At 71.5% G+C, this 55,747-nt stretch carries 54 protein-coding genes (1 of these 54 cut by a window edge); 27 read left to right on the forward strand and 27 right to left on the reverse strand.

Annotated elements, in window-relative coordinates; genetic code table 11:
• Positions 1-54: 54 nt before the first annotated feature.
• Positions 55-1,257, reverse strand: coding sequence for an ROK family transcriptional regulator (locus AAH991_RS31595; RefSeq protein ID WP_346229580.1), 1,203 nt, complete (start codon positions 1,255-1,257; stop codon positions 55-57).
• Between the two features lie 155 nt (positions 1,258-1,412).
• Between AAH991_RS31595 and AAH991_RS31600 the strand changes: the two genes are divergently transcribed.
• The gene (locus AAH991_RS31600; protein WP_346229581.1) at positions 1,413-2,156 is read left to right on the forward strand and encodes a beta-phosphoglucomutase family hydrolase; all 744 of its coding nucleotides are present in this window, start codon (positions 1,413-1,415) and stop codon (positions 2,154-2,156) included.
• Entirely contained in the window at positions 2,153-4,558 is a 2,406-nt protein-coding gene (locus tag AAH991_RS31605; protein ID WP_346229582.1) for a glycoside hydrolase family 65 protein, read from the forward strand. Before AAH991_RS31600 ends, AAH991_RS31605 begins: the two co-directional genes overlap by 4 nt.
• 2 nt (positions 4,559-4,560) lie before the next feature.
• Here the strand turns inward: AAH991_RS31605 and AAH991_RS31610 are convergent, their stop codons facing one another.
• The gene (locus tag AAH991_RS31610) at positions 4,561-5,463 is read right to left on the reverse strand and encodes an SDR family oxidoreductase (RefSeq protein WP_346229583.1); all 903 of its coding nucleotides are present in this window, start codon (positions 5,461-5,463) and stop codon (positions 4,561-4,563) included.
• 164 nt (positions 5,464-5,627) lie between these two features.
• Entirely contained in the window at positions 5,628-6,107 is a 480-nt protein-coding gene (locus AAH991_RS31615; protein ID WP_346229584.1) for a MarR family winged helix-turn-helix transcriptional regulator, read from the reverse strand.
• 394 nt (positions 6,108-6,501) lie between these two features.
• Between AAH991_RS31615 and AAH991_RS31620 the strand changes: the two genes are divergently transcribed.
• Positions 6,502-8,034 carry an FAD-dependent oxidoreductase gene (locus AAH991_RS31620; protein WP_346229585.1) on the forward strand — a complete coding sequence of 511 codons (1,533 nt, stop codon included), beginning with the start codon at positions 6,502-6,504 and terminating at the stop codon, positions 8,032-8,034.
• Between the two features lie 30 nt (positions 8,035-8,064).
• On the opposite strand, the gene AAH991_RS31625 is transcribed toward AAH991_RS31620, so the two are convergent.
• From AAH991_RS31625 to AAH991_RS31635, 3 genes are all read right to left on the reverse strand, one after another.
• Positions 8,065-9,129 (reverse strand): MBL fold metallo-hydrolase, encoded by a 1,065-nt coding sequence (locus tag AAH991_RS31625; protein WP_346229586.1) that lies wholly within the window; start codon positions 9,127-9,129, stop codon positions 8,065-8,067.
• Positions 9,130-9,190: 61 nt separating this feature from the next.
• Positions 9,191-10,492: an MFS transporter gene (locus AAH991_RS31630; RefSeq protein WP_346229587.1), complete on the reverse strand. Its 1,302-nt coding sequence runs from the start codon at positions 10,490-10,492 to the stop codon at positions 9,191-9,193.
• The gene (locus AAH991_RS31635) at positions 10,485-11,069 is read right to left on the reverse strand and encodes a helix-turn-helix domain-containing protein (RefSeq protein ID WP_346229588.1); all 585 of its coding nucleotides are present in this window, start codon (positions 11,067-11,069) and stop codon (positions 10,485-10,487) included. The genes AAH991_RS31630 and AAH991_RS31635 overlap by 8 nt, the downstream gene beginning before the upstream one ends.
• Before the next feature lie 196 nt (positions 11,070-11,265).
• Between AAH991_RS31635 and AAH991_RS31640 the strand changes: the two genes are divergently transcribed.
• On the forward strand, positions 11,266-13,806 hold the full coding sequence (locus tag AAH991_RS31640) for a glycoside hydrolase family 9 protein (RefSeq protein ID WP_346229589.1): 2,541 nt from the start codon (positions 11,266-11,268) through the stop codon (positions 13,804-13,806).
• 138 nt (positions 13,807-13,944) lie between these two features.
• Here AAH991_RS31640 and AAH991_RS31645 read toward each other — a convergent pair whose 3' ends face one another.
• The 3 genes from AAH991_RS31645 to AAH991_RS31655 all read right to left on the reverse strand — a co-directional run bounded on the left by AAH991_RS31645 (position 13,945) and on the right by AAH991_RS31655 (position 15,828).
• Positions 13,945-14,244, reverse strand: a complete 300-nt coding sequence (locus tag AAH991_RS31645) for a DUF2283 domain-containing protein (RefSeq protein WP_346229590.1) — start codon at positions 14,242-14,244, stop codon at positions 13,945-13,947.
• Positions 14,245-14,486: 242 nt separating this feature from the next.
• Positions 14,487-15,488 (reverse strand): hypothetical protein, encoded by a 1,002-nt coding sequence (locus AAH991_RS31650; RefSeq protein WP_346229591.1) that lies wholly within the window; start codon positions 15,486-15,488, stop codon positions 14,487-14,489.
• A 13-nt stretch (positions 15,489-15,501) separates the two neighbouring features.
• Positions 15,502-15,828 (reverse strand): hypothetical protein, encoded by a 327-nt coding sequence (locus AAH991_RS31655; RefSeq protein ID WP_346229592.1) that lies wholly within the window; start codon positions 15,826-15,828, stop codon positions 15,502-15,504.
• An 81-nt stretch (positions 15,829-15,909) separates the two neighbouring features.
• On the opposite strand from AAH991_RS31655, the gene AAH991_RS31660 reads away from it, so the two are divergent.
• Together AAH991_RS31660 and AAH991_RS31665 are read left to right on the forward strand one after the other, a co-directional pair.
• On the forward strand, positions 15,910-16,299 hold the full coding sequence (locus AAH991_RS31660; protein ID WP_346229593.1) for a YbaB/EbfC family nucleoid-associated protein: 390 nt from the start codon (positions 15,910-15,912) through the stop codon (positions 16,297-16,299).
• Between the two features lie 26 nt (positions 16,300-16,325).
• Positions 16,326-16,706 carry a YbaB/EbfC family nucleoid-associated protein gene (locus tag AAH991_RS31665; protein ID WP_346229594.1) on the forward strand — a complete coding sequence of 127 codons (381 nt, stop codon included), beginning with the start codon at positions 16,326-16,328 and terminating at the stop codon, positions 16,704-16,706.
• 64 nt (positions 16,707-16,770) lie between these two features.
• On the opposite strand, the gene AAH991_RS31670 is transcribed toward AAH991_RS31665, so the two are convergent.
• A complete protein-coding gene (locus AAH991_RS31670; RefSeq protein ID WP_346229595.1) occupies positions 16,771-17,529 on the reverse strand; it encodes an SDR family oxidoreductase in 759 nt (252 codons plus the stop codon).
• Positions 17,530-17,598: 69 nt separating this feature from the next.
• Here AAH991_RS31670 and AAH991_RS31675 point away from each other — a divergent pair, with 69 nt between their 5' ends.
• The 6 genes from AAH991_RS31675 (at position 17,599) to AAH991_RS31700 (ending at position 24,752) form a co-directional block, all read left to right on the forward strand.
• Positions 17,599-18,174: a TetR/AcrR family transcriptional regulator gene (locus tag AAH991_RS31675; protein WP_346229596.1), complete on the forward strand. Its 576-nt coding sequence runs from the start codon at positions 17,599-17,601 to the stop codon at positions 18,172-18,174.
• Positions 18,175-18,184: 10 nt separating this feature from the next.
• Entirely contained in the window at positions 18,185-18,826 is a 642-nt protein-coding gene (locus tag AAH991_RS31680) for a B3/B4 domain-containing protein (protein ID WP_346229597.1), read from the forward strand.
• A gap of 197 nt (positions 18,827-19,023) precedes the next feature.
• Complete coding sequence (locus tag AAH991_RS31685; protein WP_346229598.1) at positions 19,024-22,725, forward strand: multifunctional oxoglutarate decarboxylase/oxoglutarate dehydrogenase thiamine pyrophosphate-binding subunit/dihydrolipoyllysine-residue succinyltransferase subunit; 3,702 nt, start codon at positions 19,024-19,026, stop codon at positions 22,723-22,725.
• 84 nt (positions 22,726-22,809) lie between these two features.
• Positions 22,810-22,986, forward strand: a complete 177-nt coding sequence (locus AAH991_RS31690; RefSeq protein ID WP_346229599.1) for a DUF6104 family protein — start codon at positions 22,810-22,812, stop codon at positions 22,984-22,986.
• A 204-nt stretch (positions 22,987-23,190) separates the two neighbouring features.
• A complete protein-coding gene (locus AAH991_RS31695; RefSeq protein ID WP_346229600.1) occupies positions 23,191-24,012 on the forward strand; it encodes a DUF4097 family beta strand repeat-containing protein in 822 nt (273 codons plus the stop codon).
• Positions 24,009-24,752 carry a PadR family transcriptional regulator gene (locus AAH991_RS31700; protein WP_346229601.1) on the forward strand — a complete coding sequence of 248 codons (744 nt, stop codon included), beginning with the start codon at positions 24,009-24,011 and terminating at the stop codon, positions 24,750-24,752. Before AAH991_RS31695 ends, AAH991_RS31700 begins: the two co-directional genes overlap by 4 nt.
• Positions 24,753-24,833: 81 nt before the next feature.
• Here AAH991_RS31700 and AAH991_RS31705 read toward each other — a convergent pair whose 3' ends face one another.
• Positions 24,834-25,796: a zinc-binding dehydrogenase gene (locus tag AAH991_RS31705; RefSeq protein WP_346229602.1), complete on the reverse strand. Its 963-nt coding sequence runs from the start codon at positions 25,794-25,796 to the stop codon at positions 24,834-24,836.
• Positions 25,797-26,012: 216 nt separating this feature from the next.
• The gene (locus AAH991_RS31710; RefSeq protein WP_346229603.1) at positions 26,013-26,552 is read right to left on the reverse strand and encodes an SSI family serine proteinase inhibitor; all 540 of its coding nucleotides are present in this window, start codon (positions 26,550-26,552) and stop codon (positions 26,013-26,015) included.
• A gap of 211 nt (positions 26,553-26,763) precedes the next feature.
• On the opposite strand from AAH991_RS31710, the gene AAH991_RS31715 reads away from it, so the two are divergent.
• From AAH991_RS31715 to AAH991_RS31730, 4 genes are all read left to right on the forward strand, one after another.
• Positions 26,764-27,891, forward strand: coding sequence for a trypsin-like serine peptidase (locus AAH991_RS31715; RefSeq protein WP_346229604.1), 1,128 nt, complete (start codon positions 26,764-26,766; stop codon positions 27,889-27,891).
• A 287-nt stretch (positions 27,892-28,178) separates the two neighbouring features.
• Complete coding sequence (locus AAH991_RS31720) at positions 28,179-29,360, forward strand: trypsin-like serine peptidase (RefSeq protein ID WP_346229605.1); 1,182 nt, start codon at positions 28,179-28,181, stop codon at positions 29,358-29,360.
• Between the two features lie 70 nt (positions 29,361-29,430).
• Complete coding sequence (locus AAH991_RS31725; protein WP_346229606.1) at positions 29,431-29,715, forward strand: hypothetical protein; 285 nt, start codon at positions 29,431-29,433, stop codon at positions 29,713-29,715.
• Between the two features lie 166 nt (positions 29,716-29,881).
• On the forward strand, positions 29,882-30,979 hold the full coding sequence (locus AAH991_RS31730) for a trypsin-like serine peptidase (RefSeq protein WP_346229607.1): 1,098 nt from the start codon (positions 29,882-29,884) through the stop codon (positions 30,977-30,979).
• A gap of 25 nt (positions 30,980-31,004) precedes the next feature.
• Here AAH991_RS31730 and AAH991_RS31735 read toward each other — a convergent pair whose 3' ends face one another.
• A complete protein-coding gene (locus AAH991_RS31735; protein WP_346229608.1) occupies positions 31,005-32,411 on the reverse strand; it encodes an NsdA family TPR-like regulatory protein in 1,407 nt (468 codons plus the stop codon).
• A gap of 183 nt (positions 32,412-32,594) precedes the next feature.
• Positions 32,595-33,758, reverse strand: coding sequence for an NAD(P)-dependent malic enzyme (locus AAH991_RS31740; RefSeq protein WP_346229609.1), 1,164 nt, complete (start codon positions 33,756-33,758; stop codon positions 32,595-32,597).
• Positions 33,759-34,052: 294 nt separating this feature from the next.
• Between AAH991_RS31740 and AAH991_RS31745 the strand changes: the two genes are divergently transcribed.
• A complete protein-coding gene (locus tag AAH991_RS31745) occupies positions 34,053-34,580 on the forward strand; it encodes a CGNR zinc finger domain-containing protein (protein WP_346229610.1) in 528 nt (175 codons plus the stop codon).
• A gap of 26 nt (positions 34,581-34,606) precedes the next feature.
• Here the strand turns inward: AAH991_RS31745 and AAH991_RS31750 are convergent, their stop codons facing one another.
• Entirely contained in the window at positions 34,607-34,921 is a 315-nt protein-coding gene (locus AAH991_RS31750; protein ID WP_346229611.1) for a S24 family peptidase, read from the reverse strand.
• An 84-nt stretch (positions 34,922-35,005) separates the two neighbouring features.
• Here AAH991_RS31750 and sodN point away from each other — a divergent pair, with 84 nt between their 5' ends.
• The 3 genes from sodN (at position 35,006) to AAH991_RS31765 (ending at position 36,847) form a co-directional block, all read left to right on the forward strand.
• Entirely contained in the window at positions 35,006-35,407 is a 402-nt protein-coding gene (gene sodN / locus AAH991_RS31755; protein ID WP_030511449.1) for a superoxide dismutase, Ni, read from the forward strand.
• A 214-nt stretch (positions 35,408-35,621) separates the two neighbouring features.
• Positions 35,622-36,047, forward strand: a complete 426-nt coding sequence (locus AAH991_RS31760) for an ATP-binding protein (protein ID WP_169988166.1) — start codon at positions 35,622-35,624, stop codon at positions 36,045-36,047.
• The gene (locus tag AAH991_RS31765) at positions 36,047-36,847 is read left to right on the forward strand and encodes an RNA polymerase sigma factor SigF (protein ID WP_139580371.1); all 801 of its coding nucleotides are present in this window, start codon (positions 36,047-36,049) and stop codon (positions 36,845-36,847) included. The genes AAH991_RS31760 and AAH991_RS31765 overlap by 1 nt, the downstream gene beginning before the upstream one ends.
• 98 nt (positions 36,848-36,945) lie before the next feature.
• Here the strand turns inward: AAH991_RS31765 and AAH991_RS31770 are convergent, their stop codons facing one another.
• A complete protein-coding gene (locus AAH991_RS31770) occupies positions 36,946-37,356 on the reverse strand; it encodes a hypothetical protein (protein ID WP_346229612.1) in 411 nt (136 codons plus the stop codon).
• 87 nt (positions 37,357-37,443) lie between these two features.
• On the opposite strand from AAH991_RS31770, the gene AAH991_RS31775 reads away from it, so the two are divergent.
• The gene (locus tag AAH991_RS31775) at positions 37,444-38,436 is read left to right on the forward strand and encodes a diacylglycerol/lipid kinase family protein (protein ID WP_346229613.1); all 993 of its coding nucleotides are present in this window, start codon (positions 37,444-37,446) and stop codon (positions 38,434-38,436) included.
• A 281-nt stretch (positions 38,437-38,717) separates the two neighbouring features.
• The gene (locus AAH991_RS31780; RefSeq protein ID WP_346229614.1) at positions 38,718-38,972 is read left to right on the forward strand and encodes a WhiB family transcriptional regulator; all 255 of its coding nucleotides are present in this window, start codon (positions 38,718-38,720) and stop codon (positions 38,970-38,972) included.
• Between the two features lie 236 nt (positions 38,973-39,208).
• On the opposite strand, the gene AAH991_RS31785 is transcribed toward AAH991_RS31780, so the two are convergent.
• Positions 39,209-40,672: a histidine kinase N-terminal domain-containing protein gene (locus AAH991_RS31785; RefSeq protein WP_346229615.1), complete on the reverse strand. Its 1,464-nt coding sequence runs from the start codon at positions 40,670-40,672 to the stop codon at positions 39,209-39,211.
• A 658-nt stretch (positions 40,673-41,330) separates the two neighbouring features.
• Here AAH991_RS31785 and AAH991_RS31790 point away from each other — a divergent pair.
• The 3 genes from AAH991_RS31790 to AAH991_RS31800 all read left to right on the forward strand — a co-directional run bounded on the left by AAH991_RS31790 (position 41,331) and on the right by AAH991_RS31800 (position 44,716).
• The gene (locus AAH991_RS31790) at positions 41,331-42,059 is read left to right on the forward strand and encodes a GntR family transcriptional regulator (protein ID WP_142565677.1); all 729 of its coding nucleotides are present in this window, start codon (positions 41,331-41,333) and stop codon (positions 42,057-42,059) included.
• Between the two features lie 25 nt (positions 42,060-42,084).
• Positions 42,085-42,807, forward strand: a complete 723-nt coding sequence (gene bioD / locus AAH991_RS31795; protein WP_346229616.1) for a dethiobiotin synthase — start codon at positions 42,085-42,087, stop codon at positions 42,805-42,807.
• 262 nt (positions 42,808-43,069) lie between these two features.
• On the forward strand, positions 43,070-44,716 hold the full coding sequence (locus tag AAH991_RS31800) for an acetolactate synthase (protein WP_346229617.1): 1,647 nt from the start codon (positions 43,070-43,072) through the stop codon (positions 44,714-44,716).
• A gap of 49 nt (positions 44,717-44,765) precedes the next feature.
• Here the strand turns inward: AAH991_RS31800 and AAH991_RS31805 are convergent, their stop codons facing one another.
• Positions 44,766-46,478 (reverse strand): serine/threonine-protein kinase, encoded by a 1,713-nt coding sequence (locus tag AAH991_RS31805; RefSeq protein WP_346229618.1) that lies wholly within the window; start codon positions 46,476-46,478, stop codon positions 44,766-44,768.
• Between the two features lie 287 nt (positions 46,479-46,765).
• Here AAH991_RS31805 and AAH991_RS31810 point away from each other — a divergent pair, with 287 nt between their 5' ends.
• Positions 46,766-47,143: a thioesterase family protein gene (locus tag AAH991_RS31810; protein ID WP_346229619.1), complete on the forward strand. Its 378-nt coding sequence runs from the start codon at positions 46,766-46,768 to the stop codon at positions 47,141-47,143.
• A 14-nt stretch (positions 47,144-47,157) separates the two neighbouring features.
• On the opposite strand, the gene AAH991_RS31815 is transcribed toward AAH991_RS31810, so the two are convergent.
• From AAH991_RS31815 to AAH991_RS31850, 8 genes are all read right to left on the reverse strand, one after another.
• A complete protein-coding gene (locus AAH991_RS31815) occupies positions 47,158-47,370 on the reverse strand; it encodes a biotin/lipoyl-binding carrier protein (protein ID WP_346229620.1) in 213 nt (70 codons plus the stop codon).
• 32 nt (positions 47,371-47,402) lie between these two features.
• Positions 47,403-48,737, reverse strand: a complete 1,335-nt coding sequence (locus tag AAH991_RS31820) for an acetyl-CoA carboxylase biotin carboxylase subunit (protein ID WP_346229621.1) — start codon at positions 48,735-48,737, stop codon at positions 47,403-47,405.
• Positions 48,738-48,870: 133 nt separating this feature from the next.
• Positions 48,871-50,160 (reverse strand): HD-GYP domain-containing protein, encoded by a 1,290-nt coding sequence (locus AAH991_RS31825; protein ID WP_346229622.1) that lies wholly within the window; start codon positions 50,158-50,160, stop codon positions 48,871-48,873.
• Positions 50,157-51,512 carry an HD-GYP domain-containing protein gene (locus AAH991_RS31830; RefSeq protein ID WP_346229623.1) on the reverse strand — a complete coding sequence of 452 codons (1,356 nt, stop codon included), beginning with the start codon at positions 51,510-51,512 and terminating at the stop codon, positions 50,157-50,159. The genes AAH991_RS31825 and AAH991_RS31830 overlap by 4 nt, the downstream gene beginning before the upstream one ends.
• A gap of 321 nt (positions 51,513-51,833) precedes the next feature.
• Complete coding sequence (locus tag AAH991_RS31835; protein WP_346229624.1) at positions 51,834-52,766, reverse strand: hypothetical protein; 933 nt, start codon at positions 52,764-52,766, stop codon at positions 51,834-51,836.
• A gap of 38 nt (positions 52,767-52,804) precedes the next feature.
• On the reverse strand, positions 52,805-53,722 hold the full coding sequence (locus AAH991_RS31840) for an NAD-dependent epimerase/dehydratase family protein (protein WP_346229625.1): 918 nt from the start codon (positions 53,720-53,722) through the stop codon (positions 52,805-52,807).
• An 84-nt stretch (positions 53,723-53,806) separates the two neighbouring features.
• Positions 53,807-54,073, reverse strand: coding sequence for a mycothiol system anti-sigma-R factor (gene rsrA / locus AAH991_RS31845; RefSeq protein ID WP_346229626.1), 267 nt, complete (start codon positions 54,071-54,073; stop codon positions 53,807-53,809).
• Positions 54,070-54,711, reverse strand: a complete 642-nt coding sequence (locus AAH991_RS31850) for a sigma-70 family RNA polymerase sigma factor (protein ID WP_169988138.1) — start codon at positions 54,709-54,711, stop codon at positions 54,070-54,072. Before AAH991_RS31850 ends, rsrA begins: the two co-directional genes overlap by 4 nt.
• Before the next feature lie 249 nt (positions 54,712-54,960).
• Here AAH991_RS31850 and AAH991_RS31855 point away from each other — a divergent pair, with 249 nt between their 5' ends.
• A complete protein-coding gene (locus tag AAH991_RS31855) occupies positions 54,961-55,701 on the forward strand; it encodes a class I SAM-dependent methyltransferase (protein ID WP_346229627.1) in 741 nt (246 codons plus the stop codon).
• A 31-nt stretch (positions 55,702-55,732) separates the two neighbouring features.
• On the opposite strand, the gene AAH991_RS31860 is transcribed toward AAH991_RS31855, so the two are convergent.
• A protein-coding gene (locus tag AAH991_RS31860) for a TraR/DksA family transcriptional regulator (RefSeq protein ID WP_346229628.1) crosses the window boundary here: on the reverse strand, positions 55,733-55,747 show its end. The gene runs 318 nt beyond the window's last position; the window shows 15 of its 333 coding nt (coding positions 319-333); the start codon falls outside the window, past its right edge; it ends in the stop codon at positions 55,733-55,735.

Raw genomic sequence — 55,747 nt, forward strand, 5'->3', positions numbered from 1 at the left:
CCCCCTCATCTGAAGCAGGGGGTGTTCGTCTCCCATAGGGGTCTCCCAACGATGTCAGTTGCCGGAATAGACGTGGTCGGAGTAGACGTGATCGCTGATCAGGCGGGTGGCGCCGATGACACCCGCGGTGTCGCCCAGTTCGGACAGCACGATCGGCAGATTTCCGGTGGCGAGCGGCAGCGACCGTCGATAGACGACGCTCCTGATCTCCGCGAGCAGCACGTGACCGAGCTTGGCCACGCCACCCGCGATGATCACAAGGCCGGGGTTGAAGAAGCTCACCAGGCTCGCCAGGACCTGTCCCACCCGGCGCCCGCCGTCGCGGATCAGCCCGATCGCGCCCGCGTCGCCCTGCGCCGCCGCGGCGGCGACGTCCTCGGCCGTCAGCGTGCCCGCGACCGCGAGCCGCTCGGCCAGGTACGGCGAGCCGCCCGCGCGCGCCACCGCGACGGCCTCCCGCGCCAGCGCGGCGCCGCCGAAGTACGCCTCCAGACACCCGGAGTTGCCGCAGGAGCAGACCGGCCCCAGGTCGTCCACCCGGATGTGGCCGATGTCACCGGCGCTGCCGGACACCCCGCGGTAGATCTTCCCGCCCACCACGAGGCCGCAGCCGATACCGGTGCCGATCTTGACGAGCAGGAAGTCCTCGACCTGCCGTGCGAGGCCCGCGTGCAACTCCCCGAGGGCCATGATGTTGACGTCGTTGTCGACCACCGTGGGGCAGCACAGTGCCTGCCCGACCGTCTCCCTGACCGGGTAACGGTCCCAGCCTGGCATGATCGGCGGCACCACCGGGACGCCTTCGGCGAAGCTCACCGGCCCGGGGACGCCGATGCCGGCGCCGCTGAGGTCGGTGAACAGCCCGTCCCTGCCCAGCTTGCCGAGCAGTTCGATGGCCCGGTCCAGCACGGCGCCGGGTCCCTCTTTGATGTCGCAGGGCTCGCTCAGGTGACCGAGCACCTCGAGCTCTCCGTTGGTGACCGCGACGTCGATCGAGGTGGCGCCGATGTCGATCCCGGCGAACCGGATGTCACGCGCGATGCGTACGCGGCCCGAGCGCCTGCCGCCACGCGAGGCGGCCAGCCCGTCGGACTCGGCGAGCCCGAGCTCGATCAGCCGGTCCAGCTCGACGTTGAGCTTCGACCGGGACAGGTCCACCACGTCGCCGAGTTCGGCGCGGGAACGCCCGCCGTCCCTCAGCAATCGCAGGAGCGCGGCCTGGTGCACGTTCTCCGGCCTGATGGTCGTCCTCTTCACCTACGCCTCCGCGTCCCAGTGATTGGCTGGAAACGTACCCCTTTTCTGCTGATCTGGGAAGACCTTTTATCGATCTGATGCAACCTTTCGCTGAAATCAGCAAAAGTCGCCTCCGACGTACGGGGTAGAAGAGCAGGAAGACGGTTGGAGGGCGCATGCTGGGGTTGCCGGACGAGGTGCGCGGCTGCCTGTTCGACATGGACGGGGTGCTCACGCGCACGGCGCGGGTCCACGCGGCGGCGTGGAAGGAGATGTTCGACGAGTTTCTGCGCGAGCGGGCGGCCGACAGCGGCACGCCGTTCGTGCCGTTCGACGAGACCGGCGACTACGAGCGGTACGTCGACGGCAGGAAACGCCTGGACGGCACCCGGGGGTTCCTGCGGGCCAGGGACATCGACCTGCCCGAGGGCGAGCCGGACGACCCGCCGGGCATGCCCACCGTCAACGGCCTGAGCAACCGCAAGAACGAACTGGTGCGGGGCATTCTCGACCGGCAGGGCGTGGAGGTCTTCGAGGGCTCGGTGCGCTATCTGCACGCCGTCCGCGACGCCGGGTTGCGCCGCGCGGTCGTCTCCAGCAGCGCCAACACCGCGCGCGTGCTCGCCGCGGCCGGTCTGGACGACGTGTTCGACGCGCGGATCGACGGTGAGGTGGCCAGGGAGCGCGGCCTGGCCGGCAAGCCCGCCCCCGACATGTTCCTCGCCGCCGCCGAGGCGCTCGGGCTCGCGCCGGCCGAGGCCGCGGTGTTCGAGGACGCGCTGGCGGGGGTCGCCGCCGGGCGCGCGGGCGGCTTCGCCGTCGTGGTGGGCGTGGACCGCGGGCATCAGGCGCAGGCCCTGCGGGACAACGGCGCCGACGTCGTGGTGAGTGACCTCTCCGAACTGCTGGACGACAAATGATCAAACATCCCGCCTTCATCGTCGAGCCGTGGTCGGTGCGGGAGTGCCACCTGCACACCGACGTGCTCGCCCAGACCGAGTCGGTGTTCGCGCTGTCCAACGGGCACATCGGGCTGCGCGGCAACCTCGACGAGGGCGAGCCGTACGGGCTGCCCGGCACCTACCTCAACTCCTTCTACGAGCTGCGCCCGCTGCCGTACGCCGAGGCGGGCTACGGCTACCCCGAGTCCGGGCAGACGGTCGTCAACGTCACCAACGGCAAGCTGATCCGGCTGCTGGTGGACGACGAACCTTTCGACGTCCGGTACGGCACGCTGCACTCACACGAGCGGGTCCTCGACCTGCGGGCGGGGACGCTCACCCGGAAGGTGTGCTGGAGCTCCCCCACCGGGGCGGAAGTGCGGATCACCTCGACCCGGCTCGTGTCGTTCACCCACCGGGCCGTGGCCGCGGTCCGCTACGAGGTGGAGCCGGTGGACCAGCCGCTCAGCGTCGTCGTCCAGTCGGAACTGGTGGCCAACGAGACCGTGCCGTCGCCGACCGCCGACCCCCGCGCCGCCGCCGCGCTGGAGGCGCCGCTCGTCCTGGAGGAGAACGTCACGGCGCGCAACGGCGTGTGCGTCATGGTCCACTCCACCAGGGCCAGCCGGCTGCGGGTCGCGGCGGGGATGCGCCACGAGATCGACGGCCCGGACGGCACCCACGCGGAGTGCGACGGCGGTGGCAACGTCAGCCGGGTGACGGTCGCCACCCGGCTGAAACCCGGCGAGCGGCTGCGGCTGGACAAGTTCTTCGCCTACGGCTGGTCGGCCAAGCGGTCCAGGCCCGCGATGCACGACCAGGTCGTGGCGGCGCTGGCGGCGGCCCGGCTCACCGGGTGGGACGGGCTGTGCGACGAGCAGCGCGCCTTCCTCGACGACTTCTGGGCGGGCGCGGACGTCGAGGTGGAGGGCGACGCCGAGGTGCAGCAGGCCGTTCGCTTCGGGCTGTTCCACCTGCTCCAGGCGGGTGCCCGGCTGGAGCGGCGGCCCATCCCCGGCAAGGGTCTGACCGGCTCGGGCTACGACGGTCACGCGTTCTGGGACACCGAGAGCTTCGTGCTGCCGGTGGCGATTTACACCTACCCCCGCGCCGCCGCCGACGCCCTGGCGTGGCGCGCCTCGATCCTGCCCCTCGCCCGGGAACGGGCCACGCTGCTCGGGCTGGCCGGGGCCGCCTTCCCCTGGCGCACCATCGACGGCGAGGAGTGCTCGGGCTACTGGCCCGCGGGCACGGCGGCCTTCCACGTCAACGCCGACATCGCCGCCGCGGTCACGCGGTACGTCGACGCGACCGAGGACATCGGCTTCGAGCGGGACATCGGCCTGCCGCTGCTCGTCGCGACCGCCCGGCTGTGGTGCGCGCTCGGCCACCACGACGCCGAAGGCCGCTACCGCATCGACGGCGTGACCGGCCCCGACGAGTACAGCGCCGTCGCGGACAACAACGTCTACACGAACCTCATGGCGCAGCGGAACCTGCGGGCCGCCGCCGCCACGGCCGTACGTCACCTCGACCGCGCGCAGGAGCTCGGGGTCACGCTGGAGGAGACCGCGACGTGGCGCGACTGCGCCGCGGCCATGTACCTGCCGTACAACGACCGGCTGGGGGTCCACGAGCAGAGCGAGGGGTTCACCGGGCACGCGGTGTGGGACTTCGCGGGCACCCGGCCCGAGCAGTATCCGCTGCTGCTCCACTTCCCCTACTTCGACCTTTACCGCAAGCAGGTCGTCAAGCAGGCCGACCTCGTGCTGGCCATGCATCTGTGCGGCGAGGCGTTCACCCCCGAGCAGAAGGCGCGTGACTTCGCCTACTACGAGGCGCTGACCGTCAGGGACTCCTCGCTGTCGGCCGCCACCCAGGCCGTGCTCGCCGCCGAGGTGGGCCAGCTCGACCTCGCCTACGCCTACCTCGGCGAGGCCGCGCTGATGGACCTGCGCGACCTGGAGCACAACACCCGCGACGGCGTCCACATGGCCTCGCTGGCCGGGGCGTGGATCGCCCTGGTGGCCGGGTTCGGCGGGATGCGGGCACGCGAGGGGCGGGTCCGCTTCGCGCCGCGCCTGCCGTCGGGCATCACCCGGCTCGCCTTCCAAATCCGGTACCGGGGCCGCCGGCTGCGCGTCGACGTCACGCCGGACGGCACGACGTACCGGCTCCTGCACGGCCCGCCCATCACGCTGACGCACCACGGTGAGGAGCTGACACTCGGCGCGCAGCCGCAGGCCCGGCGCAATCCGACACCGCCGTTCCCCGATCTGCGGGTCAGGCAGCCCCCCGGCCGCGCGCCCGTTCCGCGGCGGCCCGGGGACCTGTCCACCGACCTCGCCTGCCCGCCGCAGCAGCCGGGCGAGGAGTCCTGAGGTCAGAGCATGGCCTGCAGGGACGCGCCGGCCTGCTCGCCCAGCTTGGTCGGCAGATAGGGCTGCTCGGCCATGACGGCCTCCCAGTTGTCGCGGAGCGCCTCGGCGGTCAGGTCATCGGTCCGCCAGCCCGGCCCCTCGGCCACGAACACCCGGGCGACCCGGCCCGCGCCGACCGAGAACACCTCGCCGCTGGTCTCGCAGCTCTCGTGGGCCAGGTAGGCCACCAGCGGGCTGACCCGCTCGGGGGTGAACTTCTCCTCGAACTCCGCGGGCAGCAGCGACTCGGTCATCCGCGTCCACGCCACGGGGGCGATCGCGTTGGCCTTGATGTTCGCCCGCGCCCCCTCGATGCCGAGCGTCTTGGTGAGGCCCACCAGGCCCATCTTGGCCGTGGAGTAGTTGGCCTGGCCGAAGTTGCCGAACAGCCCGGCCGGCGAGGAGGTGTTCACGATCCGCCCGTACGACTGCTCCTTCATGTGCGGGAACGCCGCCCGGCTGACCAGGAACGACCCGCGCACGTGCACGGCGATCACGGCGTCGAACTCCTCGACCGTCATCTTCCCGAACGACCGGTCGCGCAGGATGCCCGCGTTGTTGACGACGACGTCCACGCGGCCGAACGCGTCGAGCGCCGTCCGCACGATCGCCTCCGCGCCCTCCGGCGTGGCGACGTTGTCGGTGCTGGCCACCGCCTCGCCGCCGTTCTTCACGATGAGCTCGGCGACCTCCGCCGCCGGGCCCGCGGACGCGCCGGAGCCGTCGAGGGCGCCGCCCAGGTCGTTGACGACGACCTTCGCCCCCCGCTGGGCGAGCAGCAGCGCGTGCGACCGGCCGAGACCGTGCCCGGCTCCGGTGACGATCGCCACTCTCCCGTCGAACCTGAGCTCGGACCCCTCAGACATGGCGCCACCCTTCCCTCGCAGGACCAGAAGAGAACATCGTTCTAGTTCTTCCCGAACGATATCCCCAACCGCTCAGCCCGAGAAAGCCACCCGGTGCCTGCGGCACGCGCCGGGCGGCAAGCCGTGGGCGCGCCTGGAAGGCGTCGGCGGCGCCGGCCCGGACTCTAGTCGCCGCCGGTGACCTTCGCCGTCGCGGCGAGCATGTCGTCGACATAGCGCCGCATGAGGCGTTCGAGTTCCATGAGGTCCCGGTCGCTCCACTGCGCGAGAACGGGACCGGCCAGGCGACGGCGGGCGGCGTCGAGAGCGTCGGTGACGCGGCGGCCCTCGGCGGTGATGATGGCCTCTTTCACCCGGGCGTCGGCAGGGCTGGGGCGCCGTTCGACGAGCCCGAGGGCCGCGAGCTTCGCGACCTGGCGGCTGATGGTGGTGTGGTCACGTCCGGCCCGCTCGGCCAGTTCGCCCACCCCGATCGGCCCGAACCGCTCGACGCCCACGAGCACGTGGAACAGGGCGCGGTCGAGGGAGACGCCGGCCTCGGCCAACAGGACATCGTCGCGGCTGGGCAGGTTCATCAGCACGACCAGATCGACGATGGCCCCGTGGAGACGGCGCAACGTGGTCTGGCGTCGCCGTGCGGTCAAGGCGGCTGCACCGTCCCTTCCTGAGCCTCCGGCATGATTTCCGGCCTTTCCTGAGCCTCCGGCCCGATCTCCGGCCTTTCCTGAACCTCCGGCCCGATCTCCGGCCTTTCCTGGATCTCCGGAGGATCGGGTCTTGCCAGAGGATCGGCTGCGAAGGGCAGTTTAGGACGTCCGCCTGCGGCGCCGCCGACGACCGGGGAGGCGGGACCCGCCACGGCGGCGACGGGCCCACCGTACGAACATTGGCCTCAGTGCGTGCATCAGGCACACATATTTCGCTCCGCGACCCGCCTTGCTCTCAGCATCTTCTCAGGTCATCGATTGACTGTCTCTCTCGCTGCTTCTTAAGATGCGTGCGTTATACACATGATTTCAAGCAGAGGAGGAGCTGAACATGACCGAGACCGATGTCGAAGTGATCATCTGCGGATCCGGGGCGGCCGGGGAGACCCTCGCGATCGAGCTGGCCCGCCGGGGCGTGAGCTTCCTGCTGATCGACAAGGCCGCGCACCCGTTCCCCGGATCACGCGGCAAGGGGATCCAGCCGCGTACCCAGGAGGTGTTCGAGGACCTCGGCGTGATCGACAAGATCGTCGCCTCCGGTGGCGAGTATCCGCCCCAGCGCGTCTACACCGAAGACGGCCCGGTCGACACCAAGACGCACATAGCCGGCCCGACACCCGCCGAGCCCTACTGGATGGCGCTGCTGGTCCCGCAGTTCCTCACCGAGCGCAGGCTGCGCGAGCGGCTGGCCGAGCTCGGTCACGCCCCGCACTACGACCACGAACTCGTCGGCTTCACCCAGGACGAGAGCGGGGTGAGCGCCCGCGTCCTCACCCCTGACGGTGCGCGCACCGTGCGCGCGCGATACCTGGTGGGCGCCGACGGCGGGTCGAGTTTCGTGCGCAGGTCCCTGGGGGTGGCCTTCGACGGCGTCACCCTCGGGGTGCGCGCCGTGGTGGCCGACGTGATCGCCGAGGGGGTCTCGTTCGACGCATGGCACCGCTGGGGGCGGGGATCGGACCAGATCATGCTGTGCCCGCTCTACGGCACCGAGATGTTCCAGCTCCAGGCGCCGGTCCCGTTCGACGTGGACGTCGACCTGTCCGCGCGGGGTCTGACCGCGCTGGTGCGCGAACGCACCGGCCGCGACGACGTGCTGATCCGCTCGGTCTCGTGGGCCTCGGCGTACGAGATGAACGCCCGCCTGGCCGGGACCTACCGGGCCGGACGCGTGTTCCTGACCGGGGACGCCGCGCACGTCCACCCGCCGACCGGCGGGCAGGGACTGAACACCGGCGTGCAGGACGCCTACAACCTCGGCTGGAAGCTCGCCGCCGTGCTCGCCGGCGCCCCCGACCGGCTGCTGACGTCCTACGAGAGGGAGCGCCGCCCGATCGCGGAGGCGGTGCTCGGCCTGTCGAAGCGGCTGCTGGAGGGGGCCAAGAACGGCGACACCAGGCGTGACCGGGACGTCTCCCAGCTCGATCTCGGCTACCGCGACTCGCCGCTCAGCCTCAGCGACCCCCGGCGCACCACGGGCGTGCTCGCCGGCGACCGCGCCCCCGACGCGCCCGTCACCGGTGCCGGCGGTCTGCCCACCCGCCTGTTCTCCCTTTTCCGGGGCACCCACTGGACACTGATCGGCTACGACGTGCCCGCCGCCGAGGCTCCGGCCGCCCGGCGCGGCGTGCGTGTCCACACCATCGGCGAACGCGGGGACATCGCCGACACCGGCCGGCACGTCCGCGACGGCTACGGGCTTGCCTCCGGGCAGTGGGTCCTGGTACGCCCCGACGGCTACGTCGCCGCCGTGACCGCCGACCCGGACGTCGTCGACGCCTACCTCGAAACCCACCTGAACATCGGGGCCGCCGCGACCCCGCGGCGGGACGCGATCCCCGCCGCGGGCGGCGCCATGCGGTGACCGCCTGACCGCGGCCCACGCCCGGCGGCTTCAGACAGACGGTGTGTACCAGAGGTCGGGCTCGCCGGGCACGCGGGTCACCATGTCCCGCTGCTCCAGCCACACCAGGTGGGCGAGCGTCTCGTTGTTGGCGGCCCGCCGCATGTGCGCGGGGATCTCCTCCCAGCCGCGCGACCAGGTGAGCCGGGTGGCGATGTCCCAGCAGGTGGAGCCGTCGCCCTCGGCCACGACGCGGCGCACCTCGGCCAGCCGCTCCTCGTGGTGCGCGATCACGTAGTCCACCCGCTCGGCCAGCTCCAGGAAGCGGTACTCGTGGGCGGGCAGCACCTCCTCGACGTCGAGCTTGCCCACCGCCCGCAGCGCGTCGAGGTAGTCGGCCAGCGGGTTGGCCGCCGACTGCGGGTGCACGGCGACCATCGACGTGATCCGGGCGAGCACGTGGTCGCCGGAGAACAGCAGCCTGCGCTCCGGCTCGGCGAAGCACAGGTGGCCGGGCGAGTGGCCCGGAGTCCACACCGCCCGCAGGTCCCAGCCGGGCAGGCCGAGCCGGTCGCCGTCCTCGATGAGCCGGTCGGGCGTCGCCATCGTGACGAACTGGCGCAGCATGACCGACGCGCCGGCGAGCTCCTCGGCCGTCATGTCCGGCACGCCGCACCTCAGCAGCAGGGCGCGTTCCCGATGCACGAGCGACTCGATCGCCGCCTCGTCGTAGCGGTCGTGGACGATGCGGGCGTCGGCCGGGTGCAGCCCGATCCAGGCGCCCGAGACCTCACGGATCCGCCCGGCCAGGCCGTAGTGGTCCGGGTGGATGTGCGTGACCAGCACGGCCTTCACGTCGGTGATCTCGTACCCGGCCGTGGCGAGCCCCGCGACGAGCGCGCCGTACGCCTCCTCGGTGTTCCACCCGGCGTCGATGATCACCACCCCGTCGGGGACCTCCAGGGCGTAGACCAGCACGTAGCGCAGCGGGTTGATCGGGATCGGGACGGGGATCGACCACAGCCCCGGCCGCACCCGCTCGACCTCGGGCAGTCCCCCGCCCAGCCACGCCGCGCGCTGCGCCTCGTTCGCCGCGGTCACGCGCACCTTGTTCATCGGCTCCCCGCCCCTCTCGCAGCCCTGCCCGTTTGATTGTGCCGCCTTACCGAATCCGGTTCTACCGGAGGTTCCCCAGGGTGGGACCGGCGGGGAGTCGTACGTACAGGAGGGCGGAGGCGAGGACGACCACGGCGGTGAGGGCCCAGACCGGACCGGCGCCGGTGACCCCCGCCAGCGGCACCAGGCAGAGCGAGGAGAGCATGCCGCCGAACTGGAGCTGCAGGGAGTCCACCGACATCACGGTGGCCCGGCGGTCCGCGGCCACCCGCCGGTGCACCAGTTCGGTCCTGAGCAGGGAGGCGACCGCGAGCGCGGTGAACAGCACGACGTAGGCGGCCGCGGCGGCGGCGATCGCGGCCCAGCCGCGCAACGCCACCGAGGCGGCCAGCGCGGCGGCCGCCGCCGCCACCACGACCGTGGCGAGCACCGCCGCCCGGACGGAGCCGCGGGCCAGCCGGGCCGCCACCGGCGCGAGCGAGCTGCCGAGCGCGTTGGCGGCGAACCCGGCGAAGGTCACCAAGGCGTAGGCCGCGCCGCCCGTCTCGGCCCGCCCGGTGACCTCCGCGAGCCGGCCGGGGGTCAGCATCTCGATCGTGTTGAGCAGCACGCCGCCCGCCACGGCCACCAGCAGCAGCCGGCCGAGACCGCGGTCGGCCAGCCCGATCCGCACTCCCCCCGCGATCGTGACCGGCACGTCCCGGACCGCCGCGGTCAGCCGGGCCGCCCGGGCCGGGCCCCGCGCCGTACGGCCCGGCTCGCGCATCAGCACGAGCACGGCCACGAGGAGGACGACCGCGGCCCCCGCCGCCGCCCAGACCGGCGCGGCCAGCGGGTCCCGCCGCACGGCCAGCGGAAGCAGTCCCCCGGCGAGGGTGCCGATCGCCAGGGCGGCCGAGCCCGCGACGTTGCCCGCCGCCAGCCCGGGCTTGAGATCGGCGTCCGGGCCGTGCCGCTCGTGCAGCGTGTCGACGTACCACGCCTGCGCCGGTCCGCTGGACAGCGCGCGGGAGACGCCCTTGAGCACGGACGCGATCAGGAACGCCCAGGCGGAGTGCGCCAGGGCCATCACGGCCAGCGCCGCCACGGCGACGACGGCCGAGGCGGCGAGCACCGCCCGCCTGCCGAGCACGTCGGCGAGACCGCCGGTAGGCAGCTCCAGGACGACGACGGTGACCGAGTAGGCGGCCGTGACGAGGCCGATCTCGGCGATGTCCAGCCCGCGCCCGGCCATCAGCAGCACCATCGGCGCCAGCATCAGGCCGGTCGGCAGCCAGGTGAGGAACTCGATCGCGGCGTACCGCCCGTGCTCACGCATGGCCGGCCGCGGGGTCTCGGCGATCGGCCGCCCGCGCTCACGCATGTCCGGCCGCCGGGTCGTCCCGGCGCGGATGGGCCGCCAGCAGCACCGCGACCGTGCGCGCGTCGGGATCGTCCCGGTCCCGCTCGGCGGCCTCCAGGAACATGGTTGACACCCGCTCGTACAGGGCCGCCACCGTCGCCGGCGAGAGCCGTACCACCAGGTCGGACATGCCGGCGGCCTCGACCCACGCCTCGCTCCACAGGTCACGCTCGCGCTCGAAGTTCTCCACGTCGGCGGTGAGCTTCTCGAGCTGGCGCCGCCGCAGGAACGCCGCGGCCTCCCGGCCCTCGGCGGTCGCGGCCATCTCCACGTCGCTCCAGGAGGTGAAGCGGTGGATCGCGCGCCACCGGCGTTCGCGCCGGTCACGCCGGCCGGGGTCGGCCTCCACGAAGCCGTATCTGGCGAGTTGACGCAGGTGATAGCTGGTGGAGCCGGAGCTTTCCCCGAGGCGCCCGGCCAGCTCGGTCGCGGTGGCCGGGCCGTTCGTGCGCAGCTCCCCCAGCAGCCGCACCCGCAGCGGGTGGGCGACCGCCTTCAGGGTCCGGGAATCGCGGACGTGGAAGACCTCCTGATCCATGTCTCGGACAGTACTTCGCAAAGGAAGTTTTGCAAAGATATCTCTGCGGAAATGAAAGTTTCAGTTGTGCGCCCTCACAATGGCCGGTCAACGGCGTGTTCCCGGCCGCATCGTTGACGCCTGTTGAAACCCGAAGGAAACATGCCATTCGCTCACCGGCTTGGGAGCGCTCCCACACCACCCCCCGAGGACGACTGTGCTCAGACGAATCGGCATCCTCGCCGTGGCGGCACTGGCCGCGGCATGCCTGACCGGCACACCTCCCGCCACGGCGGAGGAGGGCCCGGAACAGATCCCCAACGGCACGTTCGACACCACCACGGATCCGTGGTGGCACACCGCGAACCTGAACTTCGAGCTGACCGACGGCCGGCTCTGCACCGACGTCCCCGCGGGGACGACCAACCCCTGGGACGCGATCGTCGGCGTCAACGACATCCCGCTGGTGAAGGACGAGACGTACGCGTTCAGCTTCTTCGCCACCGCGACCCCCGGAAAGGTCGCCAGGGCGTACGTCCAGCTCCCGACCGACCCCTACACGCAGTACGTGGCGGCGGCGCCCGAGCTGAGCGTCTCGGGCAACACCTACAGCTACACGTTCACCTCACCGGTCGACCTGCCCAACGCGCAGGTCGTCTTCCAGATCGGCGGCAGCACGACGGCCTGGCGGTTCTGCGTGGACAACGTCTCGCTCAAGGGCGGGGCGCCGCCGGACGTCTACACACCCGACACCGGCCCCCGCGTCCGCGTGAACCAGGTGGCCTACCTGCCCAAGGGCCCCAAGAACGCCACCGTGGTCACCGACGCCACCGACGCGCTGCCGTGGCAGCTCAAGAACTCCGCCGGGACCGTTGTCGCGCACGGCACGACCACCCCGCGCGGCGTCGACGCGAGCTCCGGGCAGAACGTCCACTCCATCGACTTCGGCTCGTACGTGAAGGCCGGGACCGGCTACACGCTGACCGCCGACGGCGAGACCAGCCGGCCGTTCGACATCAAGCCCGACGCCTACGCCGACCTCAAGCTCGACGCGCTGAAGTTCTACTACACCCAGCGCAGCGGCATCGCGATCGACGACGCCCTGCGTCCGGGGTACGGCCGGCCCGCCGGCCACGTGGGCGTCGCCCCCAACCAGGGCGACAAGAACGTGCCCTGCCAGCCGGGCGTCTGCGACTACACCCTGGACGTGTCCGGCGGCTGGTACGACGCGGGCGACCACGGCAAGTACGTCGTCAACGGCGGCATCTCGGTCGCCCAGCTCATGAGCGAGTTCGAGCGCACCAAGAACGCCGCGACCGCCAAGCCGATCGGGAGCCTGAACATCCCCGAGAGCGGCGACGACGTCCCCGACGTGCTCGACGAGGCCCGCTGGGAGCAGGAGTTCCTGCTGAAGATGCAGCGGACGGACGGCATGGTCCACCACAAGATCCACGACGAGAACTGGACCGGCCTGCCGCTGCTGCCGCACCTGGACGCGCAGAAGCGCGAGCTGCACCCCGTCACCACGGCCGCCACGCTGAACCTCGCCGCCACGGCGGCCCAGGCGGCCCGGATCTTCGCGCCGTACGACGCGGCGTTCGCGGCGAAGAACCTCGCGGCGGCGAAGAAGGCGTGGACGGCGGCCAAGGCGAACCCGAACATCCTGGCCTCCACCGCCGACGGCGTCGGCGGCGGCACCTACGACGACGCCAACGTCAGCGACGAGTTCTACTGGGCGGCGGCCGAGCTCTACATCACCACGGGTGACAAGGAGTACAAGGACTACGTCCTCGCCTCGCCGGTCCACACGGCCGACATCTGGAAGACGGGCGCCATGGACTGGGGCAACGTCGCGGCGCTCGGCCGTCTCGACCTGGCGACCGTGCCCAACGCCCTGCCCGGCCGGGACGAGGTGCGCGCCTCGGTGGTGGCCGGCGCGGACAAGTACCTCGCCGTGCTGAAGGCCCACCCGTACGGCCTGCCGTACGACACGACCTCCTACGACTGGGGATCGAACAGCATCATCGTCAACAACCTGGTGGTCCTGGCCACGGCCTACGACCTCACCGGCGACGTGAAGTACCGCGACGGCGTGCTGCAGGGCGTCGACTACATCTTCGGCCGCAACGCGCTCAACCAGTCGTACGTGACCGGCTACGGCGAGGTGGCGTCGAAGAACCAGCACAGCAGGTGGTACGCCCACTCGCTGGACACCTCGCTGCCGAACCCGCCGCGCGGCACGCTCGCGGGCGGCGCCAACTCCGGCATCCAGGACCCGGTGGCCCAGGCGAAACTGAAGGGCTGCGTGGCGCAGTTCTGCTACATCGACGACATCAACTCGTGGGCGACCAACGAGCTGACGATCAACTGGAACTCGCCGCTGTCGTGGATCTCGGCGTTCATCGCCGACCAGGGCGACGGCACGGTCAAGGCTCCGGCCTCGTGCAAGGTCACCTACACCACGCACGGCTCCTGGCCGTCCGGCTTCACCACCCAGGTCACGCTCAAGAACACCGGCACCAAGGCGATCGACGGCTGGTCGCTGAAGTGGTCGTTCCTGGGCGGTCAGAAGATCGACGTCAGCTGGAACGCCAAGTTCTCGCAGCAGGCCGCGACCGTGACCGCCGCGAACGAGTCGTACAACAAGACCATCAGGCCGGGCCAGTCGGTCACCTTCGGCTTTAACGGCCAGGGTGCGCCGGGGGCCAACCCCGCACCTGACCTGTTCACCCTGAACGGCGCCGCCTGCTCCGTCTGACGGGCCGCCGCTTCCGAAGACCCCGGCCGCCGCCTCAGCAGGGGCGGCGGCCGGTTCCACGTCATCGGCAGGCTGGGCGCAGAGCACGCTCAGCGCAGGCAGAACAGCAGCGCAGGGGAGGCTCAGCGCAGGGGAGGCTCAGCGCAGATGCGGCTCGTAGGGCGGCAGGCTGACGCCGCCACCCGGCCCGCTCTCGTCTCCGTCGTCCCCGTCGTCCGCTTCGTCGTCGGCCTGGGCGAGGACCTCCGGCCGCAGGATGCGCGACGCGCCGAGGACCTCGATGCCCAGGAGACGCCCCTCCCGGTCCAGGTCCAGCACGATCTCCCCGCGCAGTTCGTCGTCCTCGACCTCGATCTGGGTGACCGCCTCTCCCTCGCCGATCTCGTCGACCAGGTAGATGTAGGCGACGTTGTTCTCTCTGTCGTGATCGACGCGCACGTCAGACCCCCACCCTCGCCCGCGGCACTGGTGCCCCTCCCGCCAGTCTCTGCCCCGTCGCGTCGCCCAGAGCGGCGGCACCTCGCTGCGTTGTCGCCCCACCCACGAAGATTCCTCGCAAGCTCAGAATCTCCGCGGGGCCCGGGAAGATCGCTCGTAGGCTCCGCTACGAGTTCCTCCTCCGCCTCCGATGCACCACTCTGGACCCCGCTCCGTACGGGCAAATCTTGTCGGTCGCGGCACTAGTTCCTTCTCTTCTTCTTGCGGATGACCGTGATCACGTTACCGGTCTTGTCGTTCACGACGACCTTCAGCTTGTCCGTCTCGTAGACGGAGGTGCCGGGATCGTGCCCACGGCTTCTCCGGCCGTTCGCCTTGACGTCGTCGATCATGTCGTCGCTGAAGCCGCGCTGGAACTGCCGGTCCTGGGCGACATGGGTGGTCTTGCCGTCCGCGTTCGGGCGGGCGACGCCGCCACCCGCGCCTCCTCCGCCACCGCCACCGCCGCCGCCACGGCGCCCGCCCCCGCCGCGGCGTCCGTTGCCGCCGCTCCTGGCGTTCTTGTTGCTGCGCCCCATGAGCGCCAGGCCGTCGTGCGGGGACCGGCCGGCCGCCGCACGGGGACCCACCGTCCCCCGCGCCGGGATGCGGTGACCCGCGCCGGCGAACGCGGGGACCGGCCCCCCGCCGCCCGGGCGGCGCAGGCCTTCGAGGATCCGGCGGAACTGCTCGGTGACCCGGCGGTCGAGCGCGGGGGCCAGCACCCGTCCGGCGCCCTCGGCGCCCTCCCGCTGGATCTTCCCGATGGCGGCGCGGGAGCGGAACATCTCCGCCGCGGCCAGGGCCGCGCCCAGCGGACCGCCCGCCAGGTACGCCCTGGCCACCCGCACGGTCGTGTAGACGGCGGTCGAGGCCACCGCGACCTTCACCCCGGTCGTCAGCCAGGCCGTGTTGTCGAGCACGGCCGGGGCCAGCCGCGCGGCGGCGGCCGCCCGGCTCAGATGCCCGCCCTCGCCGCCCGTCTCGCTCCAGTAGCCGGCCAGCGCCGTCGCCGACCTGCCGCGGTAGACCGCACCCGTCCCCGCGATCGTGGCGTTCGCCGCCGCACCGGACCGATCGGTGCCCGCGAGCACGGTCCGCCAGGCGTCGGCGTCCTTGCGGATCTCGTCCTCGTCGACGTTCGGCCAGGGCATGCCGAGCAGGCTCAGCATCACGTCCACCTGCGGGGGAACCGTCACACCCATCGCCGGGCCCCCGTCACGCCCACTGCTCGCCGTACAGGTCGCGGGACCGCGACAGGCTCGCGCCCTCGGCCTCGCCGACGCGGGCGCTCACCCTGCCCAGCCCGTCGCCGGTGTCGCCCATCGCCGCGGACAGGCCGGTCAGCGCCTCGACCCCCAGGAGCGTGCACTCGGCGTACGGCCCGGTCAGCATGCCGAGCAGGCCGTCGTCCTGCCACGCCGCGCCCCCGAGGCCGCGTTCCCTCAGCCGGCGCAGCGCGGCGGCGAAGTCCTCACCGTGCACCTGCATCCGGGAGGCGTCCTGCCTCATCCGGTCGTGGATGATCTCCAGCCCCGACTCCATGCCGCAGACTCAACTCCCCCACTTCCCGTTTCGTACGGATCACAGTAAACACCGATCTACCTTTCGATAGCCTTCTTTCTCATGACGACCCCCTCCCCCGACGGCGACGCCGAGCTGCTGGAGCACGTGCTGCTGGAGGGCCGGGCGACGATGCGGCGGCTGCAGGACGCGCGGGCCCTGGTCCGCGACGTGACGGGACGGGCGGAGAGCCCCGACCGGGCGATGAGAGCCGTGGCCGACGGCCGGGGCGAGATCGTGGAGCTCCACTTCGACCCCCGTGTCATGCGGCTCGATCGCGAGGCGCTCGGCCGGCAGGTCACGGCCGTGCTGCGCGCGGCCCAGCGGGACGCCGAGGCCAGGACCAGGGAGATCATGGACGCCGCCCTCGCCGAGACCGCGGACGTCCCCGCGCCCCTGGACGACAGGTTCGTCCGCGACCGCGTGGAGCGGATCGCCCGCGACCTGCTGTGACCCTTCACGACTCGACTGGAGGCGCCGTGTACGGCTCTCGCATGAACCCGGCCGACATCCGCGAGGAGGATCTCGCCCGGGCCGAGGAGCAGGCGGAGCGTGTCCACGCCTGGGCCGAGCGGGCCCGGGCCGACCTCGAAGAGATCACCGGCACGGGCGAGGCGGCCTCCGGTCAGGTGACGGCCACCGTGTCGGCGGAGGGCCTGGTGCTGGACGTGGCGTTCGGGCCGCGCGCCATGCGCCTGGACAGCCGGACGCTGGCGGAGGAGGTCCGCGCCGCCGTGTCCCGGGCCCGGCTCGACGCCGCGCGCCGGACCCGGGAGCTGATCCGCGACGGCCTGCCCGGGTTCGACCCCGACGAGGCCGCCGCCCAGTTCGAGCGGCTGCTCGACGTCCCCTGGGACTGAGACCGGACCTGACGGCGTCCCCTGGAACCGAGACGTCCGCTGGAACCGGGGGCCCGGCGAGGCGTCACAGGTCGCTGCCGCCGGTGGCGTCGACGGTCGTGCCGGTGACCCAGCCCGCGTCGCCGGAGGCGAGGAACGCGACGACCCCGGCCACGTCCCGCGGCGTGCCCACCCGGCCCAGCGCCGCCCGGCCGGCCGACGCCGCCCAGGCCGCCTCGTCGCCGCGCAGCCACTCCGCGTTCATGTCGGTGTCGACGATCCCCGGCGCCACGTTGTTGACCGTGATCCCCCGGGGCCCGAGGTGCTTGGCCAGCGCCAGGGTGAAGGTCTCCAGCGCGCCCTTGGTCATCGCGTACGCGATCGCCTCGGGGAACGCGATCCGGGTCACCCCCGAGGTGACGGTCACGATCCGCCCGCCGTCGGGGATGCGCGGCAGCGCCCGGCGGGTGACGAAGAAGGCCGCCCGCGTGTTGACGGCGAACGCCCTGTCGTAATCCTCCGGCGTGGTCTCCTCGATCGTTCCCCGCACGGTGATCCCCGTGTTGTTGACCAGGATGTCGATCGGCGCCTGCGGCCCCAGCTCCCGGTCCAGCCCGGCGAACAGCTCGTCCACGTCGCCCGGCACGCCGAGTTCGGCCCGCACCGCGAAGGCCCGGCCGCCCCGGGCCTCGATGGCCGCCACCGTGTCCTTCGCCGCCGCCTCGTCCCTGGCGTAGTTGACCGCCACCAGCGCCCCCTCGGCCGCCAGCCGTTCGGCGATCGCCCGCCCGATCCCCCTGCCCGCGCCCGTCACCAGCGCCGTCTTGCCGTGCAGTGCCGTCATGTCCGCTCCTTTTCTTTAGCGATCGCTACAAAATAGCACGACTTGTAGCGATCGCTATAAAATCGGCGCATGGGAAGGGCCAGGGCGTTCGATCGGGACGTCGCACTGAACCGGGCGCTGGAGGAGTTCTGGCGGCACGGCTACGAGGCGACCTCGGTCGCCGGGCTGACGGCCGCGATGGGCGTCAACCCGCCCAGCCTCTATGCCGCCTTCGGCGACAAGCGCCGGCTGTTCGGCGAGGCCGTGCGGCGCTACCAGGAGACCCACGGCGCGTTCGCCGCCCGGGCCCTGGCCGGGGAGCCGTCCGCGCGGGCGGCCGTCGAGCGCCTGCTCCGCGAGGCGGCGGAGGTCTACACCGACCCCGCGCACCCGCCCGGGTGCATGGTCATCTCGGCGGGGGTGAACACGAGCGACCCCGGCGTGATCGAGGAACTGCGGGCGCACCGCGAGGCCGGCAAGACGGCCATCCGCCGTCGCGTCGAGCGCGACGTCGAGGCCGGCCTCCTCGCGCCCGAGACCGACGCCCCCGCGCTGGCGACGTTCTTCGCCGCCGTCATCCAGGGCATGTCCACCCAGGCCAGGGATGGCGCGACCAGGGAGGACCTCGACGCGGTGGCGGCACTCGCCATGCGGGCGTGGCCGTAGGCTGTCGGGCGTGATCGACGACATCTGGGTGGACGACGCCGTCACGGCACTGCGTCCGGACTTCGCCGTCCTGGTGATCTGCGCGTACGGCCTGCGCAACGGGCCGTCCGACGACCGCTCGCGGGCCTGGCTCGCCGGCGCCGCCGCGGACGCCGTGCCGCCGGACGATCCCAGGGTCGAGGCCTGGCGGACGGCCTACCGCGCCTTCGGCGCCAAGCCCCAGCGCACCCGGCCGTCGGTCGACGCGCTGGTCCGCCGGATGCCGCTTCCCGAGATCAACCTGGTGGTGGACGCCTACAACACCGTGTCCGTACGGCACGGCCTGCCGATCGGCGGCGAGGACCTGCGCCGCTACCGGGGCACGGCGCGGCTGGTGCGGGCCGCGGGCGACGAGCCGTCGGAGGAGGCGCTGGGCGACCCGGAGATCGGCGAGGTGGTGTGGCGCGACGACGCCGGGGTCACCTGCCGGCGGTGGAACTGGCGGCAGTGCGTCAGGACGAGGATCACCGAGGAGACGGTGGACGCGCTTTTCCTCCTGGAGCGTCTCGAACCGCTCTCCCTGGACGCGCTGCGTGCGGCGGGCGACGACCTCGCGGGTATGCTGTCCGATATAGCTCCCGATATCCGGATCGAGTCGCGGCTCATCGGCTGACCCAGTCGATGTGACCAGAGGGTAAGGGACACCTCACCACCCAGACGGACTATCCGCGCCTGACCTCTTTTATCGATCCTGGGAGGATGGGCCGGGACCTGCGACCCGCCGGGGCGCACCTCGGTGTGCGAGGCGAGTAGCCTTGGACAGGTTCACCAAACATCAACGCCGATCTGCGGAAGAGGGCGATTTCCGCCGTGTCGTCTGAGTCGTCGCGGACAAACCCGCTGGCAAGCTTCGGGCAAAATGAGTGGCTTGTCGACGAGTTGTACCAGAAGTATCTCGAAGATCCCGAGTCTGTTGACCAGGCCTGGTGGCACTTCTTCGCTGACTACAACGGGACGGCCAAGCCCGCTCCGTCCAAGTCCGCAGGCGCCGCGAACGGGGCGACCGCGACGGCCGCACCCGAGGCTCCCGCGCCGGTGACCCCGGCGCCGCAGACGGCTCCGCCGAAGCCCGCCCCGAAGCCCACGCCGCAGGCCAAGCCCGAGGCGAAGGCGCCCGCGCCCGCCAAGCAGCAGGCCCCGGTGCCGGCCGGCGCGGTCGAGGAGAAGCTGCGCGGCGCCGCAGCGCGCACGGCCGCCAACATGGAGGCCTCGCTGGTCGTCCCCACGGCCACCAGCGTCCGCGCGGTCCCCGCGAAGCTGTTGATCGACAACCGCATCGTCATCAACAACCACCTGTCCCGCGGCCGCGGCGGCAAGATCTCCTTCACCCACCTCATCGGCTACGCGATCGTCCAGGCGCTCAAGTCCATGCCTGAGATGAACTACTCGTACGGCGAGGTGGACGGCAAGCCGGTCCTCGTCAAGCCGGAGCACGTCGGGCTCGGCCTCGCGATCGACGTGCAGAAGAGCGACGGCACCCGCCAGTTGCTGGTGCCGTCCATCAAGCACGCCGAGACGATGGACTTCCGCCAGTTCTGGACCGCGTACGAGGAGATCGTGCGCAAGGCCCGCGGCGGCAAGCTGGGCGTGGAGGACTTCCAGGGCACCACGATCTCCCTGACGAACCCCGGCACGATCGGCACGGTCCACTCGGTGCCGCGGCTGATGCCCGGCCAGGGCACGATCATCGGCGTCGGCGCGATGGAGTACCCGGCGGAGTACCAGGGCGCCTCCGGGGAGACGCTGTCCCGCCTGGCCATCAGCAAGGTGATGACGCTCACCTCCACCTACGACCACCGGATCATCCAGGGTGCCCAGTCGGGCGACTTCCTGCGCCGCATCCACCAGCTCCTGCTCGGCGCCGAAGGCTTCTACGACGAGATCTTCGAGTCGCTGCGCATCCCGTACGAGCCGGTCCGCTGGGTGCAGGACATCTCGGCCACCCACGACGACGACGTGGCCAAGTCGGCCCGCGTGCTTGAGCTCATCCACGCCTACCGGGTCCGCGGCCACCTCATGGCCGACACCGACCCGCTGGAGTACCGCCAGCGCAAGCACCCCGACCTCGACATCCAGTCGCACGGCCTGACGCTGTGGGACCTGGAGCGCGAGTTCCCGACGGGCGGCTTCGGCGGCAAGCCGCTGATGAAGCTGCGCGACATCCTCGGCGTGCTGCGCGATTCGTACGTCCGCACGGTCGGCATCGAGTACATGCACATCCAGAACCCCGAGGAGCGGGCCTGGATCCAGGCGCGGGTGGAGCGGCCGCACGCCAAGCCCAGCCGCGAGGAGCAGCTGCACATCCTGCGCCGGCTCAACACCGCCGAGGCGTTCGAGACGTTCCTGCAGACCAAGTACGTCGGCCAGAAGCGGTTCTCGCTCGAGGGCGGCGAGTCGCTGATCCCGCTGCTCGACTCGGTGATCAGCGCGGCGGCCGCGGAGAACCTCGACGAGGTCGTCATCGGCATGGCCCACCGCGGCCGGCTCAACGTGCTCGCCAACATCGTGGGCAAGTCGTACGCCCAGGTCTTCGGCGAGTTCGAGGGCAACATCGACCCCCGCAGCGCGCACGGCTCCGGCGACGTGAAGTACCACCTCGGCGCGAGCGGCGACTTCACCGCCCCGTGCGGCAACAAGATCAGCACGTCCGTGGTCGCCAACCCCTCGCACCTGGAGGCCGTCGATCCCGTCCTGGAGGGCGTGGTCCGCGCCAAGCAGGACCTGCTGGAGCGCGGCGAGGAGGGCTTCACCGTCCTGCCCGTGCTCGTCCACGGCGACGCGGCATTCGCCGGCCAGGGCGTGGTCGCCGAGACCCTGCACCTGTCCCAGCTGCGCGGCTACCGCACCGGCGGCACCGTGCACATCGTGGTGAACAACCAGGTCGGCTTCACCACCTCCCCCGCGTCCTCGCGCTCCAGCGTGTACGCCACCGACGTCGCGCGCATGATCCAGGCGCCGATCTTCCACGTGAACGGCGACGACCCCGAGGCGGTCGTCCGCGTCGGCCGGCTCGCCTACGAGTACCGCCAGACGTTCCGCAAGGACGTCGTGATCGACATGATCTGCTACCGGCGGCGCGGTCACAACGAGGGCGACAACCCGGCCTTCACCCAGCCGCTGATGTACGACCTCATCGACGCCAAGCGCTCGACCCGCAAGCTGTACACCGAGGCCCTCATCGGCCGCGGGGACATCACGGTCGAGGAGGCCGAGCAGGCCCTGCGCGACTACCAGGAGCAGCTGGAGCGGGCCTTCACCGAGACCCGCGAGGCCGCCAAGAGGCCGCTGGAGCCCGGCGCGGTCGTGGTGCCCGAGCCCGACGAGCAGATCCCGTGGTCGCACGAGGACACCAAGACGGCGATCTCGGACGAGGTCGTCAAGCGGGTCATCGACACCCAGCTCAACCTGCCCGAGGGCTTCACCGTCCACCCGCGCCTCGCCCCGGTGATCCAGCGCCGCGGCACCATGATCTCCGAGGACGCGATCGACTGGGCGACCGGTGAGCTGCTCGCGTTCGGCTCGCTGCTCATCGACGACCACCCGGTCCGTCTGGTGGGCCAGGACTCCCGCCGCGGCACCTTCGGCCAGCGCCACGCCGTGCTGGTCGACCGCGTCACCGGCGAGGAGCACACCCCGCTCAAGACGTTCAACCACGACACCACGAAGTTCTACGTGTACGACTCGCTGCTCAGCGAGTTCGCCGCGATGGGCTTCGAGTACGGCTACAGCGTGGTCCGCCCGGACGCCCTGGTCGCCTGGGAGGCGCAGTTCGGCGACTTCGCCAACGGCGCCCAGTCGATCATCGACGAGTTCATCTCGTCGGGCGAGCAGAAGTGGGGCCAGCGCTCCTCGGTCGTGCTGCTGCTGCCGCACGGCTACGAGGGCCAGGGCCCGGACCACTCCTCCGGCCGCATCGAGCGCTACCTGCAGCTGTGCGCGCAGGACAACATGACGGTGGCGCAGCCGAGCACCCCGGCGAACTACTTCCACCTGCTGCGCTGGCAGGTGCTCTCGCAGCGGCGCAAGCCCCTGATCGTGTTCACGCCCAAGTCGCTGCTGCGGCTCAAGGCGGCGGCCTCGGCGACGTCGGAGTTCACCACCGGCGCCTTCCGCCCGGTCATCGGCGACTCGACGGTGGACCCGTCGGCGGTCCGGCGGATCGTGGTCTGCTCGGGCAGGATCTACTACGACCTGCTCGCGCGGCGCGAGAAGGACGGCAGGAACGACGTGGCGCTGGTGCGCCTCGAGCGCATCTACCCGTTCCCGGAGAACCCGCTCAAGGCCGAGCTCGGCCGCTACCCCGCCGACGCGGACCTCATCTGGGCGCAGGACGAGCCCGTCAACATGGGCCCGTGGCCGTACCTGAGCCTGAAGATGGTGGAGAAGCCCGAGCTGCTCGGGGGCCGCACCTTCCGCCGGGTCTCGCGTACGCCGAACTCCTCGCCGGCCGTCGGCTCCCACGCCAAGCACGACGAGGAGCTGCACGGGATCCTGGGCGAGATCTTCGGCTGACCGGAGGTCCCGTACGACCGAGGAGGTCCCCCACGTCCGTGGGGGACCTCTCTCCATGAATCAGGCCGTTTACTGGAGCGAAGTATGTATTTCACCGACAGGGGGATCGAGGAGCTCGTCGAGCGCCGCGGCCAGGAGGAGGTCAGCGTCGGCTGGCTCGCGGAGCGGCTGCGCGAGTTCGTGGACCTGAACCCCGAGTTCGAGGTGCCCGTGGAGCGGCTGGCGACCTGGCTCGCCCGCCTCGACGAGGACGACGACTGAGCACGACGGCTGAGCACGACGGCTGAGCACGACGGCTGAGCACGACTGACGCGGCCGCTGCCGCTGCTCCTGCCCGGCCCGAGGAGCCCGGACAAACGCGATACATCTTGACTTTTCATGAACGAGATATATCTTGTTTGTGATGGTACGTCCGCACGGTGTCCGCCGTGCGGACGCAGGACTTCGCGTGGAAGGGCCGGAGCGATGCCCCAATACACGATCGACTCTCCCGGACGGCTCACGTTCGGAGAGGTCACCGCGCTCAGCGTGCGCGTCGTGGCCGGCCGGCTGGCCGTGCTGGCCAGCGACGGACCGCCGACGCTCGAAGTGACGGAGGTGGACGGCGCGCCGCTCGTGGTGACGCACGACGACGACGGCCGCCTGACGGTCGCCTACAAGGACCTGACGTGGGACGGCATCCTGGGGTGGCTGCGTCCGGGCCCGCGCAGGACCACGCTGACGCTCACCGTGCCGAGGACGTGTCCCGTCCAGGCCGGGATCGTCTCCGCCTCCGCCGTCGTGGCGGGCATGGAGGGGATCACCGGCGTGAAGGCCGTGTCCGGTGACATCGTCCTCGACGGCGTCAGCGGCGAGGTGCAGGCCGAGACGGTCTCGGGCTCGGTGGAGAGCCGGGGGCTGGTCGGAAACCTGTCCTTCTCCAGCGTCTCCGGGGAACTCACCGTCGCCGCGGGCCGGCCGCGACGGCTGCGGGTGAACACGGTGTCCGGGGGCGTCACCGCGGACCTGGACCTGCAGCCCACCGGGCACGTCACGCTGCACAGCATGTCGGGCACGATCGTCGTACGGCTCCCGCAGGACGTGGACGCCGACGTGTCGGTCCACTCGACCTCAGGCAGGATCGACTCGGCCTTCCCCGAGCTGCGCGCCTCCGCGATGCCGGGAGCCCGCTCGCTCGACGGCCGGCTGGGCGGCGGCATGGCGTCCCTGTCGGCGACCACGGTGTCCGGCGCGGTCACCCTGCTGAGCGGCCAGCCCGCCGGCACGCGAACGGAGGAGACGGCATGATGAGTCCTGTTTTCGGGCACGGCCGGTTGCGGTTGTACCTGTTGAAGTTGCTGGAGGAGAGCCCGCGGCACGGCTACGAGGTCATCCGGCTCCTGCAGGACCGCTTCCTCGGCGTCTACTCCCCCTCTCCCGGCACGATCTATCCCCGGCTGGCCCGGCTGGAGGACGAGGGCCTGGTCACCCACGAGGTCGTGGACGGCAAGAAGGTCTTCACCCTCACCGACAAGGGCCGGGCCGAACTGAACGACCGCATGGACGAGCTGGCCGACCTGGAGCAGGAGATCACCGCCTCGGTCCAGGACATCGCGCGCGAGGTCAAGGAGGACGTGCGGCAGACCGTGCGTTCCCTGCGCGAGGAGCTCACCCAGATGGCCAGGGACATCGGCCACGACAACCGCGACCAGCGGCGTGAGCAGAAGGAGGACTGGCGGCGGCAGCGCGACCACGCCAAGGAGGAGTGGCGCAGGCAGAAGGAGGAGTGGCGCCGCCACAAGCGCCAGTGGCAGGAGGAGAGCGAGCGCCGGCAGCACGAGTGGCGCCGCCTCTGGGAGGAGTCCTGGGGGTTCGGCGGCGGCCGTCAGGGCGGCCATGACGCCGCGCTCAGCCGGATGCTGGCCGACTTCGTCGCCGACGTCCACCGGACCTCGGATGCCGGCGTGCCGGACGAGCGCGCTCTGGCCGAGTGCCGGGCCGCCCTCGACGAGGCCGCCGAGCGCATCCGCCGGGCCCTGCGTCCCTGACCGTCCCCCACGACCGGCGGGCGGATGGCGACCGGCGGGAGGGCGGCGACGAGAGCGCCGCCCGCCCCGCGCGGGCGGCCGTCAGAGCGTGAAGACCACCTTGCCGAAGACCTCGCCGCGGTGCATGGCGGCGAACCCCTCCTCCGCCTCGGCCAGTGGCAGCACCCGGTCGATCGCCGGCCGGACGCCCGTCTGCTCCAGGAACACCGCGAGCCGCCCGAGCTGCTCGCGCGTGCCCATCGTGGACCCGATGATCGACTTCTGCAGGAAGTAGACCTGCGCGAGCTGCGTCGCGGCGACCATGCCGCTCGTCGCGCCGCAGGTGACGATCCGGCCACCCGGGCGCAGGGAGCTCAGCGAGTGCTTCCAAGTGGCCTCGCCGACCGTCTCCATGACGGCGTCCACCCGCTCGGACAGCCGCGCTCCCGTCTCGAAGACCCGGTCGGCCCCGAGCGCTAGGGCCCGTTCGCGCTTGTCCTGCGAGCGGCTGGTCGCCCAGACGCGGAAGCCGCCGGCCCGGCCGAGCGCGATCAGCGCCGTCGCCACGCCGCCGCCGGCGCCCTGGACGAGGATGGTCGAGCCCGGCTCGAGCCCGGCCTTGTCGAAGAGCATGCGGTAGGCCGTCAGCCAGGCCGTGGGCAGGCAGGCGGCCTCCTCGAAGGTGATCGCCGCTGGCTTGGGCACCAGGTTGCGGCGGGGCACCACGACCTTCTCCGCGAACGTCCCGTCGTACTTCTCCGACAGCAGCGAACGCGCCGGATCGAGGGTCTCGTCCCCGCCGACCGGAGTGCCGATCACGGCATGGACGATGACCTCGTTGCCCTCCTCGTCCACCCCCGACGCGTCGCAGCCGAGCACGATCGGCAGCCGGTCCTGGCTGATCCCCACACCCTTGAGGGTCCACAGGTCATGGTGGTTGAGCGCGGCGGCCCGGACCGTGACGGTCGTCCATCCTTCCGGCACGACCGGCTCGGGGTGCTCCCCGAGCGTCAGGCCCTTGAGCGGGTCGTCCGGATCTGTCTGAGTGACGGTGGCGGCGAACATGCCAGAACATTACTCCGGCCGTCGTCGCCGGACCCGGTACGGCCCGGCGCGGCTCGCCGCCGGCGCCTGTGACACCCGGGCTGCTGCGCGGCCGGCCGGATCGACTCGGCGCCAGGGGGCTCCGGACAGCATCCTGGCCGGTGGACCCGACGAGGGCGGCCATCGCGCCCCTGACCTTTACGTTCCCCGTACGCCGCGTGCGGTTGGCTGCGCGTGTCAGAAGTCGAACAATTCCCCGGCGGCCGACCGCTTCTCACAGTCGTTGCCGAAGGTACGCCGGAACTGGAAGTACTTCCCGTCCCAGATGCCGCTGGCGGTGACCGTGACAGGTGCGTAGATCATCGTGCAGGGCTGGGCCTCGTTCACCCGCAGGGCGCCCGGGTCGAGGCCCGACCTGTTCAGCCAGGCGCACGCCTTCTCGGGGGCGGGGTGTGAGCCGCCCACCGGGGCGCAGTTCAGGAAGGCCGACCGCGTCGCGGGCTCCGGCTGCTCGCCGTCCGCGATGGTCAGGATCACCGCCCGCACCCGGGAGGCCGGCGATCGTGCGGCCCGCAGCGCGATCTCGGGCGGTGGTGGAGCCGGCAGGGTGGCCCCCCTCACCGGCGCCGCGTCCGCCCGTGCGGGCGTCACGGGTCCGAGCGGCCCGGATCGGGCGGTCCTTCCGTCGTCGCCTGCCGCGCCGGGATGGGCCCAGGCCTGGGCAGAGGGGCCGGCGGCCAGCGCCGCACCGGCCAGGAGAACAAGCAGCGGTTTCATGCGATCCCCCCGTTTTCGCTGGTGACCAGCGTTCTCAGGGGAGCCCCCGGGGGCAAGCGCCCACTCCGGACCGCAAAGAAATCTGACGTACCACAGACCACATCGGTTCCGCTGGATTCATAACGAGCTGGGCAAGAAGGGATGCCACAACCGTGTGGATCTGGAAAAATCACCCCTTACTATCCATATCTCCGCAACGAGAGGTCCCACGGTGACCAGGAAGCTGACACTCGCCGCCGGTGGCGTCGTCGCCGCCGCGAGTGCGGTCGCCGTGCTGTGGAGTCAAGGACCCGCCGTTCCCGCGACCGCCGCGTCGAACGTCACCACGACGACGGTCTCCGCCGCGGCGGGCATCGGCAAGAACGGGGTCAGCGCCTTCCCCCTCGCCCCCCGCCAGGCCGACGAGCAACGGGTGGCGGCCTACTGGAGCCCGGAGCGGCTCAAGCAGGCGAGCAGCTACGTGCCGAGCACGAAGCCGTCGCCCTCGACCAAGAGCACGCCCTCCCTGGTGGAGGTGGGCCCGGGGGACGCGACACCGCGCGCGATCGGGCCGCGCGCCGCGGCGCCCCCCGCCGCCGCCTCCCCTTCGATGGTGGGCAAGGTCTTCTTCAAGGTCGGCGACAGGGAGTACTGGTGCTCCGCCTCCGCGGTGCACTCCGCCCGCCGCAACCTGGTCGCCACCGCGGGGCACTGCGCGTACGCGCTGGCCCAGGACAAGACGGTGGACAACTGGGTGTTCATCCCCGGCTACCACGACGGCGTGGCCCCCTCCGGCATCTTCGTCGGCCACACGCTCTACATGCATGAGGACTTCGCCGGTCAGGGCGACTTCGACCGCGACTACGCCTTCGTCACCGTGCACCGGGGCTTCACCTGGCAGCCGTACGTCGAGAACGGCAGGCTCAAGTACCGGTCGGTCGACGTGGGCCGCCTGGAGGACAAGGTGGGCGCCTTCCGCTTCGCCTCCGGCAAGCCGACCGGGCGGCCGATCTCCGTCTTCGGCTACCCGGCCGGAGCCCACCCCGACGGCAGCCGCCCGTACACCGGGCAGACGGTGAAGTCCTGCGACGGCACCACCGAGAAGAAGTTCGTCAGCGCGCCGACCTGGCAACTCGAACACGGGGTGCGGCTGCCGGGCTGCCCGTTCACCGCCGGCGCGAGCGGCGGCCCGTGGGTGATCGGCTACGACGCCGCCAAGCGGACCGGTTACCTCACCGGAATCACCAGCCTGACCTGGAATCTCAGCGGCGGCGGACGCCTCGACGCCGTCTCCACGCCGTACTTCAACCAGTTGACGCAGCGGGTGTACACCCAGGCGAGCAAGCAGGGCACGGGCTGACCCTCACGCGCCGCGACGATCCTCGATGTGATTCACGTCACACCATGCCGCCCGGTCCGGCTGCGGACAGTGCGTGATTTGACACGGAAGGCATCCGAGTGGACCTGCACTGATGTCACGACATGGTCTCGGCCCTGACAAGTGCTGTCAGACATAACGGAAAAGGAACGGACGACACGCCTCCGAAACCACGTAAAAATCGGATAAAGGCGAGAGGTACTGTCTTTACTAGCCCTTTACACACGGGTGGGACGCATGTGGCGTACCACGACAGCACCTGGAGATCTATGAACACCCGAGTCAACCGTCTGATCGTCCCCATCGGGGGTGTGGCCGCGGCCGGCCTCATCGGGGCCACCATCGCGGTCCCGGCGCAGGCGGCCGGTGACACGGCCTCCGACCCCCTGGCCGCGAGCGGCATCGCCGCGAAGAACGTCATCGCCTACTGGCTCAACCAGAAGGCCTCCAACCTGGTCCACGCCACCCCGTACGGGTACGAGAGCCAGGTCAGCGCCAAGCACATCTCGACCGGCGGGCCGTCCGCCGACAGCAAGCCCGGCACCATCTCGCCCACCGGCGGCGGCAAGTCGAGCGGCTCCCTGAAGAACGTGAACCTGCCGCGCACCACCGGCAAGGTCTTCTTCCGCGGCGGCGACGGCAGGCCGCACTGGTGCAGCGCGACCTCCGTACAGTCGAAGTACGGCAACCTGGTCGCCACGGCCGGGCACTGCGTCTACGACACCAGGACGAACAAGGCCACCCTGGACCGCTGGGTCTTCATCCCCGGCTACTACCAGGGCAAGGCGCCGTGGGGCATCTACGTCGGCAAGACGGCCTACACCCACTACGACTTCGACGTCTACGAGGACGGCGACCGCGACTACGCCTTCGTGACCGTCTACAACGGCATCAAGGCGGGACGCGGCGGCGACCTGCGCAACGTCGCCGAGTGGAACTGGAAGCAGGTCGACAGGAAGACCTACCTCAAGTACGACCGCTTCATCCGCAAGAGCCGGGGCGGCAAGTACTACATCGTCAAGTTCACCGACGTCGGCCGGCTCGAGAACAACGTCGGCGGCCAGGGGCTGGCCTACAACCAGAAGGTCGGCAGCTCGGTCTACGTGTTCGGCTACCCGAGCGGGTCGCACCCGGACGGCGACCGCGTCTTCACCGGCCAGACCCTCAAGTGGTCGTACGGCAAGACCTTCGCCGCCAAGGCCCCTTCGGTCAAGGCCGAGGAGCTCGTGGGCGTGAAGTCGTCCTTCACCGGCGAGGGCTCCTCGGGCTCGGCGTGGCTGCTGAGGTACAGCAACAGCAAGCGTCTCGGCTACCTCAACGGCGTCACCAGCGGTGTCTCCGACACCAACGGCAACAAGCGGATCGACACCAGTGTCTCCCCGTACTTCGACGGCGAGACCTACGGCGTCTACAAGGCCGCCGCCAACAACTGGTCCGGCTCCATCGCCTGAGTCGCGCGCACGCCCGGCGCCGGCCCGCGGGTGGCATGCTGAGCGGACGGCGACCACGAGGAGATCGGCGATGACCCACCCTTCCGGAATGCAGCCCGCCCCGCGGCGAACCCCCCTCAACGCGGAGGAAAGGGTGCGTGGCGAGGTCAACTTCTCGCAGCTCGTCGCCGAACACCTCATGGCGAAGGGCCGGTTCAGGATCACCGCCGACAGCCCGGAGATGGTGGATCTGTGGCAGACGGCCGCCCGCAGGGCGGGTGAGATGCTGCGGCGGCCGGTGGTCAGCTACGCCAACGGCCGGGACATCGTCATCACGTTCACCCAGCAGGCTCCGGGCCTCACCACACAGGCCTGAGCACCCCCCGGGAAGTGCCCCGCCGCGCCGCGGCGGGGCACTTCCGCGTTGCGGGAACGCCGACGAGCATCCGCGTTGTTTTCCCGACTTGATCCCCATCGCTGTATGTTCCTCGCAGCCCATTCACATGTGGGGCGCGGGAGACGTTCCACAGCAAGGAGATCCGTTGAAGCGCATCCTCCCCCCGCTGTGGGGTGCGGCGGCGACGGCCGCGTTGCTCGTCACCGGGGCGGCGGTGCCCGCTCACGGCTACGAGATCACCGTGACGACGCCCCTCGCCTCCGGCGCGAAGGTGGCTTCGGTGCTCGCCTACTGGCTGAGAGACGGCGGCCGCCCGCTCGCCGGCGCGACTCCCGCGTCCGCGCCGACCGGGATCGAGGCCACCCCCGTCACGGCCGACGGCGCCGCTCCCGACGGCGTACGCGGCGTGGTGCCCGCCTCCGCCGGGGTCAAGCGGGCCACCGGCCCCTCGAAGAACGTCAACCTGCCGAGGACGACGGGCAAGGTCTTCTTCGTCGGCCCGGACGGCCGCCCTCACTGGTGCGCGGGCACGTCCGTGCAGTCCGACCACCGCAACCTCGTGGCGACGGCCGGGCACTGCGTGTACGCCGCGCGGCCCACGTCGGGCTCCACCGCCACGCCGCACCGAAACTGGATCTTCATTCCGGGCTTCGCCGGCGGCGGCACGCCCTGGGGCGTCTACACCGGCGACCGGGCCTTCGCCCACAGCGACTTCACCAGGTACGGCGACCTGGACCGCGACTACGCGTTCGTCAGCGTCCACGCCGGCGTGCTGCCCAAGCGCGTCGCGCTGCGGAACGCCGCGCAGTACGCCGCGTTCGCCGGCGGCCCCAAGTACCGGACCGCGACCGGCTACACCGGCGTCCGGCTGCTTCCCGCGGGGCGTCTCGGCGACAAGGTCGGCGGGCAGGGCCTCGCCTACAACCTGCCGGTCGACCGGCCGCTCGCCATCTTCGGCTACTCCCTGCGGGCCTCCGCGCGTCCCGCGGACGGGCTCACCCGGGCCTACCGCAGGCCCTTCCTGGCCCAGGATCTGTCCAGGAGCGCGAACGAACTGGTCGCCGTGCGTTCGGCCTTCGCCGCCGCCTCCGGGTCGCCGTGGCTGGCCGCCTACCGCGGCGTACGCGGCCTGGGCTACCTGAACGGCATGACCATCGGGCTCTCCGGCGCGGGCACCGGCCTGTCTCCGTACTTCGACGGGGAGCTGTTCCAGGTCTACAACGCGGCCCGGCGCGCCGGGTGAGGGGGCCCGCCCCGGCGTGGCGGTCTCAGACGCCGACCGCCTCCCTGGCCGCGGCCCGCGTGCCCGTGCTCTCCCTGTTCCCCGCGCGGCCCCGGCCGCGCGCCAGCAGCTCCGCCACCCGCGGCTCCGCGGCGTACGGCGCGAACCGGCGGCACATGTCCGCCACGTACGTCCGCGTGCGCGCCGACTGGATGTTGCCGGCGAGATCGAGGGCCGACGACGCCGCCTGGCACGCCTCCTCCAGCTCGCCCTCCTGGATGAGGGCCGTGGCGAGCAGCGAGAGGTTGAACATCCTGCCGCGCACGTAGCGCCCGTCCATCACCAGCGAGCGCCGGGCCTGCCGTACGGCCCGCGCCCCGTCGCCGAGGTCGCGCAGGCAGTGGGCCGACTTCGCGGCCAGGTAGGCCTCGTCGAAGTAGCCGATCCAGCCGGGCTCGTTCTGCGGCGTCCGCCGGTCGAAGGCGACCTCCGCCTCGTGCAGCGCGCCGCCGCACGCCGTGCGCTCCCCGAGCAGGGCCAGGGCGTGCGCCTCCAGCACCCGGGCCTCGGCCAGCAGCGACCCGACCCCCGAGCGCCGGGCGGCCGCCACCGCCGCCCTGGCGAGCTCCAGACCGTGCCGGGGATGCCCGATGTAGACGGCCTGGTGGCTCATCCCGGCCAGGATCTCGCCGCACAGGGCGTGGTCGCCCGCGCCGCGCGCCAGGCCGAGCGCCTGGATCAGGTAGCGCTGGGCCAGCCCGTGCTGCTCCAGGTCGTAGGCCATCCATCCCGCCAGCCGGGTCAGCTCGGCCGCCGCGGTCGCCAGCGAGCGCCCGGTGGCCTCGCCGTACGCGCCCTCGCGCAGCAGCGGCGTCACGGCGGTGTGCAGGTAGCGCACGACCGGGCCGCGGATGCTGCCGCCGCCGAACCGGTTGTCCAGCTCGCCGAACGACCGGGTGACCTCGCGGATGGCGGCCACGTCCGAGGGCCCGACGCGGCGCGGCCCGTTCGCGGAGAGCCGCTCCCCGTCGGGCGCCGCCAGCCAGCGGACGATCCCCGCCGAACCCGCCCCCAGGGCGAAAGTGGAGTCGAGCAGGAACCTGCGCCGCTCGACGTCGGCCCTCCACAGTGCTGTCACGCTTGCCACACCCTCCTCCCACGAATGGGGGAACTCCCGTCCCAGATCGAGGGGGACCGTTCCACGCGGCATGCCGATGTCCTCCCTGGACACCTGCCGCCCCAGCCGCAGCGAGAAGATCTCCGCCAGCAGGCCGGGAACCGGTTCGCGCGGGCGGCGGCCGCCGATCCAGCGCAGCACGGAACCGTGGTCGTACCGCATCCCCCGCAGCCCCCGGGCCAGGCCGAGACCGTTGAGCCGGCGGGCCAGCCCCTTGCGGGACAGTCCGGCTTCGGTGAGGTGCTGCTGGAGCAGGCGGTTGGGGTCACGTCGCATCGCTCTCCAACCGGGACAGGCAATAGCCGATTTGGTTACGGAGAGCTTTCTTTATAGCACTAACCGTGAGGACCTAAAGGCATTCCCAAATGTTTACGCGCCTTGACGGGGAGAAGACGAAGGGCCGCGCACCGCGCGGTCACGCGGCTCGCGGCCCTCGGGCGCCCGGTGATGGCCGGAGGACTACTTGCGGGCGACGCCGTCCTCGCGGGCCTGCCGCGCGACGGCGGCGATCACGGCGGGAGCGACCCGGCCGTCGAACGGCGAGGGGATGACGTAGTGCTCGGCGACGTCGTCGCCGACCACGGCCGCCAGCGCGTCCGCCGCCGCCACCTTCATGTTCTCCGTGATCGTCGTCGCGCGGACGTCGAGCGCGCCGCGGAAGACCCCGGGGAAGGCCAGCACGTTGTTGATCTGGTTGGGGTAGTCGGACCGCCCCGTGGCGACCACGCGGGCGTGCCTGCCCGCCACCGCGGGGTCCACCTCCGGGGTGGGGTTGGACAGCGCGAACACGATCGAGTCCGGTGCCATCGCCGCGATGGCGTGCTCCGGGACCGTCGACCCGGACAGGCCGACGAACACGTCGGCGCCGGCGAGCGCCTGCTCGGTCGACCCGGACAGGCCGAGCGTGTTGGTGTCGCGGGCCAGCGCCCGCTTGACCGGGTTCAGATCCTCGCGACCGGCGTGGATGACGCCCTTGGAGTCCGAGACCGCGATGTCGCCGATCCCGGCGTTCAGCAGCATCCGCGACACGGCGACACCGGAGGCTCCGGCGCCGGCCACCACCGCGCGCAGCTCACCGAGGGAGCGCCCGGTGAGGCGGGCCGCGTTGCGCAGCGCGGCCAGGACCACGATCGCCGTGCCGTGCTGGTCGTCGTGGAAGACGGGGATGTCGAGAAGCCCCCGCAGGCGCTCCTCGACCTCGAAGCAGCGGGGGGCGCTGATGTCCTCGAGGTTGATGCCGCCGAACGACGGCGCGAGCCTGACCACGGTCTCGACGATCGCGTCCACGTCGGTGCAGTCGATGCAGATGGGCACCGCGTCGACGCCGGCGAACTGCTTGAACAGCAGGGCCTTGCCCTCCATGACGGGCATGGCGGCGGCCGGCCCGATGTCGCCGAGCCCCAGGACCGCGGTGCCGTCGGAGACCACGGCCACGACGTTGGAGACCCAGGTGTAGTCGTTGACCAGGTCGGGGTTGTCGGCGATGGCGGTGCAGACGCGGGCGACCCCCGGCGTGTACGCGAGCGACAGGTCGTCGGCGTCGCGGACCGGGACGGTGGAGCGGACCTCCAGCTTGCCGCCGCGGTGCAGGGCGAAAGCGGGATCCAGGTCGAGAGATTCCAAGGAAGAAGATGTGACGGTCACAGCGACCCCAGTGTCGAAAGGACGAGTTCCTTCGGTAGACGCCGTCAAGAGAACGAGAGCCTGGCTTCGGTAGCCGCCGGAGGCCGTCGTCGTTGACGGTCCGTCTCTTGAGGGGGGTACGGGGGTCACCCGTTCCCCGATTGTGCCACACGATGAGACACGCGCCCCGGCCGGATCGGGTCACATATCGTTGCACGTTCAGGTGTTCCCCCAGGCCATCGGGCATGTAATACTCGGCTTTGCCGGTGATCTCTTACGTACTTGGGCGTCCCATTGGACTTGACGTCTTACGCCGAGCTGGCCGTACAGCTGGTCAACATGGGCGACGAACTCAAAAACCCCTTCTCCCTGCGAGCCCTCCTGGAGGAGACGGGCCGTACGGAGGCGGCCGCGCGTCTCACCCGCCGTGACATCGACGCGCTGTGCGAGCTGCGCGACGAACTCGCGGGGGTCTTCGCGGCCGCCGCGGAGGGCGACGACGTGGAGGTGGTCGAGCGGCTCAACGGGCTGCTGGTCCGCCATCCCGTGCATCCGCAGATCTCCGGGCACGACGGCCAGCCCTGGCACCTGCACCTGACCGAGGGCGGCCGGGTCGCCGACGCCCTCTCGGTCGGGTCGGTCATGGGCCTGGCCAGCGTCGTGACCCGGCTCGGCGTGGACCGGCTCGGCATGTGCCAGGCGGCGCCGTGCCGCAACGCCTATCTCGACACCTCCTCCAACCGGTCGCGCCGCTACTGCTCGGAGCGGTGCGCCAGCCGGGCGAACGTGGCCGCCTACCGGGCGCGCAAGCGGGGCGCCTGACGGCCCGGCCAGGGGGAAGGGCGCGGTCAGGGGGCCGGCGCGGGGAAGCGCAGCGCCGGCCTGGGCCAGTACCGCAGCACGACCCTGCCCAGGATGTCCTCCTCGGGCACCGCGCCGAAGTCCCAGCTGTCCCGGCGCCCCGGGGCCGACTGGTTGTCGCTCTCCAGCCACCAGCCGTCGCCCGTGAGCCGGAAGGCCCGCTTGACGATCAGCCCGTGCGGCCGCCCGGCGACCACCAGGTCGCCGGGGCGGATCGGGGCGCCGCGCCGTACCAGCAGCCAGTCTCCGGGCCGCAACGCGGGCAGCATCGAATCGCCGGACACGCACACGGCGGTGAGCACATCCCCCTCCGCACAGTGATTTCGAGACGAGTAAGGTCGGTCCTGGAACAGTGCTGTCACCAGCATTCCTAAGGAAGGATTCCGATGCTCGCACGACTGCTGCGACCCCGGCACGAGGCGTCCGCCCACTGCGACCTGCCGTGCGGGGTCTACGACCCGGCGCAGGCCCGCATCGAGGCCGAGTCGGTGAAGGCGATCATTAAGAAGTACGCCGACAACGACGACCCGGTCTTCAGGACCCGCGCGCTGATCATCAAGGAACAGCGGGCCGAGCTGGTCAAGCATCACCTGTGGGTGCTGTGGACCGACTACTTCAAGCCCCCGCACCTCGAGCAGTACCCCCAGCTCCACCAGCTCTTCTGGGACGCCACGAAGCTGGCCGGCGCCGCCGGGGCCAAGGGCACCGTGGACCCCTCCCTGGCCGACGACCTTCTCGCGAAGATCGACGAGATCGCCAAGATCTTCTGGGAGACCAAGGCCGCCTGAGCCCCGGAACCTCGGGCCCCGCACGGCTTTCAGGGCCGCGCGGGGCCAGATCATCCCAAGGCCTTATACAAACTCCATATTCGGTAGCACGGAATTTACGTGCAGGTACCTCCAAGGATCGCCACAATCAGCGCGTCCGCCCGGGGCGGCACCGCGCGAGTGGCGGTAGGTTGCAGTCAGCGGCACTCAGCCGGCTGAAGAGGCGAGGAGGAACGTGACCGAGGAAACCGAGACGCCTGCGGTGGATCTGACCGGGATTCGCGATGCTGTGAGTGTCCGGCTGCCCGCCGTGAGCGCCTACCTGTCCGTGCTGCGCACGGCCACCGCCGGGCTCGCCGCACGGCTCGACTTCACCCTCGACCAGATCGAGGACCTGCGCATCGCCGTCGACGAGGCGTGCGCCATGTTGCTGCGGCACGCCGTGCCCGGAACCGATCTCCTCGCGGAGTTCGAACTCACGGGCCCGGAGATGACGGTCCGCGTCGAGGTCAACACGCTCGGGGTCAGCTCACCCAACCGGGAGGACTTCGCCTGGATGGTGCTGACCGCGCTGGCCGACGACGTGGACGCGATCTCCGACCACGCCGATCACCTGGCGATCGTGCTGCGTAAGCGCCGGAGCACGGCGAGGCCGTCGTGATGACGGAAAGGACGAGTGCGATGACCTCCGGCGACTCGGCGGTGCCGGACCGCGTACGCGCCCGCACACTCTTCGCCGAGCTGTCGGAGCTTCCGCCGGACGACCCGAGGCGGCAGCGCATCCGCGACGAGCTGGTCGAGCTCCACCTGCCTCTGGTGGAGTACCTGGCCCGCCGCTTCCGCAACCGGGGCGAGTGGCTCGACGACCTCACGCAGGTCGCCACGATCGGGCTGATCAAGTCGATCGACCGGTTCGACCTCGCCCGCGGCGTGGAGTTCTCCACGTACGCCACTCCGACCATCGTCGGCGAGATCAAGCGGCACTTCCGCGACAAGGGCTGGGCGGTCCGCGTGCCGCGCAGGCTCCAGGAGCTGAAGCTCTCGCTCACCAAGGCCATAAGCGAACTGTCGCAGCGGGAGAGCCGCGCGCCCACGGTCGCCGAGCTCGCCGCCCACCTGGGGATGAGCGAGGAAGAGGTCCTGGAGGGCCTGGAGTCGGCAAACGCCTACTCCACCGTGTCGCTCGACGCGCCCGACTCCGGTGACGACGACGCGCCCGCCGTGTCCGACTCGCTCGGCATCGTGGACGAGTCGCTGGAGGGCGTGGAGTACCGCGAGTCGCTCAAGCCGCTGCTCGAGCGCCTGCCTCCGCGCGAGAAGCGGATCCTGCTGCTGCGTTTCTTCGGCAACATGACGCAGTCGCAGATCGCCACCGAGCTGGGGATCTCGCAGATGCACGTGTCCCGGCTGCTCGCCCGGACGCTGGCGCAGCTCCGCGAGGGCCTCACCGCCGAGGACTGAGCGGGAACCCATACGAGCCCGGACGATCGGACGATCTCCAGGCAGACGACCGCGACGCCGCGCTCCCCCCGGCGGCGCCCGGTCACCGATCGCACGGCTCAGGACGCGCCGGGTGCGCCGTCCTCGCCCATGAGGGCGTGCGTGGAGGCCGGCGCGAGCAGCGTGACCAGGGCGACCGCCGCCGCGGCGATGAGCGGGACACCGAAGGCGTACTGCGCCGACTGGATGAGGCTGATCGCCACCGGAAGCGCGAATATCTGCGTCACCACGGCCGGGCCCCGGCTCCAGCGCAGCACCTGCCACAGGCCCCGGGCCACCCAGAGCAGCAGAGCGCCGCCGACCATGCCGAACCCGGCCACCGCGATGCTGGTGACCACATCGGTGGGTTCGCCGATCACGGTCTCGACGCCGACGTAGCCGCCCAGGACGAGGGCGAGCAGGCCCTCCGCGGCCAGGACGGCGGCGGCCACGGTGAGTGTGCCGGGACGGCCCACGGAACTGCTGATCACACCGTCCAACCCTACCCGCAGCGGCGGGCGGCCCACTGGGCAGGCGTCAGCCGACGCGAGCGGTAAACCGTTCGTTAACCTTCAGGCATGCGGGCACTCCTCCTCGTCAATCCCAAGGCGACCTCGACGCACCGGCGTACCCGGGACGTGCTGATCCGGGCGCTCGGCGCCGCCGTCGATCTGTCGGTCGAGGAGACCGCGTACCGCGGCCACGCGACCGCGCTCGCGGCCACCGCGCATGCCAAGGGCTTCGACGCGGTGGCGGTCCTCGGCGGCGACGGCACGATCAACGAGACCGTCAACGGCCTGCTGGACGCCCGTCCCGGCGGCGGCGCGAGCGACCGGCCCGCGCTCATCGTGATCCCCGGCGGCAGCGCCAACGTCTTCGCCCGCGCTCTCGGCCTGCCCAACAACCCGGTCGAGGCGACCGGAGCCGTCCTGGAGGCGCTGCGGGAAGGACGCCGCCGCACCATAGGTTTGGGACAGGCGATTTGGCATGACGAGGTTTCGGGCCCGGATCCGGGGGCAGGTGCGCCTCCTGACCAGCGAAGGTCTAGATATTTCACATTTTGTGCTGGACTGGGATACGACGCCGAAGTCGTCCGAGCCGTCGAGGGCCTGCGGAGCGCGGGACACCGCGCCCTGCCCGCCCTCTACGTGAACACGACGGTGCGCCACTTCTTCGTGACGGACCGCCGGCGGCCGGCGATCCGGCTGACCCGTCCCGGCCGGCCTCCAGAGGATGGGATCTTCATGGCGATCGTGTCGAACACGTCGCCGTGGACGTACGCCGGCACACGTCCGATCAACCCGACGCCGTGGGCCGGTTTCGAAACGGGGCTCGACATGCTCGGGCTCCGCAAGATGAGCCTTCCGGCCGTGCTCACGCTCGTCCGGCAGATCATCGGTGAACACCGGGGATTGCCGCGCGGTAAACACCTCGTTCAGATCCATGACGAGGCCGAGTTCACCCTCCTCGCCTCCCGCCCGGTCGCCTTCCAGCTCGACGGCGACTACCTGGGAGAACACGAGTGGGTGATCTTCCGCGCTATCCCGGACGCGTTACAAGTTCTCGTCTGACCTGTTACATGTAGTCATAGTGTGACGCATCCGACAGCCACGACGGGCAAAACCTTGTCCCAAACCTCTTGTGTGGTGTTGGTACGGCTGAAAAGCTGAACACGACGTCGGAACGTAGGACCTTTACGGAGACCACAGCCTCCGTAAGGAGCCCCGGCGATCGCGCGGACACACCCGGCCCCTCACCCAGGATCCGGGCCGCTGTTCGCAGCAGCTAGTGAAAGAAATCACAAAGTTGACGAGGAGCCACGGTGGCTCCACTTTACGAAGGAGTGGAACGCATGGACTGGCGCCACCGCGCTGCCTGCCGTGACGTGGACCCCGAATTGTTCTTCCCGATCGGGAACACTGGTCCGGCGCTCATGCAGATCGAAGAGGCCAAGCAGGTATGCGGGCGATGCACGGTCGCCGAGTCCTGCCTCAAGTGGGCCCTCGAGTCGGGCCAGGACGCCGGAGTCTGGGGCGGGCTCAGCGAGGATGAGCGCCGCGCCCTCAAGCGCCGCAACGCGCGCGCCCGCGCCCGCGCCGCCGTCTGACTCCCCCGCCGCACGCGAACGCCTTCGGTGAATGCCGGCGATGGCATTCACCGAATCGCGGGGCGCCGTCTCGCCCCGGCCGGAACGGCCGAGGAGCCTCCCGCCCATAGGGCCGTCCGTCCACCAAGACATCGCGTCCACTATGGCATCCCCCACAACGGTCCCGCACAGCGGGTCCCCTGTGGCGCCTCCCGCGTCCGCGCACGGAGACGCCGAGCGGAGACACCTGCGGGAGATCAGCCGGACTGCACCGGGATGCTGAGCCTGACCTCGGTGCCCCCGCCCTCTCTTCCCGCGACGCTCAGCCGGCCCGACAGCTCGCCGACGACCAGCGTACGGACGATCTGCAGCCCGAGGCTGCCGGTGGCCTCGAGGTCGAAGTCCTCGGGCAGCCCCTTGCCGTCGTCGGCCACCGCGAACTCCAGCCGGTCGGCGTCCCGGGACACCACGACCTGCACGTTTCCCGAGCAGTGGGCGAACCCGTGCTCGACCGCGTTCTGCAGCAGCTCGGTGAGCACCATGGCGATGGGGGTCGCGACCGCGGCGGGCAGCACGCCGAAGCTGCCGACCCGCTTGATCGCCACCTGCGCGAGCGCCACCTCCGCCGTCATCGCGATGACCCGGTCGGCGATGTCGTCGAACTCGACCATCTCCTCCGGCATCTGGGCGAGGATCTCGTGGACGATCGCGATCGAGCCGACCCGCCGTACGGCCTCGTTCAGCGCCTCCTGGCCCTCGGGGTTGTTCAGCCGGCGCGCCTGGAGCCGCAGCAGCGCGGCCACGGTCTGCAGGTTGTTCTTGACCCGGTGATGGATCTCGCGGATCGTCGCGTCCTTGGTGAGCAGCTCCCGCTCCCGCCGGCGCAGCTCGGTCACGTCGCGGATCAGCACCAGCGCACCGATGCGGCCGCCGCCGACGATCAGCGGGATCGCCCGTAGCTGCACGACCGTGCCGCCGTTCTCCACCTCGGTCTCCCGGGGGGCCCGGCCGCTGGCGACGACCATCAGGTCCTCGTTGATCGGCTCGTCGGAGTAGCACAGATCGGCGGTCGTCTTCCCCAGGTCCGCCCCCACGAGGTCGGCGTGCAAACCGAGCCTGCGGTAGGCCGACAGCGCGTTGGGCGAGGCGTAGGTGACCCGCCCGGCCTTGTCCAGGCGGAGCAGGCCGTCGCCCACCCGGGGCGACCTGACCAGGATCGGCTCCTCCTCCGCGAAGGGGAACCTGCCGTCGGCCACCATCTGCGCCAGGTCGGACGCGCTCTGCAGATAGGTCAGCTCCAGCCGGGACGGAGTGCGCGCCGACGACAGGTTGGTCGAGCGCTGGATGACCCCGATGATCGGGCCCTCCTTGCCCCGCCGCACCGGGATCGTCTCCTCGCGCACCGGCACGCCGCTGGACCAGTCGGGGTCGCCCTCCCTGCAGATGCGGTGCTCGCTCCAGGCCACGTCGATCAGGGGCCGCTCCCCGGCGGCGACGGACTCGCCCACGACGTCGTCGTGGTAGACGGTCGGACCGGTCGTCGGCCGCATCTGGGCCACCGCCACCCACCTCGTGCCGCCCTGGTCGGGAACCCACAGGATGAGGTCCGCGAACGACAGGTCGGCGAGCAACTGCCAGTCCGAGACCAGCGAGTGGATCCAGTCGACGTCGGCGGAGTCGAGCGCGGTGTGGCGCGACACGAGGTCGCTGAGAGTCGGCACGACTGCATGATGCGCCGCCGTCCGGGTCGAAAGCGAATCGACCATTACCACCTGGCAAGATGCACCTCATGACAGGGCCGACGGACAGGGTCCGCGCGGCCGCCGCCGAGCGCGGGGCGGCGGGCCTCGCCGGGCGTGGGGAGAGTGTGAGAACCGTCACGTCGCCGGGGCCGCCGGACGCTCGGGCCGGCGTCGTTCCGCGCGCCCCCGAGCCGACCGGCGCACTCCCGGACAGGGCCCGTTCGTGCACCGGCGGCACCGGCCGCGCGCCGGCCCGCGCCGGTGCCGCCCCGGATGTCCCGGACGCCCCGAAGATCAGTGACCTGCCCGGACGCGCCCGGCAGCGGCCTCGGAAGCCGGCCGCTCGGGCTCCCGAGCCCGGCCCGAGGACGACCGGCCCGGCGGCCGGCGTGGGACCTGCCGAGCCCGGCCCGCCCCCGCTCGCACCCGGAGTGGGAGCCCTGGATGCGGACCGGGGCGCCCGCGTGGGATGCTTCCGCCCACCATCGGTGCCTCGGGGCCGGTCCTGTCCGCGGTTGACCGCGGGGGCCGATCTGAGGTCCGATGATCTCGCGGTGGTCCGGGGTGCGCTCACCGCTGTGGCCGAGTTGAGAATGTTGCCTGAGTTGGGCGATGTGGCCGAGTTGAGGGTGGACAGGTGACGGAGCACAGCGAGGACTCTCCCCGGGTTCCGAAGTACTACGACGTGAAGCGCAGTCTTCTGGAGCTCACCAAGAGCCTGCCCGCGGGCAGCGCGCTCCCGCCCGAGCGCGCCCTTGCCGTACGGTTCGAGACCTCCCGGACGACGGTCCGGCAGGCGTTGTCGGAGCTGGTGGTCGAGGGGAGGCTGCTGCGCATCCAGGGCAAGGGCACCTTCGTCGCCCAGCCCAAGGTCGCCCAGGTCCTCCAGCTCACCTCGTACACGGGTGACCTGCGCACGGTCGGCCTCGAGCCGGACACCAAGATCCTCGACATCAGCTACATCACGGCCGACGAGGCGCTCGGCCGGCGGCTGGCCATCAACCCCGGCGGCAGGGTCCTGCGGATCCACCGCCTGCGCCTGGCCAACGGCGAGCCGATGTCGATCGACACCACGCACCTGTCCGCCCGCCGGTTCCCGCGCCTGCGGCGCGAGCTCGAGGTGCACTCGTCGCTGTACGAGACCCTCCACAACGCCTACAACGTACGGCTGACCGACGCCGAGGAGGTCATCGAGACCGTGCTCGCCACGCCGTACGACGCGCAGGTGCTGGGGGTGGACGTCGGGCTGCCCATGCTGCTGCTGACCCGGCACGCCTTCGACGCCGACGGCAACCCCGTCGAGTACGCCCAGTCGCTCTACCGAGGCGACCGCTACAAGTTCGTCACCCGCCTCCGCCGCCCGTAAGCAGGAAGGCTCTACCCTCCCGGACATGAGTGTTCTCATCGTGACCGCGACGGACACCGGGGTCGGCAAGACGGTGGTTACGGCGGCGCTCGCCGTGCTGGCCGCAGAGCGGGGCGCGACGGTCGCGGTGGTGAAGCCGGCCCAGACCGGGGTGGCGCTCGGGGAGCCCGGGGACCTCGACGAGGTGATCCGCCTGTCGGGAGTGACGACGACCTTCGAGATGACGCGCTATCCCGACCCGCTCTCCCCCGCCGCGGCGGCCCGCGTCCGCGGCCTGCCGACGGTGTCGCTCACGTCGGCGGCGGCCCGGATCGAGGAACTGGCCGAGACACACCGGCTGGTGCTCGTCGAGGGCGCAGGGGGCCTGCTGGTCCGCTACGACGAGGAGGGCGGCACACTCGCGGACCTGGCGCGGCGGTTGCACGCCCCGGTCCTCGTGGTGGCGCGCGCCGCGCTGGGAACGCTCAACCACACGGCGCTGACGCTCGAAGCCATGGCGGGCAGGGGCCTCGACCTGGCGGGCGTGGTGATCGGGTCCTGGCCGGCCGACCCGGGGGTCGCCGAGCGGTCGAACGTCGCCGACCTGGAGATGCTCGCCGCCCGGCCGCTGTCGGGCGCGTTGCCGGAGGGCGCGGGCGCGCTCGGCCGGGAGGCGTTCGCTCGGGCCGCCCGCGCCGGACTGGCTCCCGCGCTCGGCGGCACGTTCGACCCGGCCAGATTCCGCTCGACCCTCAAGCTGCCCCTGTGACGGGAGCCGCGTGAAACCGAAGCCCTGGAGAGCGCCTTTCAGGTTCTGGACGAGGGCACGGGTCTCAACGTGGCGCAGGCGACCGAGCGCCTGACGCTTCCGGCGAGCGTTTGGACGGCGGCCGGCTGGAATCCCAGGCCATGCGAGCGGAGTAGCCGCGACAGCATCGGGCATCAGCGGAGGTGACCGACGTTCTCCTGTGGCTGGAGGGCATTGGCCATCCATCTGTTCCCATATGTGACCGACTGGTAGGTTTCACGGTATGGAGTCCCCCAAACACGCAGGCGACATCGCGGTCGCCGTCTCCCAGGCCTACGGCGTGGACACCATGTTCACGCTGTCCGGCGGGCACGTCTTCCCCCTGTACGACGGGGCCGTCCATCAGAACATGCGCATCTTGGACGTGCGCCACGAGCAGAGCGCGGTGTTCGCGGCCGAGGCGACCGCACGGCTGACCCGCAAGCCCGGCCTCGCCGTGCTAACCGCCGGCCCCGGCGTCACCAACGGCGTCTCGGGGGTCGCCACCGCCCACTTCAACGGCTCACCGCTCGTCGTACTGGGCGGGCGCGCCCCGCGCTCGCGCTGGGGCGCGGGGGCCCTGCAGGAGATGGACCATCCGCCGCTGTTCGAGCCCATCACCAAGCTCGCCTTCACCGGGTCGGGCGCGGACTCCATCGGGCAGGACGTCGAGATGGCGTTCCGGACCGCCCTGGCCCCGCACCGCGGCCCGGTGTTCCTGGACTTCCACATGGACGACCTGTTCTCCCCGTCGCCCGAGTACGCCTCGGAGACGCTGACCCCGTCGCCGCTGGAGCCCGACCCCGAGGCCCTCGCCGGCATCGCTCGACTGCTCGCCGAGGCCGAGCGCCCGATGCTCGTGTTCGGCTCGGACGTGTGGATGGAGCGCGCGGAGGAGGCGGCACGGGACTTCGCCGAGGAGTGGCGGCTGCCCGTCGTGCCGAACGGGCAGGGCCGGGGCATCCTGCCCGCCGGGCACGATCTGCTCGTCACCCGCGCCCGGGGCGTCGCCTTCGCCCAGGCCGACCTCGTCATCGTGGTCGGCACCCCGCTCGACTTCCGGCTCGCGTACGGCTGGTTCGGCGGCAAGGAGGGCGCGCCCCTCGCCAGGGTCGTCCACATCGCCGACGCGCCCTCCCAGCTCGCCACGCACACCGGCCTGTCCGGCTCGGCCGCCGGTGACCTGTCGGTCATCTTCTGGGGCCTGTCGGCGGCCTGCGGGTCCGCCGGGGTGAACCCCAAGGCGTACGAGCCGTGGGTGAGCAGGCTGGGCGAGACCGCGGCGGCGGCGATCGCCGAGGACGCGGCCCTGCTGGAGTCGGACGCCGACCCGATCCACCCGATGCGCATCTACGGCGAGCTGAACAAGGTCCTCGCCGACGACGCCGTCGTCATCGGCGACGGCGGCGACTTCGTCTCCTACGCCGGCAAGTACGTCGAGCCGAGGCGGCCGGGCAACTGGCTCGACCCCGGCCCGTACGGCTGCCTCGGCACCGGGCTCGGCTACTCCATCGCGGCCCGGCTGGCGAGGCCGTCCTCGCAGGTCGTGCTGCTGCTCGGCGACGGCGCGGCGGGCTTTTCGCTGATGGACGTCGACACGCTGGTCCGCCACCGCCTGCCAGTCGTCATGATCTGCGGCAACAACGGCATGTGGGGCCTGGAGAAGCACCCCATGCAGATGCTGTACGGCTACGACGTGGCGGCCGAGCTCCAGCCGCAGTGCCGCTACGACCAGGTGGTCACCGCGCTCGGCGGCGGCGGCGAGCTCGTCACGTCGCCGAGCGAGATCGGCCCGGCGCTGCGCCGCGCGTTCGACTCCGGCGTGCCCTATCTGGTGAACATCGCCACGGACCCGGCGATCGCCTACCCGCGCAACACGACCGGGGTGTGACGCTCACAGGAGCCCCGCGTGGCCGCGCGGGGCTCCGCTCCTACGGGCTTCAGTTCGCCACGGGGGTGCGGGTCACCGCCGGGCTGGGCGACGGAGTGGGCGAGGGGGACGGGCACGTCCTCTTCACGGTGAACGTGACCGTCGTGCCCTCCTTCACCAGCGTGTTCGCCGCCGGCTTCTGGCTGACGACCACTCCCTTGCACTCCTCCGCGCCCTCGTAGGCGGCCTTCGGTACGAGACCCAGCATGTTCAGCCGCGCGTTCGCGGAGCTCTCCGGCAGGTTCTTCAGCTGCGGCACCTTGACCATGCCCTCGGTCGGGCTCGGCGACGGCGTCGGGGAGGCGGAGCGGCTCGGCGAGGCGCTGGGAGTCGGGCTCGGCGAGGGGCTCGGCTTCCTCCTGGACGGGCTGGGCCGCGACACCGGCACCTCCTGCGTGGGCCTCGCGGAGGGCCGCGAGACGGCCCGCGTCGGCGACGGGGTCGGCGACGGGGAGAATAGCGTCAGGGACGGCGCGGGCGACGGAGGGGTCGTGGACCCCGCCGAGGCCATGTTGATGCCGAGGACGGCCAGACCCCCGACGACGGCGAACCCCGCCACCCCGGCCGCGACGGGCATCCCCTTGCCTCTTTTGGACCGCTGCGCCGCGCGCCGGGCCGTACGCGTGCCCTGCTGCGGCGTGGCGACGGTCGCCGGCGGGACGGCGGGCGCGTCGTTCCAGGCCTCGCGGGTGACCCGGTAGGTGTGGCCGGTGGACGGGATGGGTTCCGGCCCGATCGGGTGAGGGTGGGCCTGGGTGGCCGCCCCCGCGGAAGGCGGCGTGACCCCCATGCCCGTGGTGGCCGCCGGGCCCGCGGGCAGGCCCTGCGGGCCGTACGCCGCTCCGGCCGGGCCCTGCGGGCCGTAGGCGGGCGCCGCGTCCGGCCCGGCCCCTGGAGACAGCACCGACTGCCGGGCCGCGTGGCTCATCGCGGCGGCGGACGGCCAGCGGAGCGCCGGGTCCTTCGACATGGCCCGCTCGACGATGGCCCGGACGGCGGGCGGCACGTGCGGCGGCAGCGGCGGCGGCTCCTCCCGGATGTGCTTGAGCGCGATCGTCACCGGCGAGTCGCCGTCGAAGGGACGCTGCCCGGCCAGGCACTCGTACGCCACGACGCCCAGCGCGTAGATGTCGACGGCGGGGGTGACCGGCGCGCCCTCGGCCTGCTCCGGCGCGCAGTACGCCGCGGTGCCGAGCACCATCCCGGCGTCGGTGAGACGGGTCCCCTGGTCGGCCCGGGCGATGCCGAAGTCGGTGAGCACCAGCGTGCCGTCGGAACGCACCAGCAGGTTGCCCGGTTTGACGTCCCGGTGCACGATGCCCCGCTCGTGCACGGCCTGGAGGGCGGACGCGGCCTGCGCGATCAGCTCCATCGCGGGCTCGGCGCCGATGCGGCCGAGGCGGGTCAGCAGCCGGTCGAGGGGCTCGCCGTCGACGAACCGCATGACCAGGTACGCGGTGGAGCCGTCGCCGGGGACCTCGGTGACCCCGTAGTCGTAGACGTCGACGACGCCGGGGTGGTTGACGGTCGCCATCGCCCGGGCCTCGCCCTGGAAGCGGACGGCGAATCCGGGGTCGTCGAGGCGACCGGGGAGAAGCACCTTGACGGCGACGGTGCGTGCGAGGACGGTGTCCTCACCACGCCATACCTCGCCCATGCCCCCGGCGCCGAGCCGGGCGTCCAAGCGGTAGCGCCCAGCCAGGGTCGTGCCTTGGGCCACCATTTGCGCCCCGTACCCCCTAAGTCACTCGACCCCCGAAGGTGTCCAACAAAGCAGGTTCGCGTCGCGGGTAGATAACGACAGCATCACGGAACCCTGTACGCGTACGGGATCCAGGCTCGGGGGTCGGAAGTCGAGCCTACCTGTGCATCACCCTAACCGCTGCCCGCCTCCGTCGCCCGGAAAGCATCGCGGAGTCCCCGCCCCCGATTAAGACGCTTCCCCGGCCCATTTAGTTGCCTGCATTCTTCATGGGCACCGGGAAATCACGACCCAATAGGCTGGCCCGCATGAGTCTTGCTCCAGGTCTGCACGCCGAGGTCCTCATCATGGTGGAGCGTGAGGACACGGCGATCCGGGTCGGCAGCGGCGACGTGCCGGTGCTGGGCACGCCGCGGCTGCTGTCGTTCGCCGAGGGGGCCACGGTCAAAGCCGTCCAGCAGCACCTGGAGCCCGGGCAGACCACGGTGGGGACCAGGGTTCTGCTCGAGCACCGGCTGCCCAGCCGGGTCGGGATGCACGTCGAGATCGGCGTGGAGCTCGCGGAGGTGGACGGCAGGCGGCTCGTCTTCTCCGTCAGGGCCGTCGACAAGACCGGCGCCCTGGTCGCCACGGGCACGATCGAGCGGGTCGTCGTCGACCGGGAGCGGTTCCTGTCCCGCCTCTGAACCCCCCTCGGGTCCTACTCGATGACGGCGATCAGGTCTCCCTCCTGGACGACGTCGCCCTCCTTCACCTGGAGCTTCGCGATGGTCCCGGCGTCCTCGGCGAGGACCGGGATCTCCATCTTCATCGACTCCAGGATCACGAGCGTGTCACCCTCCTCGACGACCTCGCCCTCGCTCACGACGATCTTCCAGACGTTCGCCACCATCTCGGCGTGCACCTCGGCCACCCGGGAACTCCCCTCAACGTGAATTCAGCAGATCAGGCTTTTCTCATCCGGGAGACCAGCCCGGTGTCGTAGTCCCCGCTCACGAACTCGGGATGGTCCAGCAACTCGGCGCAGAACGGCAGGTTGTGCTTCGGGCCCTCGATCCTGAACCCGGCGACCGCCTCCCGGCCCCGCTCCAGTGCCTCCTCGCGGGTGGCGCCGACGACACAGAGCTTGGCCATCAGCGGGTCGTAGAACGGCGTGACGGTGTTGCCCGCCGTGTAACCCGAATCGATGCGCACCCCCTCGCCGACCGGCTCCTCCCACACCCCGATCTTGCCAGGCCCGGGGAGGAACCTGCGGGGGTCCTCGGCGTAGACGCGGAACTCGATGGCGTGGCCGCTCACCCGCGGCTCGACGGAGTAGACCTCCCCGGCCGCGACGCGGATCTGGTGCTCGACGAGGTCGAGGCCGGTGACCAGTTCGGTGACGGGGTGCTCCACCTGGAGGCGGGTGTTCATCTCCAGGAAGACGAAATCCTGGGCGTCGGCGTCGACGAGGCACTCCACCGTGCCCGCGCCGCGGTAGGCCACGGCCTCTCCGGCCCGTACGGCCGCCGCCAGCATCCGCTCGCGCAGCTCCGGGGTCACGCCCGGGGACGGGCTCTCCTCCACGACCTTCTGGTGGCGCCGCTGCACCGAGCAGTCCCGTTCGCCCAGGGCGACCACGGTGCCGTCGGCGAGGCCCAGGATCTGCACCTCGACGTGCCTGGCCCGCTCGATGTAGCGCTCGAGCAGGATGGCCGGCTCGCCGCCGAAACGGGCGGCCGCCCGGCAGGCCTGCTCGAACGCCTTGGCCAGCGACGCGTCGTCGCGCGCCACGCCCATCCCGATGCCGCCGCCCCCGCCGGCCGCCTTCACCATCACCGGGTATCCGATCTCCCGGGCGGCCCGCTCCGCCTGCGCGAGGTCGGACACCGGCTCCCTGGTCCCGGCGGCGACCGGCACGCCCGCCGCCTCCATCAGGTTACGGGCGTTGATCTTGTCGCCCATCTGCTCGATGGCCTTGGGGTCCGGGCCGATCCAGACGAGGCCGGCGTCGGTCACCGCGCGGGCGAACGCCGCGTTCTCGGCGAGGAACCCGTATCCGGGGTGGACCGCCCGCGCCCCCGTCGTACGGGCGGCCTGGAGGACCTTGTCGATGTCCAGGTAGCTCTGGGCCGGGTTCGCGGGGCCGAGGAGCACGGCGTCGTCGGCCTCACGCGCGAACGGCAGGTCGGCGTCCGCCTCGGAGTGGACCGCGACCGCGCGCAGGCCCATGCCCCGCACCGTACGGATGATCCGCCGGGCTATTTCGCCACGGTTGGCGACGAGAACTGAGTCGAACACGCAGCCAACTCTAGGGTGACCCGCCGCTCCGTCCCTCCGACCCTTCCGACTGAACGTGGGGGCCGATTCTGTAGGGTCGCCACAACATCGGCGGCGTCGGCGCGGCGGTCAACGCGCTCCGATGCTACGTCTGCTACAAGCGCGCGACGAGCACGAGCCGGTCGACGACGCGCGCCATCGCCTCCACCACCCCGGGGTCGTAGGCCGAGCCGCCGTCGAGGCGCAGCCGTTCCAGCGCCGCCGCCGCCCGGTCCCTGTCGGTCGAGCCGCCCACGAGGTCGTCGTAGGCGTTGGCGGCCTTGATGATGCGGCTCGCCATCGGCGGGGCCTCGCCGAGCGTGTCGCACTGCCGCCGGACGATCTCCGCGACGCCGTGGAGGACGCCGGTCTTCCTGATCACCTCGGCGCCCAGCTCGGCGATCCGCCGCGCCTGCGCCGGGTCGGCGAGCACGGTCGCGCCGCCGGGGATCGGGTCGCGTAGCGACAGCTGGCCGATGTCGTGCATGAGCGCGGCATACTCCAGCTCCAGCAGCTGCGGCTCCGCCATGCCGAGCTCCCGGCCGATCGCGACCGACAACTGGCTGACGCGGCGCGAGTGGCCCGGTTCGACGTACCCGCCGACCTCGGTGACCCGGCTCAGCGCGCGCACGGTCTGCAGGTAGGTCGCCCGGATGCCGGCGTACTTGCGGAAGGCCACCTGCGTGACGAGCAGCGGCGCGGCGAACGCGGGCAGCGCGGTCATGTCCATGCTGTGCGAGGCGAGCGCGAGCAGTATGCCCGACGCCCCGACGGCGGCGCCGAGCGGCGCCGCCATCCTGATCTCGTCCCGTACGGCGACGCCGAACGCGGTCTTGACCTGGTCGGCCCGGTGCATGGCCGCGATCACCACGTCGGCCGCGAGCATGACCGTGACGAGCACCGCCATCACGCCGAGCGCCGGCCACCAGTTGCCGCCCCGGTCGCCGGTGTTCCGCGCGAGCTCCCCCAGCGGGCCGGTGAGCGGCCGGTAGGCGAAGGCGAGCAGCGACCCGGCGAGCAGCCGCCGGGCCATGGCGTCGAGCCGCGGCGGCCGGCCGACCGCCAGATGCGGCAGCCCTCCCGCGATCATGCCGACCGACATCACCGCCACGACCTGCAGGGCCGAATGCTGCGCCGGCCGTCCGCCCACGTCGAGCAGGAGGGCGTACCCGAGCGAGGCGGCAGTGGAGATCGGGGCGACCTCGCGGTTACCGGGCATCGTGAGCCGGGCCAGCTCCCCGGCGGCGATGAGCGCGCCGAACCCGATGGCGACCCGCGGGTCGGTCAGCCCCTGGGCCGTGGTGTGGGCGATCCCCGCCACGGTCAGCATCCCGGCGGCGCAGATGAGCAGGAGCTGGCCCGAGTCGAGCCCCACCGGCCTGGCCGTCAGCCGACGCTCCCTCACCGCTCCGACACCACCTGGATGGGCGTGGTCGGGTCGTCGTGGTCCTTGACCGTGGTCTCGACGGCGGGGTCGTCGGGGGGGACCTGCACCGGCTGGGCGAGGTGCCAGCCGTGCCGGTCGAGCGCCCTGACGAACGCGCAGACCATGTCGGGGTCGAACTGCGTGCCCGCGTTCTTGCGGAGCTCCGCCACCGCGAAATCGATCGGCTTGGCCTTGCGGTAGGAGCGGTCGGAGGTCATGGAGTCGAACGCGTCGGCCACCGCGATGATCCTCGCGAACTCGGGGATCTCCGCCCCGGCCAGTCCCATCGGGTAGCCCTTCCCGTCATGTCGTTCGTGGTGGTGCATGATCCCGGCGAACGCCTCGTCGAGGAAGTCGATGCCTCGCACGATCTCCAGCCCGCGCATCGGATGGAGCTGGATCGCGGCGTACTCCTCCTCGGTCAGGCGGCCGTCCTTCTGCAGCACCTTCGTCGGCACGCCGAGCTTGCCGACGTCGTGGAGCATCCCGGCGTACCGGATCGCGCGCAGCCGCTCGGTCCCCATCCCGATCTCCTCGGCGATCATCGACGACGCCGCGGAGACCCGGGTGCAGTGGCCGCGCGTGTAGTAGTCCTTCGTCTCCACCGCCTGGCACAGCGCCGCGATGGTCGCGTCGTACGCGCGCTGCTCGGCGTGGTAGTGCCCGAGGGCCCACCGGGCCACGAACAGCGGCAGCAGCACCAGCACGGCCGAGATCGACTGCACCGTCGACCACAGGGCCGCGATCAGCAGGCCGAAGGTGGCGAAGCCGACGTAGGAGCTCAGGAACTGCACCATCGCGCGGAACGAGACCTGGTCCTTGTGCACCTCGGACGCCAGGCGCAGGATGACCGCCGTCAGCGCGAAGTTGACGGCCACGAAGACCCCCGTGGCCGCGGCGTACGGCACGAGGATGCCCGGGAAGTCGGCCGGCTCGGGCAGCCCGGCCCGGCCTCCCGCGCTCTCGTACGCCCACCCCGCGGCGTATCCGCACAGGGCGTACTGCGCGCCGTTGAACAGCCTCTTCACCATCGCCAGGCCGGGGCGCACGCTCACGACCGCGGCCAGCCCGACCAGGGCCGCGCCCTCCGGGCCGACGAGCACCACGGCGGCCAGCGCGGCGGAGAAGCTCACCGACACCGCGACGTGCGGCACGTTGAGCAGCGTCGGCACCGACTCGCAGAGCAGGAAGAGCAGCGCCAGGACGAGGAGCGCCGACCAGTCCTCCGGCGCGAGCCCGCGATCCGCGAGGAGACCGCGCGTGATCACGAGGCCGGCGGTTCCGACGAGTGCGACGAAGTAGACCCTGGCGGGCCACGGCAGTTCCCGCATTGCGCCACCTTGAATGCGGATCGGACCCGTGGGCCGGCCCTGCCGGACCGGCCCACGGGCAGTGACTACGTCCAGGAGATCCCCGGGGTGCCGGCCGCGAGACCGGCCAAAGCGACCACCGGAGTGAGCAGCGCCAGCGCCACTATCAGCCTGACGACGGTCTTCCCTAGCATTGCGCCGCCTCCACGTCGATGTCGGATTCAGGCTACAGAAGGGCCGACGGCCGGTCCGGGATGTCGCGACCATCGCAGCCAAACCGTAACCAAGCCATCACGCCGCGTGCAATTGCACTGGTTTGTCGCGGCCTTCCCGCGGACCCTTTCAAGGTGTGAGCCGGGCCATCAGCCGGCGGACGCCGTCGTCCACGTCGGCCTGCAGCATGCTGTTGTCGACGCCCGGCGCACAGCCGTAATCGACGTGCACACCCGCGGGCGGTCCCTCGGCGTAGCCGAAGACGAGCCGGTAGTCCCGGTGGTCCGCCTCCGGGCCTCCGCCCTGGCACGAGTGGTCGCTCGGCACGGTGCCGAGGTCGTCGAGCGCCGCCGCGAGCTCCCGGGCCGCCGCCGCGCCGTGCTCGCGCCTCGGCGGCCACTTCTCGCCCCCGTCCAGGCACACGAGCACCCAGTCCGGCTCTCCGGGGACCATGGCGTCCTCCTGCCCCCGCCGGTGGAGGCCGCCCCGGCAGGGGTCCTCCGGCCGCGGCAGCCGCCACGTCCCCTCCCGGTAGGCGGCGGTCAGGGCCTTCCCGACGTACGAGCGGGTCCGGGCCTCGCCGTTCGTCGTCGCGACGCAGGAGTTCACCTCCTCGGCGCTGCCCACCCACAGGGCCGAGCCGTCGGCGTACGCGAACCGGACCAGATAGTTCGTCATCGGCCCGCCCATGGCCGTGCACGCCCCCCAGGTCTCGCCGGTGGTCACCGGCAGGTACGCCAGGTCGCGGGCCATCGCCGCCGCCTGGTCCGTCAGCCTCCGCGACCCGCCCAGCCGCTCGCCGCCCGGATCCATGTTGACGCCGGGATAGGCGCAGATCAGCGCCCGGACCGGCGAGCCGGGCACCAGCGACTCGTCCGCGCCGTCCACGTCGGGGCCGGCCGGCACCCAGCCGCCGATGCCCTCGCCTTCCCACTGCCGCGGGCACGCGTCCGGTGTCGCGCTCGATCCGCCCGCGTGGCCGGCCAGTGCGAATCCCGCGTACCCGGCGAGGGCGATGACGGCGGCGACGATGACGGCGGGGGCCCAGTGCGAACGCTTCACATCGCTGAGACGTCCGCCCCGGGCACCGGGTTCACCGGTCAGACGAGCGCTTGGCGGGCCCATTCGACGGTGGCCTTGAGACCGGTGGGCAGGTCGTGCCGGGGACGCCAGCCGAGGGCCTCGTACGCGGGAGCGGGGTCGACGGCCATCGCGGGGAGGTCGCCCAGCCGGGCCGGCTCGAAGCGGGGCTCGTCCGGGGCTCCGGCCGCCGCGGCGACCAGCGTGTGCAGCTCACGGTCGGTGGTCTGCACGCCCGTGCCGAGATTGAAGCGGCGGCCGTCGCCGTGCGGCCCGCAGGCGCGGGCGAAGCCGTCCACCACGTCCTCCACGAAGACGTAGTCGCGTGTCTGGGACCCGTCGCCGTAGACGACCGTGGGCCTGCCCGCCAGCAGGGCGTCGGTGAAGATGGCGACCACCCCGGCCTCGCCCTCCGGCGACTGGCGCGGCCCGTAGACGTTCGACAGCACGAGCGTGGTGTATTCGAGCCCGTACAACGCCCGGTAGGTGGCGAGGTACAGCTCGCCGCCGAGCTTGGAGGCGGCGTACGGCGAGCGGGGATCGACCGGGGCGTCTCCCGGGACCGGGATCACGGCCGGCCTGCCGTAGACGGCGACGGAGGACGCGTAGACGACCTTGCGTGCCCCGGCGCGACGGGCGGCCTCCAGCACGTTGACCGTGCCCTCGACGTTGATCCTGGTGTCGGTCAGCGGGTCGGCGACACTCCTGCGCACGCTGATCTGCGCGGCGAGGTGACAGACGACCTCCGGCCGCCAGCGTTCGGCGACCTCCGCGAGCGCGGGGTCGCGCACGTCCATGACGTGCAGGGATGCGTCGGGGTTGCGCACGTGCCCGGATGACAGGTCGTCCACCACCGCGACCTCGTGGCCGTCCGACAACAGCCGATCGACGAGAGTGGATCCGATGAACCCCGCCCCGCCCGTGACCAGTGCCCGCATGTCCCCGCCCTTCCCGGCCTGTACGGAAGATCCTAACGAGCATTGCCCCGGCGCGGCCCGGTCACGCCTCCCGTTGGGTGCGGGCTATTCCACCATCTCGGCGCGGACCTGCTCGATCCTGCTGAGCACCTTGGAGCGCAAATCCCGCGGGACGGGGTCGCACCCGCAGTGCTTGGCCACGAGCCGCTTGACGGCCTCCTCCAGGCCGTACTCCTCCAGGCAGGGGCCGCACTCGTCGAGGTGCTTCCTGATCTCGGCGATGCGGTCGTTGTCCAGCTCGCCGTCCAGGTAGGTGTACACCCGGTCGAGCACCTGGCTACACGGGGTGTCGTGGTGTTTCCCGCAGCTCATCGCTCCTCCTCGCCAAGCGTCCCGCCGAGACCCGCGCCGCGGGAGTCCGGCCGCACGAGACCGCGCTCGCGCGCGTAGTCCTCGAGCTGGTTGCGCAGCTGCCGGCGGCCCCGGTGGAGGCGCGACATCACGGTCCCGATGGGCGTGCCCATGATCTCGGCGATCTCCTTGTACGGGAAGCCCTCAACGTCCGCCAGATAGACGGCGATGCGGAACTCCTCGGGGAGCGCGGCCAGAGCGTCCTTCACGTCGCTGTCGGGAAGGTGTTCGAGCGCCTCGATCTCGGCCGACTTCAGCCCGCTCGACGTGTGCGACTCCGCCCGCGCGAGCTGCCAGTCCTCGATCTCCTCGGTGCCCGCCTGCTTGGGCTCCCGCTGCTTCTTCCGGTAGCTGTTGATGAAGGTGTTGGTGAGGATGCGGTAGAGCCAGGCCTTGAGGTTCGTCCCCTCCTGGAACTGGTGGAAGGAGGCGAACGCCTTGGCGAAGGTCTCCTGGAGGAGATCCTCCGCATCCGCTGCGTTTCGGGTCATCCGGAGCGCGGCCGAGTACAGCTGGTCGAGAAACGGCATCACGTCGCGCTCGAACCGCTCGCTGCGCTGCTCCAGAGTCTCCTCGGCTGTCTTGGAGACCGGACCCACCCCCTTAAGGACACCGTACCCAGCCGAGGATACCGGCCCGGCGAGGTCCAGTCCGTCGAGGCCTTCTGGCAGCACCAACGTCTTCATGCCCAACTGCAACAGGGCGGGCGTAGAGTCTGTTCCCGGTGCAGATTGAGGTGACGAACGACCCGGTGCGGGGAAAAAAGTAAGCACCGGCTTGGTAGCCCGGAAACCGAGTTTCGCTGTCTCACCCCCATGCGTGGGGCAGCCAGAGTCCAGGAGCCGCTCGTGCTGCCTATACCGGCCAACGAACTCAACGGCTCGGGCACACTCGGGCCGTACTGGACCTTCTATCACGCGGTCGTCGCCGAGCAGCTGCGCCAGTGGCTGCCCGACCGGCCCTCCCTCCTGCTGGACCTGTCCGGCGGACGGGGGCGGTGGCCGGTCCAGGCGGCGCGCGCCGGTCACCGGGTGATCGAGGTCTTGGACTTCCGCAGGCCCGCCGAACCGTGGTTGCGCGACGCCTCCGACCGCATACAGAAGGTGCGCGCCGACAATCTCGCCTTCCTGCCCGAGGGCTGCGTGGACGGCGTCGTCGCCGAGGAGCGCGTGCTGTCGGTCGAGATCATGGCGGAGTCCGTCATCGAGGACGTGGCCCGGGTGCTGCGGCCCGGCGGGCGCGCGCTGCTGTGCGTCGACTCGCTGGTCCTCGGGATGGCGATCCTGGCCGAGCAGAACTACTGGGCGCACCTGTGCCAGACGGGTGAGGTCATGCTCATCCCCTGGCCCGACGGCAGCATCACCCGCTGCTTCACCAGTCAGCAGATACGCGAGCTGATCACCGGCGCCGGCCTGGAGGTGGAGTGGGTGCGCCCGCGCACGGTGCTCTCCCCCTCCACCGTCGACCACGTGCTGAGCACGGAGAGCAAGTCGCTGTCCTGGCTGGTCCGCACCGAACTCGAGACCGAGGCCGACGACGACGACACGGTCGGCATCCACCTGGTGGCCAGCGCGCGCAAGCCCTTGTGAACGCTCTCCCCGGTGTCCGGGAACGGCGGAATCAGCGGCGGCGCTC

The organism is Microbispora sp. ZYX-F-249, assembly GCF_039649665.1.
Lineage (GTDB): Bacteria > Actinomycetota > Actinomycetes > Streptosporangiales > Streptosporangiaceae > Microbispora > Microbispora maris.

What these genes read in the sequence shown, in the direction of transcription:
- AAH991_RS31600 (WP_346229581.1), top strand. Translation starts at nt 1,413, where the DNA reads ATGCTGGGGTTGCCGGACGAGGTGCGCGGCTGCCTGTTCGACATGGAC.
- AAH991_RS31605 (WP_346229582.1), top strand. Translation starts at nt 2,153, where the DNA reads ATGATCAAACATCCCGCCTTCATCGTCGAGCCGTGGTCGGTGCGGGAG.
- AAH991_RS31610 (WP_346229583.1), bottom strand. Translation starts at nt 5,463, where the DNA reads ATGTCTGAGGGGTCCGAGCTCAGGTTCGACGGGAGAGTGGCGATCGTC.
- AAH991_RS31620 (WP_346229585.1), top strand. Translation starts at nt 6,502, where the DNA reads ATGACCGAGACCGATGTCGAAGTGATCATCTGCGGATCCGGGGCGGCC.
- AAH991_RS31625 (WP_346229586.1), bottom strand. Translation starts at nt 9,129, where the DNA reads ATGAACAAGGTGCGCGTGACCGCGGCGAACGAGGCGCAGCGCGCGGCG.
- AAH991_RS31630 (WP_346229587.1), bottom strand. Translation starts at nt 10,492, where the DNA reads ATGCGTGAGCGCGGGCGGCCGATCGCCGAGACCCCGCGGCCGGCCATG.
- AAH991_RS31635 (WP_346229588.1), bottom strand. Translation starts at nt 11,069, where the DNA reads ATGGATCAGGAGGTCTTCCACGTCCGCGATTCCCGGACCCTGAAGGCG.
- AAH991_RS31650 (WP_346229591.1), bottom strand. Translation starts at nt 15,488, where the DNA reads ATGGGTGTGACGGTTCCCCCGCAGGTGGACGTGATGCTGAGCCTGCTC.
- AAH991_RS31655 (WP_346229592.1), bottom strand. Translation starts at nt 15,828, where the DNA reads ATGGAGTCGGGGCTGGAGATCATCCACGACCGGATGAGGCAGGACGCC.
- AAH991_RS31660 (WP_346229593.1), top strand. Translation starts at nt 15,910, where the DNA reads ATGACGACCCCCTCCCCCGACGGCGACGCCGAGCTGCTGGAGCACGTG.
- AAH991_RS31670 (WP_346229595.1), bottom strand. Translation starts at nt 17,529, where the DNA reads ATGACGGCACTGCACGGCAAGACGGCGCTGGTGACGGGCGCGGGCAGG.
- AAH991_RS31675 (WP_346229596.1), top strand. Translation starts at nt 17,599, where the DNA reads ATGGGAAGGGCCAGGGCGTTCGATCGGGACGTCGCACTGAACCGGGCG.
- AAH991_RS31690 (WP_346229599.1), top strand. Translation starts at nt 22,810, where the DNA reads ATGTATTTCACCGACAGGGGGATCGAGGAGCTCGTCGAGCGCCGCGGC.
- AAH991_RS31695 (WP_346229600.1), top strand. Translation starts at nt 23,191, where the DNA reads ATGCCCCAATACACGATCGACTCTCCCGGACGGCTCACGTTCGGAGAG.
- AAH991_RS31700 (WP_346229601.1), top strand. Translation starts at nt 24,009, where the DNA reads ATGATGAGTCCTGTTTTCGGGCACGGCCGGTTGCGGTTGTACCTGTTG.
- AAH991_RS31705 (WP_346229602.1), bottom strand. Translation starts at nt 25,796, where the DNA reads ATGTTCGCCGCCACCGTCACTCAGACAGATCCGGACGACCCGCTCAAG.
- AAH991_RS31710 (WP_346229603.1), bottom strand. Translation starts at nt 26,552, where the DNA reads ATGAAACCGCTGCTTGTTCTCCTGGCCGGTGCGGCGCTGGCCGCCGGC.
- AAH991_RS31720 (WP_346229605.1), top strand. Translation starts at nt 28,179, where the DNA reads ATGAACACCCGAGTCAACCGTCTGATCGTCCCCATCGGGGGTGTGGCC.
- AAH991_RS31725 (WP_346229606.1), top strand. Translation starts at nt 29,431, where the DNA reads ATGACCCACCCTTCCGGAATGCAGCCCGCCCCGCGGCGAACCCCCCTC.
- AAH991_RS31735 (WP_346229608.1), bottom strand. Translation starts at nt 32,411, where the DNA reads ATGCGACGTGACCCCAACCGCCTGCTCCAGCAGCACCTCACCGAAGCC.
- sodN (WP_030511449.1), top strand. Translation starts at nt 35,006, where the DNA reads ATGCTCGCACGACTGCTGCGACCCCGGCACGAGGCGTCCGCCCACTGC.
- AAH991_RS31765 (WP_139580371.1), top strand. Translation starts at nt 36,047, where the DNA reads ATGACGGAAAGGACGAGTGCGATGACCTCCGGCGACTCGGCGGTGCCG.
- AAH991_RS31775 (WP_346229613.1), top strand. Translation starts at nt 37,444, where the DNA reads ATGCGGGCACTCCTCCTCGTCAATCCCAAGGCGACCTCGACGCACCGG.
- AAH991_RS31780 (WP_346229614.1), top strand. Translation starts at nt 38,718, where the DNA reads ATGGACTGGCGCCACCGCGCTGCCTGCCGTGACGTGGACCCCGAATTG.
- bioD (WP_346229616.1), top strand. Translation starts at nt 42,085, where the DNA reads ATGAGTGTTCTCATCGTGACCGCGACGGACACCGGGGTCGGCAAGACG.
- AAH991_RS31800 (WP_346229617.1), top strand. Translation starts at nt 43,070, where the DNA reads ATGGAGTCCCCCAAACACGCAGGCGACATCGCGGTCGCCGTCTCCCAG.
- AAH991_RS31805 (WP_346229618.1), bottom strand. Translation starts at nt 46,478, where the DNA reads ATGGTGGCCCAAGGCACGACCCTGGCTGGGCGCTACCGCTTGGACGCC.
- AAH991_RS31810 (WP_346229619.1), top strand. Translation starts at nt 46,766, where the DNA reads ATGAGTCTTGCTCCAGGTCTGCACGCCGAGGTCCTCATCATGGTGGAG.
- AAH991_RS31830 (WP_346229623.1), bottom strand. Translation starts at nt 51,512, where the DNA reads ATGCGGGAACTGCCGTGGCCCGCCAGGGTCTACTTCGTCGCACTCGTC.
- AAH991_RS31840 (WP_346229625.1), bottom strand. Translation starts at nt 53,722, where the DNA reads ATGCGGGCACTGGTCACGGGCGGGGCGGGGTTCATCGGATCCACTCTC.
- rsrA (WP_346229626.1), bottom strand. Translation starts at nt 54,073, where the DNA reads ATGAGCTGCGGGAAACACCACGACACCCCGTGTAGCCAGGTGCTCGAC.